The sequence below is a fragment of the Citrobacter sp. TBCS-15 genome, from assembly GCF_005280815.1.
Taxonomy (GTDB): domain Bacteria; phylum Pseudomonadota; class Gammaproteobacteria; order Enterobacterales; family Enterobacteriaceae; genus Citrobacter; species Citrobacter werkmanii.
In genome coordinates, this window is sequence record NZ_SZWK01000292.1 from 114,481 (window position 1) to 172,151 (window position 57,671).

The 57,671-nt window shown below is 51.8% G+C and carries 45 protein-coding genes and 1 pseudogene (1 of these 46 running past the window's edge); 18 read left to right on the top strand and 28 right to left on the bottom strand.

Features of this window, described 5'->3' with window-relative positions; all coding sequences use genetic code 11:
• The 12 genes from appB to puuD all read right to left on the bottom strand — a co-directional run.
• Nucleotides 1-1,099, bottom strand: the 5' portion of a protein-coding gene (gene appB / locus FDW96_RS18220) for a cytochrome d ubiquinol oxidase subunit II (protein ID WP_137366096.1). 50 nt of this gene lie to the left of the window's left edge; the window shows 1,099 of its 1,149 coding nt (coding positions 1-1,099); the start codon lies at nucleotides 1,097-1,099; its stop codon lies off the left edge, out of view.
• 11 nt (nucleotides 1,100-1,110) lie between these two features.
• The gene (gene appC, locus FDW96_RS18225; protein WP_061383035.1) at nucleotides 1,111-2,655 is read right to left on the bottom strand and encodes a cytochrome bd-II oxidase subunit 1; all 1,545 of its coding nucleotides are present in this window, start codon (nucleotides 2,653-2,655) and stop codon (nucleotides 1,111-1,113) included.
• Between the two features lie 89 nt (nucleotides 2,656-2,744).
• Nucleotides 2,745-3,602: a hydrogenase expression/formation protein gene (locus FDW96_RS18230; RefSeq protein WP_042310522.1), complete on the bottom strand. Its 858-nt coding sequence runs from the start codon at nucleotides 3,600-3,602 to the stop codon at nucleotides 2,745-2,747.
• On the bottom strand, nucleotides 3,602-4,003 hold the full coding sequence (gene hyaE / locus FDW96_RS18235) for a hydrogenase-1 operon protein HyaE (RefSeq protein WP_042310328.1): 402 nt from the start codon (nucleotides 4,001-4,003) through the stop codon (nucleotides 3,602-3,604). Before hyaE ends, FDW96_RS18230 begins: the two co-directional genes overlap by 1 nt.
• 5 nt (nucleotides 4,004-4,008) lie before the next feature.
• Nucleotides 4,009-4,590 (bottom strand): hydrogenase 1 maturation protease, encoded by a 582-nt coding sequence (gene hyaD, locus FDW96_RS18240; RefSeq protein ID WP_042310325.1) that lies wholly within the window; start codon nucleotides 4,588-4,590, stop codon nucleotides 4,009-4,011.
• Nucleotides 4,587-5,321, bottom strand: coding sequence for a Ni/Fe-hydrogenase b-type cytochrome subunit (hyaC, locus tag FDW96_RS18245; RefSeq protein WP_137366097.1), 735 nt, complete (start codon nucleotides 5,319-5,321; stop codon nucleotides 4,587-4,589). Before hyaC ends, hyaD begins: the two co-directional genes overlap by 4 nt.
• Nucleotides 5,322-5,340: 19 nt before the next feature.
• Complete coding sequence (gene hyaB, locus FDW96_RS18250) at nucleotides 5,341-7,134, bottom strand: Ni/Fe-hydrogenase large subunit (protein WP_137366098.1); 1,794 nt, start codon at nucleotides 7,132-7,134, stop codon at nucleotides 5,341-5,343.
• Nucleotides 7,131-8,258, bottom strand: a complete 1,128-nt coding sequence (gene hyaA, locus FDW96_RS18255; protein ID WP_137366099.1) for a hydrogenase 1 small subunit — start codon at nucleotides 8,256-8,258, stop codon at nucleotides 7,131-7,133. Before hyaA ends, hyaB begins: the two co-directional genes overlap by 4 nt.
• Nucleotides 8,259-8,466: 208 nt before the next feature.
• The gene (locus tag FDW96_RS18260; protein ID WP_079225333.1) at nucleotides 8,467-9,747 is read right to left on the bottom strand and encodes an FAD-binding oxidoreductase; all 1,281 of its coding nucleotides are present in this window, start codon (nucleotides 9,745-9,747) and stop codon (nucleotides 8,467-8,469) included.
• A gap of 2 nt (nucleotides 9,748-9,749) precedes the next feature.
• Nucleotides 9,750-11,237: an aldehyde dehydrogenase PuuC gene (gene puuC / locus FDW96_RS18265; RefSeq protein WP_137366100.1), complete on the bottom strand. Its 1,488-nt coding sequence runs from the start codon at nucleotides 11,235-11,237 to the stop codon at nucleotides 9,750-9,752.
• A gap of 138 nt (nucleotides 11,238-11,375) precedes the next feature.
• Nucleotides 11,376-11,933 carry an HTH-type transcriptional regulator PuuR gene (gene puuR / locus FDW96_RS18270; RefSeq protein WP_038637926.1) on the bottom strand — a complete coding sequence of 186 codons (558 nt, stop codon included), beginning with the start codon at nucleotides 11,931-11,933 and terminating at the stop codon, nucleotides 11,376-11,378.
• Nucleotides 11,934-11,958: 25 nt separating this feature from the next.
• Nucleotides 11,959-12,723, bottom strand: a complete 765-nt coding sequence (puuD, locus tag FDW96_RS18275) for a gamma-glutamyl-gamma-aminobutyrate hydrolase (protein WP_003838709.1) — start codon at nucleotides 12,721-12,723, stop codon at nucleotides 11,959-11,961.
• Between the two features lie 211 nt (nucleotides 12,724-12,934).
• Here puuD and FDW96_RS18280 point away from each other — a divergent pair, with 211 nt between their 5' ends.
• Together FDW96_RS18280 and FDW96_RS18285 are read left to right on the top strand one after the other, a co-directional pair.
• Entirely contained in the window at nucleotides 12,935-14,353 is a 1,419-nt protein-coding gene (locus FDW96_RS18280) for a glutamine synthetase family protein (protein ID WP_042310310.1), read from the top strand.
• 343 nt (nucleotides 14,354-14,696) lie between these two features.
• A complete protein-coding gene (locus tag FDW96_RS18285; RefSeq protein ID WP_042310309.1) occupies nucleotides 14,697-16,085 on the top strand; it encodes an APC family permease in 1,389 nt (462 codons plus the stop codon).
• A gap of 119 nt (nucleotides 16,086-16,204) precedes the next feature.
• Here the strand turns inward: FDW96_RS18285 and FDW96_RS18290 are convergent, their stop codons facing one another.
• The 4 genes from FDW96_RS18290 to FDW96_RS18310 are packed head-to-tail and all read right to left on the bottom strand — an operon-like array spanning nucleotide 16,205 to nucleotide 23,793.
• A complete protein-coding gene (locus tag FDW96_RS18290; RefSeq protein WP_042310307.1) occupies nucleotides 16,205-18,694 on the bottom strand; it encodes a CFI-box-CTERM domain-containing protein in 2,490 nt (829 codons plus the stop codon).
• Complete coding sequence (locus FDW96_RS18295; RefSeq protein ID WP_137366101.1) at nucleotides 18,687-19,904, bottom strand: dynamin family protein; 1,218 nt, start codon at nucleotides 19,902-19,904, stop codon at nucleotides 18,687-18,689. Before FDW96_RS18295 ends, FDW96_RS18290 begins: the two co-directional genes overlap by 8 nt.
• Nucleotide 19,905: 1 nt before the next feature.
• Nucleotides 19,906-22,080 carry a dynamin family protein gene (locus tag FDW96_RS18300; RefSeq protein WP_061383028.1) on the bottom strand — a complete coding sequence of 725 codons (2,175 nt, stop codon included), beginning with the start codon at nucleotides 22,078-22,080 and terminating at the stop codon, nucleotides 19,906-19,908.
• A gap of 21 nt (nucleotides 22,081-22,101) precedes the next feature.
• Nucleotides 22,102-23,793: a dynamin family protein gene (locus FDW96_RS18310; protein WP_252362878.1), complete on the bottom strand. Its 1,692-nt coding sequence runs from the start codon at nucleotides 23,791-23,793 to the stop codon at nucleotides 22,102-22,104.
• Between the two features lie 618 nt (nucleotides 23,794-24,411).
• On the opposite strand from FDW96_RS18310, the gene FDW96_RS18315 reads away from it, so the two are divergent.
• Nucleotides 24,412-24,987, top strand: coding sequence for a DJ-1/PfpI family protein (locus FDW96_RS18315; RefSeq protein ID WP_042310300.1), 576 nt, complete (start codon nucleotides 24,412-24,414; stop codon nucleotides 24,985-24,987).
• Between the two features lie 43 nt (nucleotides 24,988-25,030).
• Here the strand turns inward: FDW96_RS18315 and FDW96_RS18320 are convergent, their stop codons facing one another.
• Together FDW96_RS18320 and FDW96_RS18325 are read right to left on the bottom strand one after the other, a co-directional pair.
• Nucleotides 25,031-25,777 carry a cyclopropane-fatty-acyl-phospholipid synthase family protein gene (locus FDW96_RS18320; protein WP_042310298.1) on the bottom strand — a complete coding sequence of 249 codons (747 nt, stop codon included), beginning with the start codon at nucleotides 25,775-25,777 and terminating at the stop codon, nucleotides 25,031-25,033.
• Between the two features lie 10 nt (nucleotides 25,778-25,787).
• Complete coding sequence (locus FDW96_RS18325; RefSeq protein WP_042310296.1) at nucleotides 25,788-26,045, bottom strand: YjhX family toxin; 258 nt, start codon at nucleotides 26,043-26,045, stop codon at nucleotides 25,788-25,790.
• Nucleotides 26,046-27,312: 1,267 nt separating this feature from the next.
• Here FDW96_RS18325 and pepT point away from each other — a divergent pair.
• The 7 genes from pepT (at nucleotide 27,313) to foxA (ending at nucleotide 36,404) form a co-directional block, all read left to right on the top strand.
• Nucleotides 27,313-28,569, top strand: coding sequence for a peptidase T (gene pepT, locus FDW96_RS18330; RefSeq protein ID WP_042310294.1), 1,257 nt, complete (start codon nucleotides 27,313-27,315; stop codon nucleotides 28,567-28,569).
• On the top strand, nucleotides 28,566-29,927 hold the full coding sequence (gene dcuC, locus FDW96_RS18335; RefSeq protein ID WP_061383026.1) for a C4-dicarboxylate transporter DcuC: 1,362 nt from the start codon (nucleotides 28,566-28,568) through the stop codon (nucleotides 29,925-29,927). Before pepT ends, dcuC begins: the two co-directional genes overlap by 4 nt.
• 300 nt (nucleotides 29,928-30,227) lie before the next feature.
• Nucleotides 30,228-30,857: a DUF2913 family protein gene (locus FDW96_RS18340; protein WP_137349055.1), complete on the top strand. Its 630-nt coding sequence runs from the start codon at nucleotides 30,228-30,230 to the stop codon at nucleotides 30,855-30,857.
• A gap of 15 nt (nucleotides 30,858-30,872) precedes the next feature.
• Nucleotides 30,873-31,121, top strand: a complete 249-nt coding sequence (locus tag FDW96_RS18345) for a hypothetical protein (protein WP_061383023.1) — start codon at nucleotides 30,873-30,875, stop codon at nucleotides 31,119-31,121.
• A 316-nt stretch (nucleotides 31,122-31,437) separates the two neighbouring features.
• Nucleotides 31,438-33,021 carry a methyl-accepting chemotaxis protein gene (locus FDW96_RS18350; RefSeq protein ID WP_137349054.1) on the top strand — a complete coding sequence of 528 codons (1,584 nt, stop codon included), beginning with the start codon at nucleotides 31,438-31,440 and terminating at the stop codon, nucleotides 33,019-33,021.
• A gap of 172 nt (nucleotides 33,022-33,193) precedes the next feature.
• Nucleotides 33,194-34,174 (top strand): AraC family transcriptional regulator, encoded by a 981-nt coding sequence (locus tag FDW96_RS18355; RefSeq protein ID WP_042310285.1) that lies wholly within the window; start codon nucleotides 33,194-33,196, stop codon nucleotides 34,172-34,174.
• A 121-nt stretch (nucleotides 34,175-34,295) separates the two neighbouring features.
• Complete coding sequence (gene foxA, locus FDW96_RS18360) at nucleotides 34,296-36,404, top strand: ferrioxamine B receptor FoxA (protein WP_094301067.1); 2,109 nt, start codon at nucleotides 34,296-34,298, stop codon at nucleotides 36,402-36,404.
• Nucleotides 36,405-36,498: 94 nt separating this feature from the next.
• Here foxA and FDW96_RS18365 read toward each other — a convergent pair whose 3' ends face one another.
• The 4 genes from FDW96_RS18365 to FDW96_RS18380 all read right to left on the bottom strand — a co-directional run bounded on the left by FDW96_RS18365 (nucleotide 36,499) and on the right by FDW96_RS18380 (nucleotide 40,596).
• A complete protein-coding gene (locus FDW96_RS18365) occupies nucleotides 36,499-37,008 on the bottom strand; it encodes a hypothetical protein (RefSeq protein ID WP_061383018.1) in 510 nt (169 codons plus the stop codon).
• 171 nt (nucleotides 37,009-37,179) lie between these two features.
• Nucleotides 37,180-38,274, bottom strand: coding sequence for a 4Fe-4S binding protein (locus tag FDW96_RS18370; protein ID WP_079225319.1), 1,095 nt, complete (start codon nucleotides 38,272-38,274; stop codon nucleotides 37,180-37,182).
• Between the two features lie 220 nt (nucleotides 38,275-38,494).
• Complete coding sequence (locus FDW96_RS18375) at nucleotides 38,495-39,883, bottom strand: diguanylate cyclase (RefSeq protein ID WP_137366102.1); 1,389 nt, start codon at nucleotides 39,881-39,883, stop codon at nucleotides 38,495-38,497.
• A gap of 80 nt (nucleotides 39,884-39,963) precedes the next feature.
• Entirely contained in the window at nucleotides 39,964-40,596 is a 633-nt protein-coding gene (locus FDW96_RS18380) for a LysE family transporter (RefSeq protein WP_042310278.1), read from the bottom strand.
• A 338-nt stretch (nucleotides 40,597-40,934) separates the two neighbouring features.
• Between FDW96_RS18380 and yahO the strand changes: the two genes are divergently transcribed.
• On the top strand, nucleotides 40,935-41,210 hold the full coding sequence (gene yahO / locus FDW96_RS18385; protein ID WP_042310520.1) for a DUF1471 family periplasmic protein YahO: 276 nt from the start codon (nucleotides 40,935-40,937) through the stop codon (nucleotides 41,208-41,210).
• A 51-nt stretch (nucleotides 41,211-41,261) separates the two neighbouring features.
• On the opposite strand, the pseudogene prpR reads toward yahO, so the two are convergent.
• Nucleotides 41,262-42,833: pseudogene (prpR, locus tag FDW96_RS18390) on the bottom strand (propionate catabolism operon regulatory protein PrpR); the annotation flags it as partial.
• A 252-nt stretch (nucleotides 42,834-43,085) separates the two neighbouring features.
• On the opposite strand from prpR, the gene prpB reads away from it, so the two are divergent.
• The 4 genes from prpB (at nucleotide 43,086) to prpE (ending at nucleotide 48,678) form a co-directional block, all read left to right on the top strand.
• Nucleotides 43,086-43,967, top strand: a complete 882-nt coding sequence (gene prpB / locus FDW96_RS18395; protein ID WP_038637980.1) for a methylisocitrate lyase — start codon at nucleotides 43,086-43,088, stop codon at nucleotides 43,965-43,967.
• A 125-nt stretch (nucleotides 43,968-44,092) separates the two neighbouring features.
• The gene (gene prpC / locus FDW96_RS18400; RefSeq protein WP_042310274.1) at nucleotides 44,093-45,262 is read left to right on the top strand and encodes a 2-methylcitrate synthase; all 1,170 of its coding nucleotides are present in this window, start codon (nucleotides 44,093-44,095) and stop codon (nucleotides 45,260-45,262) included.
• A 37-nt stretch (nucleotides 45,263-45,299) separates the two neighbouring features.
• Nucleotides 45,300-46,751, top strand: coding sequence for a bifunctional 2-methylcitrate dehydratase/aconitate hydratase (locus tag FDW96_RS18405; protein WP_137366103.1), 1,452 nt, complete (start codon nucleotides 45,300-45,302; stop codon nucleotides 46,749-46,751).
• Nucleotides 46,752-46,791: 40 nt separating this feature from the next.
• Entirely contained in the window at nucleotides 46,792-48,678 is a 1,887-nt protein-coding gene (gene prpE / locus FDW96_RS18410) for a propionate--CoA ligase (protein ID WP_079225313.1), read from the top strand.
• A gap of 46 nt (nucleotides 48,679-48,724) precedes the next feature.
• Here prpE and FDW96_RS18415 read toward each other — a convergent pair whose 3' ends face one another.
• From FDW96_RS18415 to FDW96_RS18425, 3 genes are all read right to left on the bottom strand, one after another.
• Nucleotides 48,725-48,997, bottom strand: coding sequence for a YceK/YidQ family lipoprotein (locus FDW96_RS18415; protein WP_137366104.1), 273 nt, complete (start codon nucleotides 48,995-48,997; stop codon nucleotides 48,725-48,727).
• 229 nt (nucleotides 48,998-49,226) lie between these two features.
• Nucleotides 49,227-52,304 carry a beta-galactosidase gene (locus FDW96_RS18420; RefSeq protein WP_137366105.1) on the bottom strand — a complete coding sequence of 1,026 codons (3,078 nt, stop codon included), beginning with the start codon at nucleotides 52,302-52,304 and terminating at the stop codon, nucleotides 49,227-49,229.
• A 121-nt stretch (nucleotides 52,305-52,425) separates the two neighbouring features.
• Nucleotides 52,426-53,517 carry a LacI family DNA-binding transcriptional regulator gene (locus tag FDW96_RS18425; RefSeq protein WP_137366313.1) on the bottom strand — a complete coding sequence of 364 codons (1,092 nt, stop codon included), beginning with the start codon at nucleotides 53,515-53,517 and terminating at the stop codon, nucleotides 52,426-52,428.
• 152 nt (nucleotides 53,518-53,669) lie between these two features.
• On the opposite strand from FDW96_RS18425, the gene FDW96_RS18430 reads away from it, so the two are divergent.
• Nucleotides 53,670-54,278: a class I SAM-dependent methyltransferase gene (locus FDW96_RS18430; protein ID WP_072277024.1), complete on the top strand. Its 609-nt coding sequence runs from the start codon at nucleotides 53,670-53,672 to the stop codon at nucleotides 54,276-54,278.
• Here the strand turns inward: FDW96_RS18430 and FDW96_RS18435 are convergent.
• The gene (locus FDW96_RS18435; protein WP_137366106.1) at nucleotides 54,275-55,225 is read right to left on the bottom strand and encodes a GlxA family transcriptional regulator; all 951 of its coding nucleotides are present in this window, start codon (nucleotides 55,223-55,225) and stop codon (nucleotides 54,275-54,277) included. The two genes, FDW96_RS18430 and FDW96_RS18435, sit on opposite strands and share 4 nt — an antisense overlap.
• Before the next feature lie 18 nt (nucleotides 55,226-55,243).
• Complete coding sequence (locus FDW96_RS18440) at nucleotides 55,244-56,020, bottom strand: MBL fold metallo-hydrolase (protein WP_042310261.1); 777 nt, start codon at nucleotides 56,018-56,020, stop codon at nucleotides 55,244-55,246.
• Nucleotides 56,021-56,514: 494 nt separating this feature from the next.
• Here FDW96_RS18440 and FDW96_RS18445 point away from each other — a divergent pair, with 494 nt between their 5' ends.
• Together FDW96_RS18445 and FDW96_RS18450 are read left to right on the top strand one after the other, a co-directional pair.
• Nucleotides 56,515-56,760 carry a YmjA family protein gene (locus tag FDW96_RS18445; protein WP_042310259.1) on the top strand — a complete coding sequence of 82 codons (246 nt, stop codon included), beginning with the start codon at nucleotides 56,515-56,517 and terminating at the stop codon, nucleotides 56,758-56,760.
• An 86-nt stretch (nucleotides 56,761-56,846) separates the two neighbouring features.
• Nucleotides 56,847-57,323, top strand: coding sequence for a cold-shock protein (locus tag FDW96_RS18450; RefSeq protein WP_042310257.1), 477 nt, complete (start codon nucleotides 56,847-56,849; stop codon nucleotides 57,321-57,323).
• Nucleotides 57,324-57,671 lie beyond the last annotated feature (348 nt).

The window sequence follows — 57,671 nt, forward strand, 5'->3', positions numbered from 1 at the left end:
CCTTGATTCGCCCCAGCATCTTGTAATAACTCCAGGCGGTATAAAGCAGCACTATCGGTAGAAAAATCAGCACAATAACCAGCATGATACTGAGCGTCATCTGGCTGGAGGTACTGTCCCATACCGTCAGGCTGGAGAGGGGTTGCACGCTTGAAGGCATCACAAACGGAAACAGGGTGATTCCGGCGGTGAAGATCACGCAGGCCTGGGTCAGGGAAGCGCACAAAAATCCCCATACGGCCCGACGTTGCCCGCAGGCATAGATCGCGAGCATTGGGAAAATCATGCCAGCTAGCGGAATAATCAACAGCAGTGGTGACTGATAAAAGTGCGTCATCCACGCGCCTGGTGAGGTTGTTACCGCTTTTAATAGCGGGTTGGAAGGACCATTAGGATCCTGGTTAAGCAGCACAAAGCCATCAATTCCTGTCCACAACCAGTAACCGGCTAACAGGAAGCAGAGTACTACCAGCATTGCGCTGCGGCGGGTAGCGGACAGCGCGCGTTGGCGAACGATGCCCTCGGTTGTTAACTGGAGCCAAACGCTCCCCTGCAGAATAACCAGCATCAGGCTTAATGCGCCGCACAACAGGGCAAAGGGAGAGAGTAACTGCCAGAAGGTGCCCAGGTATTGCACGTGAAGCTGTGGTGTGAAGATAAAAGGCACACCCAAAAACAGGTTGCCGAACGCAATGCCGAAAATAACAGGCGGAACCAAACTGCCGATAACCAACCCGGTGTCCCATATTCTGCGCCAGTGCGCGTTGGCTATTTTACCGCGATAGTCAAAAGCTAACGGGCGAAAGAAAAGGGCGCATAGCACCAGAATCATCGCCACATAAAACCCCGAAAATGCGGTGGCATAGACCCGCGGCCAGGCGGCGAATAATGCGCCGCCCGCCAGAATGAGCCACACCTGATTACCTTCCCAGTGCGCCCCGACGCTATTGATTAACACCCGACGTTCATCATCGTTGCGCGCGATTAACGGCAACAGGCAGCCGACCCCCATATCAAATCCGTCAGTGACCATAAAGGCCACCAGAATGATGCCAATTAGCAGCCACCAAATGAGCCGCAGCGTTGCATAATCCAACATGATTATCTCCTTTATCCCTGTTGTTGTGCTGGGTGTTGACGTTGCATCGCATCGGGACCAAGACGCGCGTATTTTTGCATCAGGTAGACTTCGGCAATTAAAAACAGGGTGTAAAGCGTGAGGATTAGCCCCATTGAGAAGGCCAGTTGGCCCACGCTCAGCGCGGAGTGGGCGTACCATGTCGGCAAAATATCTTGAATCGCCCATGGCTGACGGCCAAACTCCGTCATAAACCAGCCCGCTTCGATGGCAATCCACGGTAGCGGCAGGCTCCACAGCGTCATACGCAATACCCAGCGATGCTGGTCGATACGCCAGCGTAAGGTCTGTATCAGCGCAATCGCCATCACCAGCAGCAGCAGAGAACCGCATGCAATCATGACGCGAAAACTCCAGAACACGGGGGCCACCTGCGGGATAGCGCCGCGTTGTGCGGCCTGATATTGCGCTGGCATAACGTGGTTCATATCAGGCGCGTAGTTTGCCAACAGGATGCCGTAACCCAGATCATTTTCTACGGCGTGGAAAGCCTTCAACACCTGAGGCGTGCGGTTACCGTTGGCGATTTCCTGCAACAATAACCACGCTTCCCGGCCTCGTTGCAGGCGGGGAAGTGCGTCCGCCATCAGATTTTTTAGTCCCGGAACCGGGGTATCCAACGAGTGGGTTGCCAGGATGCCCAGCAGGGCCGGTATCTTCACAGAAAAGGCGTTACGCTCTTGTTCCTGCTGCGGCCAGGCTATCACATGAAAGGGCGCAGGCGCCGGTTCGGTTTGCCATTCGCCCTCCATTGCCGCCAGTTTTACCGGCTGGAGCTGGGCGACCTCATAGGCTGAACTGTCACCCAGTTGCAGGGTGCCGAGGATAGCCAGCGTGCCGAAAACGGAACCCACCGCGAAGGAGCGCAGGGCAAACTCGCGATTGCGACCACGCAGCAGATACCAGGCGCTGATGGACATCACAAACATGGCGCCCGTGACATAACCGGACATCACGGTATGGACAAATTTCACCTGGCTGACAGGGTTAAAGACCAGTTCGCTAAAACTGCTCATCTCCATACGCAGGGTATCGATATTAAAGTGAGCACCGGTCGGGTATTGCATCCAGCCGTTAGCATTGAGGATCCACAGCGCCGAGATATTGGATCCAAACGCGACCAGCCAGGTCACCAGTAAGTGCTGGTACTTGTTTAAACGCTGCCAGCCGAAGAAGAACAGCCCGACGAAGGTGGATTCAAGAAAGAAAGCCATCAGGGCTTCCATCGCCAGCGGGGCGCCGAAAATATCGCCCACATAGTTGGAATAGAGCGACCAGTTAGTGCCGAACTGAAACTCCATGGTCAGGCCGGTAGCCACGCCGAGCGCAAAGTTAATACCGAATAATTTTCCCCAGAAACGCGTCATGTCGCGGTAGATGGTTTTGCCGGTCACCACGAACAGGGTTTCCATGATGGCCAGCAAAAATATCAGCCCCAGCGTCAGGGGAACAAACAGAAAATGGTACAGCGCGGTCAGCGCAAACTGCCAGCGCGATAAGTCAATGACGTCCCACATGCGAACTCCATCAGGCATTAGAGAGTGAATAGATAAAGAAGAAAACGTTAGACCCGCAGCAGAAAAGTACGCGGGTCTTAAAGAGGGAGTCAGGCAGGCGGGCCGGATGCCAGCCAGGCGCAGACTTCATCCAGGCGCTCGAGCGAGTCGAGCAGATCTTCCGGCGCAGCCAGTACCAGTTCCGGTAATGGGCAGATCTCATAACTCTCTAGCAAAAGCCCTTTCAGGGTATCCAGACAGCGCACATGCCAGACATGGCGCAGCGCCGTGGCGTCGATTTGGCTCTCGCCGTAGCCGATGGTGCGGATCTGAATGTGCCCTTCGCCACACAGATTGGCGAGGAATCGGCGATCCGCATCGCTAACAGGCAGTTGGGTGAGGTTAATGCTATGGGGAAGCGTGGCCGGATCGCGCACGTGCGCCAGCAGTTCCTGGGCCAGCGTCAGGCCATTCATCAACCCATTTATAGGCGGAGGCAGCAGGCTATCGTCCGGCAGCGTATTGATTGTTGCCGCCTGCCACAGCGCCCGTGGCGCGCTACCTGCTTCCAGATGTTCCTGCCATTGCCCCTTGTCATTCTGACAACGCACCCGCCAGATACCGCAGAAAATCGACTCCTGAATCTCGCTCGCCCTGCCGTCAGCATGCTGAATGCGCACGGAAACTTCGCCTTCGCCGAGTAGCGTATTTAAAAACGTGAGATCGTCTGCATTGAGCGTGGATAAATCCCATCCCAGCACATCCTGTTTGGCGGGAATTCTCTGGGTGAGCTGGTGGCGCACATCGGCTAACAATGCCATCACCGCCGGGCTGTGCGGACAGTTTTCCAGTGTTGCCATGCTGGGGTCGCTGTTGACCTGGCAGGTGAGGGGCAAGGGGTTCATGCTGAAGCTGTCATCACCCGGCTGCGTTCCTGGCCCCAGCAGATGAAAAAAGGAATCGCTCATCATGCAGACTCCGGCGGTATACGTTCTTCAACGAGGGGACGCATCAGGTTGAGCAAGTCGGCCCAGGGGTGGATGCCGCTGAGAATGCCGCGCAGCTCACCTTGGGTAAACACCAGGGTAGCCGGAAAACGGAACACGCCAAAGCGATCGCCGATCTCCTCGCTGTGTTCAAGATCCGCCATAGCGATGTGCCAGTCAAACTGGGGAAACTCGCGGAGCAACTCGGCAATCATGACCGGGTTATCGCTGACTTCAGGTGTACGGCGGGGATCGCTGCTGAGCAGGACCACGCCATCACGCACGCGGGTTACCCAGCCATCCAGTTCAGACGCGCTCAGCGGTTGCCAGCCACGCGCCAGCATACGTTGCCATAACGCAGAAAATGGGGTGTCATTTAACATATTGTTTATTCCTCCAGCGTTACGCGATACTGGCGAATACGCACGCCTTCATAGTTTTCCATCGACAGGCAGTCATAGTTCAGGCAACGCGTTTCATCGCTTATCTGTGGCGTAATGCCCCACGCGGCCAGTTGCGTAAGCGCGGCCTGTTCTGCCGCCGGGAGCTGAGCGCGCGCGATGTCGGTCAGGCTGCCGCCATAGTCGTCCAGCTGTACCGGCTGTAGTCCCACCAGAGCGATGTGCGCGGGGAGATGGCCGCGAATATCCGCCAGAGCCAGCACTTCAGAGAAGCTGTTCTGATGCAGACTCATTTTTTTGGCGCTGAGGTAACTCGGGACTTTGTCTCCGGCGTAAGTTTGCAGGGTGCCCGGCGCGAGTCCGTAGTCGATGGCGTCCAGCAGCAGCAAATGGCTGGCCTGTTCAACGTAGCCCAGCAGATTCAGCCCCTGGGTGCCGCCATCGACAATCTCTACCCATTCTGGCCAGTGATAGTGGGCGTACAGGCGCTCCGCGAGGCGAATGCCAAACCCTTCGTCTGCCCACAGCAGGTTGCCTAAGCCCATCACGATGACGTGAGGTTCGCTCATGACGCCTCCTTGTTGCGCTGACGTTTGGCAAATTTGTGGCTACGATAGCCGTTGACCATGGTCGAGATGACGGTATCGTCGGACATGATGTCCTCGCGGATAGCCATGTACACATGACCTATGATGAAGGCGGCGATGAACCACATTCCTAGCCGGTGCCAGCTGTGAATATCGAGAGAGTTGCCGCCGGTCCAGTAGAAAAACTCCGTCACATAGCGGAAGGGAGTGAAAATGGCGTACTGGCTATGCTCGCTGTATAAGGCAAAACCGGTCAGGATCATAAAAACGGAGAGCAGGAAATAGCCAAACATCGCTGCCTGCGCAACGGGGTTATGTCCGATATCCTCTCCTGGTTTCTTTTCCAGAAACAGATACCAGCGCACCACCGAAAACGCCCCCTGCCACCACCTGCGACGCCAGACCGGCACAATAAACAACTCGCGTGAATAACGGTTACCGACAAAGGCCCAGTAAATGCGCATCAGCAGGATCACCGTGAACACCATGGCGGCGGCGAAATGCGCCAGCCGGATGTCGCCCATATAGAACAGATAGGTGGCCTCGCCGCTGACCGATGGCAGCGGTCGGCCAATAAAGTATCCGGTCACCATCAAAACCAACATGCAGCCTACAGTCAGCCAGTGCCACAAGCGGACAGGCGCTTCAAACACATAGTGGCTGACGGTAGTATCACGCGCCTCCCCGACGCGTGGGGATATCTTTCCAGTCATCGTTCCTTTTCCTCAACGCTTAGCGAACCTGGACTGCGATCAGTTCGCTGCCGTCGTCGCCAAGCACGTGGGTTGAACAGGCCAGGCAGGGGTCGAAGCTGTGCAAGGTGCGCAGGATCTCCAGTGGTTGATCCGGTATCGCCATTTGGGTGCCCATCAGCGCCGCCTCGTAAGCGCCAATTTGTCCCTTTGGATCGCGCGGGCTGGCGTTCCAGGTGGTTGGCACCACGCACTGATACAGATCGATTTTCTGGTCGCGAATCGATGCCCAGTGGCCTAATGCTCCGCGCGGCGCCTCGGTAAAACCGATCCCGCGGCAGTGCTGCGGCCAGCTTGCTGGCTCCCATTTTTCGGTATTCGCCGTCGCCAGGTTGCCGTTTTTCAGGTTGGTCATCAGCTTGTCGAAGAAGTATTGCAGCTTGCTCACGGCCCACTGCGCTTCGTGCGCCCGGCACAGAATACGGCCCAGCGTCGACTGCATGCCCGACAGCGGCAGCTTGAGGGCCGACATCATGCGATCCACGGATTCAATCGTCGCGGCATCCCCTTTGTGATAGGCAATCAGCGTGCGCGCCAACGGCCCAACCTCCATGGCGTGTCCCCGCCAGCGCGGGGCTTTGATCCACGAGTAACGTTCCTGCTCGTTGAGCTGCTGGATATTAATATCGCTGCCTTTCACATCGCCGGGGTTATACCAGGGTTCGGTAATGCCTTCGAAGGGGTGGCGGCCCAACTGATCATCCGGGTAACGGTACCAGGCGTGATCGACAAACTCCTGAATTTGCTGCTGATCGGCGAGGTCCACAGGCAATACGTTGTTAAAATCACCGTTAATCACCGCGCCGCCTGGCATCAACAGGCTTTTGTCGCTGAAGTCATTGGCGATGTCCGGGAACGCGCCGTAGCTCAAAACGCATTTATCAGAAAGCCCGGTACCAATCTGGCTCCAGGGTTTATTGAACTGGCCGATAGCCAGCGCGTCAGGCACCATGACGTTGTTAATAAAGTCAGCGGTGCGGGTGATGATCGACTGCACCAGGTTCAGGCGTTCCATATCGACCGCGCCTACTGCGCCACTCTGATCGATATTGATAGCGCACGGCATACCCCCGACAATCCAGTTAGGATGGGGGTTTTTACCGCCAAACACCGTATGGATTTTGATAATCTCGCGTTGAAAGTCGAGCGCTTCCAAATAGTGGGCAAAGCCCATCAGATTAGCCTCTGGCGATAGCTTGTACTGCGGATGGCCCCAATAACCGTTGCGGAAAATCCCCAACTGACCGCCTTCGACAAATTTCTTCAGCCGATTTTGGACGTCAAAGAAGTAGCCTGGTGAGGACATCGGCCAGGCAGAAAGGCTCTGCGCCAGTTGCGATGTGGCGCGCGGATCTGCTTTCAGAGCATTCAACACGTCAATCCAGTCCATTCCGGCTAACTGATAAAAGTGCACCAGATGGTCGTGGCACCACAGCGTGGCCAGCATAATGTTGCGAATGATGTTGGCGTTGTCGGGCACCTTAATGCCAATGGCATCTTCAATGGCGTAGACAGAGGCAAGGGCATGTACGCCGGTGCACACCCCGCAAATTCGTTCGACAAATGCCCATGCGTCGCGCGGGTCGCGACCCTGAAGAATGATCTCCAGTCCGCGGAACATGGTGCCGCAAGAAACCGCGTTGGTGATGATGTTCTGCTCATCAATATTCACTTCGCAACGCATATGACCTTCAATGCGCGTGATGGGATCCACAACCAGACGGCGACCGGCATTGTTTAAGGTATATCCCTGGGTTTGATACGAATGGCTCATGCCTGTTTATCCTCATTGTCTGACGACTGCTGTCTGGTGTCGGCTAATTGCTGTTTGTGGCGGTTGTGTTGGTTGACGGCGCTGGCGACTGCGTGGACGCCGACGCCGGCAGCCACGACGCCAAGCGCGGTGAGGCCCACGGTATCGGCGGTGGAATGCGTTCCCATCTGTGGAATATCAACCACGCGGCTGTAGAACGAGCCGCGATCCCAGAAGCCGTTCTCTGAACATCCCAGACAACCGTGACCGGACTGGATGGGGAAGGACACGCCGCCATTCCAGCGGGTAGTGGAGCAGGCGTTATAGGTGGTTGGCCCTTTACAGCCCATTTTGTACAGGCAATAGCCTTTGCGGGCGGCGTCATCATCCCAGCTTTCGACGAACTCCCCGGCGTCAAAGTGGGCGCGGCGGTAGCATTTGTCGTGAATACGCTGGCCGTAGAACATCAGTGGACGCCCCAGACGGTCGAGTTCCGGCAGACGATCAAAGGTGACCATGTAGGTAATGATGGCGCTCATAACATCAGGAATCGGCGGGCAGCCGGGGACTTTCACGATCGGCTTATCGGTGATCACTTTATCGATCGGGGTTGCCTGGGTGGGGTTAGGCCGGGCAGCCTGCACGCAGCCCCAGGAGGCACAGGTGCCCCAGGCGATAATCGCGCTGGCTCCGGCGGCGGCGCGTTTGAGTTTTTCCACAAAGGGTCTTCCGCCGCTAATGCAGAACATCCCTTGTTCACCTAGCGGAGGATTACCTTCGACGGCCAGAATGTAGCGGCCGTGGTACTGGCGCAGAATGTCTTCAAATACCTCTTCGGCCTGCGTTCCGGCGGCGGCCATCAGCGTGTCGTCGTAATCGAGGGAAATCAGAGAGAGGATGACGTCTTTGGCAAGTGGGTGAGAGGAGCGGATAAATGATTCGGTGCAGCAGGTGCATTCCAGCCCGTGGATCCAGACTACCGGGATCCGGGGTTTGTTCTCCAGCGCCCAGGCAATTCTGGGCGTCATTCCGGCTCCCAACCCCAGCGATGTAGCCGCGAGGCTACAATATTTAAGAAAACTGCGTCGGCTCACTCCCTTCCGGCGCATCGCCTGATAAAAGGTCTCCTCATTATTCGTATTCATAACACGCGTTTCTTCCCCCGTTGAGTTCTGGCGCACGCCGCCAGCGATATCTAAAAAAGCGTATCCGATTAGAGGAGAGAAACAATGCGAAGAGTGTGGTTATGTCCTATAGCGATATATTCGTGACTGTTATCTGTTTTTCACCGACCGGGAATAAAAAAACGCACAGGGGAGACCGCCCTGTGCGTCGGGTTTATCGCGGAAGAACTTAAACCCCAAGGCGATCGCGTAAGCTGTAATAGGCCGCCCCCATGGCGGTAAACGGAATGCGCAGGCTGCGGCCTCCCGGGAACGGGTAGTGTGGCAGGTTGGCGAATGCGTCAAAGCGCTCGGCATCCCCGCGCAGCAGTTCGGAAATCAGGCGTCCAGCCAGATGGGTACAGGTCACGCCGTGACCGCTGTAGCCCTGCATATAGTAAATATTGGTATCAAGACGGCCGAACTGCGGCATGCGTGATAACGTCAACAGGAAATTACCGGTCCAGCGGTAATCAATTTTTACCCCCCGCAATTGCGGGAAGGTCTTCAGCAGATTCGGCATCACCAGGCGTTCAATATCGTTCGGATCGCGTGCGCCGTAGACCACGCCGCCGCCGTACAGCAGGCGGTTATCGCCGGTCAGACGGTAGTAATCCAGCAGGTAGTTACAATCTTCCACACAGTAGTTTTTTGGGATCAGCGAACGCGCCATTTCAGCTGACAATGGTTCGGTGGTTAACACCTGCGTGCCGCACGGCATGCTGCTTTTTGCCAGCGCCGGTTCCAGTTTGTCGCCGAGGTAGGCGTTGCCCGCCACGATCACAAAGCGGGCGGTAACCTGACCTTTTTCCGTGCTGACCACCGCCGGGCTGGTGTGCTGAATGCGGGTGACCGGCGACTGTTCAAAGACGCGTCCGCCGTTCAGACGAATAGCGTTAGCTTCGCCAATTGCCAGATTGAGCGGATGAATATGACCACCGCTATGGTCGAGCAGCGCGCCGACATAACGATCGCTACTGACTTCGCGGCGAATTTCGCTGCTGTCTAACAGTTCAAGCTGCGTGTTGCCGTAGCGTTCCCAGTTCGACTTCTGCTCCTCCAGCGTTTCCATCTGCTTATGGTTCAGCGCCACAAACAGCCCGCCGGGGCGATAGTCACAGTCAATCTGATAGCGTTTAATGCGTTCGCGAATGATATCGCCGCCTTCAAACATCATGCTGCCGAGCATTTTGGCGGCATCCGGGCCGTAACTGCGTTCGATAACATCAATATCGCGACTGTAAGAGTTAACCAACTGGCCGCCGTTGCGTCCGCTGGCCCCAAAACCAATACGCGCGGATTCCAATAGCACCACGTCATAACCCATTTCCGCTAAATGCAGGGCGGAGGAGAGTCCGGTATAGCCACCGCCCACGACACAGACATCACAGCTAACCGATTCGCTAAGGGTGGGAAACGGTTCGTACTGATTGGCGCTTGCGGCGTAATAACTGCTGGTATGTTCAGTCATGATTAAGGCTCCAGGGAGATCCAAATGGTTTTCAGTTCGCTAAATTTTTCCAGGGCATGCAGGGACTTATCGCGCCCGTTGCCGCTTTGCTTATAACCGCCGAACGGCACGGTCATATCACCGTCGTTGTAGTTATTCACGAAGACCGAACCGGCCTTCAGGCGACGACTCATGCGATGGGCGCGCGACAAATCGCGGGTCCAGACCGCGGCACCCAGGCCGTAGTCGCTGTCGTTGGCCAGCGCCAGGGCTTCGGCTTCGCTGCTAAAACGGGTGATGACCAGTACCGGGCCGAAGATCTCATCGCGGCTGACGTGGGCTTGCGGCGCGGTATCGACAAAAATCGTCGGGCCGATAGCCGCCGGATGGACATGGCTGCGGCCATCCAGCGCCAGCGTGCCTTGCGTTTCACCGTCGCGAATAAAGGTGTCCACGGTGTCGGCATGCGCATTGTCGATAAGCGTGCCCATCGTGGTGTCAGGATCCAGCGGGTTGCCCGGCTGCCAGTTTTTCGCCTGCTCTTTCAACAGCGAGATAAATTCGTCGGCAATACTCTCTTCCAGCAGCAGACGCGTACCGGCGATACAGACCTGACCCTGGTTGTAGAAAATGCCTGCCGCGGCAGTGGCGGCGGCTTTCGCTAGATCCGGGCAGTCGGCAAACACGATGTTGGCGCTTTTACCGCCAGCTTCCAGCCAGACGCGTTTCATGTTGCTGTCGCCAGCATCTTTTAGCAGTTGCTTGCCGGTGCGGGTTGAGCCGGTAAAGGTGATCACATCGACATCCGGATGCTGCGACAACGCCTGGCCCGCTTCGTGACCATATCCGCTAACAACGCTGAGAACGCCATCGGGCAAACCCGCTTTTTTAGCCAGCGCCGCAAGGCGAATGGCGGTCAGCGGGGATTTCTCCGAGGGTTTGAGGATCACGCTGTTACCGGCGGCCAGCGCGGGGCCAAGTTTCCAACAGGCCAGTAGCAGGGGAAAGTTCCACGGAACGATAGCCGCGATCACGCCCACTGGTTCGCGCACAATCAGCGCCAGATCGTTTACCGAGGTGGTGGCAACTTCGCCATAGACTTTATCAATAGCTTCGGCGTACCACCGGATGGCGCGCGCCGCACCTGGAATATCATCACGCAGGCTATGGCGAATCGGTTTACCGGTGTCGAGCGTTTCCAGTAGCGCCAGCTCCTCGTGATGCTGCTCCATTAAATCTGCAAGCTTGTGCAGAACCGCCTTGCGCTCAGCGGGTGACGCCTGCGACCAGTCACCGCGTTCAAAGACGGCGCGGGCGGCGGTGACCGCACGATCCACATCCGCTTTTTTGCCGCGGGCGACTTTGGCGAGTGGGCGCTGTCCGGCCGGATCCTGAGTAATAAAGGTTTCGTTATCGGCGGCGGCGCAATATTCGCCGTTAATAAATAGACGGGTTTCCGGCGAATAATGACTGGCTTTCTCACGCCAATATTTAAGGTTCTGAAAGTTCATAGCTACTCCTTTTATATCAATAAGATAAAGTTCGCTGCTGATCTTTTTCAGGCAAAATCAGGCTGCACGATGCCCCAGGGATTTACCCTGTTAATGCGCGTTATTTAAGAAGGCCTGAGAAACTCAGGCCGCTACTTATTAGAATGTGGTGGGAGTGTGGGCACTGATAATGCGGCAGATCCCTGCCGAAGTGTTGCTGAAGCTGTGTGGAATGCCGGTGTTAATGGCATAACTCTGCCCTGCAACAAGATGATACGTTTGACCGTTGATGGTCAAAACCACTTCACCTTCCAGTATTGTGCCAATCTCTTCACCCTGGTGTTTAATTCTCTCCCCGGTTGTCGTGCCTGGCTGATAGGTTTCAAACATCATTGCCAGCGTACGATTCGGATTTCCGTTGTGAACTAACTTCATGGATACTCCCTGACTCCCGATCTCAATCAAATCATCCTGATTGATAACCACCTGCGGTTCGTCAGGCTTTTCCGGTTCCGCGAAGAACTCGGAGAGCGACAGCCCATATACTTTCAATAGCTTTTGCAGCGTACTGATGGCAGGACTGACTTTATCCTGCTCTATGGTGCTGATGGCGCTATGCGTCAACCCAGACAGTTCGGCGGCACGACGCTGCGAAAGACCCAATTGCTGGCGGATCTCTGACAAACGTTTACCCGGCGCCAGGCCGTCATCGCTCATAATTGCATTTCCTTAACAGTAGTGGTCAGAGTCGCTGTTTTTCAGCGAGGTGGTTCTGACAAGCGGTGATAAAACCTTCAAGTAACAAACGCGACAGGGCGTATTCGCTACTGTTCCATTCCGGGTGCCACTGCACGCCGAGCGCGAAAGGATGGTCGTGAACGCTGGCAGCTTCCACTAATCCATCCTGCGATCGTGCTTCCACACGCAGCTGCGGGCCGAGCGTTTTTGCGCCCTGACCATGTAAGGAGTTAACCCAAAACGTGCTGCAACCTGGTATTAATTGCGACAGCAATCCTCCCTGTTGAACCTGGACTTCATGAGATGGGGCGTACTGCTGCTCCACCGGGAGTTCCGCATCTTCACGATGCTCCAGGAACTGCGAGTGATCGCACAGGCGACGATACAGAGTCCCGCCAGTGGCGACAACTAATTCCTGTAAGCCCCGGCAGATGGCGAAAATGGGAATGCGCCTTTCGAGCCCGGCGGTAATTAGCGCCATGCTCAGAAGATCACGCCCCGGATCGGCGTCAGACTCATCGCCATTTTCACCATAGAGGTGCGGCTGCACATTGCTTGGGCTTCCAGGCAGGAAGATACCATCCAGTTTTGGTAACAGCGCGTTCAGTAATTCTGGCTCCGCGAGCGCATGAGGTAACGCTATCGGTAATCCACCGGCATTCAAAACCGCATTCAGGTACTTTTCTTGCAGAGTCTGGGTCTCGTGACCCTTAAGCCTGTTCCTACACATCACTACACCAATAACTGGCTTGTCAAATATATTGCCCATGATCGACCTCACGTTTTGGAATAAATTATTGCCAAACGGTTCCTTGTTGTGCCATTCCGTTCATTATTTTCTCAATCTAGCAGCGTAATAACCTTCTAGCAAACTTAATTTAACATTTGACAAACAAATTGTTTGCATCCAGAGTCGAAGGGTGGACATTATATTTAACAGTCAAATCACAGAAAGCTTACCAGGCCAACGGCGGTGAATCATGGAAACCAATATCGTAGAAGTTGAGAATTTTGTGCAGCATTCTGAAGAGAGGCGAAGTAGCGCGTTTGCGCGCGAAGTGAAGCAATATCTGGAACGCTATCCCAACACGCAGTTTGTCGATGTGCTGTTAACCGACCTGAACGGCTGTTTTCGCGGTAAACGCATTCCCGTGTCGGGATTGTCTAAGTTAGAGAAGGGCTGTTATTTTCCGGCATCGGTGTTCGCGATGGACATTCTGGGCAATGTGGTGGAAGAGGCGGGGTTAGGACAAGAACTTGGCGAGCCTGACAGGACCTGTGTGCCGGTGCTCGGAACGTTAACCCCTTCGGCCGCCGATCCGGAATTTATTGGGCAGATGATGCTGACAATGCTGGATGAAGATGGCGCTCCCTTTGACGTTGAGCCGCGGAACGTTCTCAACCGACTCTGGCAGAAACTTCGCCAGCGCGGTTTGTTCCCCGTCGTAGCGGTAGAGCTGGAGTTCTATTTACTCGATCGCAAGCGCGATCCGGAAGGTTATCTGCAGCCGCCATGCGCGCCGGGAACGGACGATCGTAATACCCAAAGTCAGGTTTACTCTGTTGATAATCTGAACCATTTTGCTGATGTGCTGAACGATATCGACGAACTGGCCCGTCTGCAGTTGATCCCGGCCGACGGTGCGGTGGCCGAAGCATCGCCTGGTCAGTTTGAAATCAATCTTATCCATACCGATAACGTACTCGACGCCTGTGACGATGCGCTGGCGCTGAAGCGGCTGGTGCGGTTGGTGGCGGAAAAACATAAGATGCACGCCACGTTTATGGCAAAGCCTTATGAGGAGCATGCCGGTAGCGGGATGCATATCCACATCAGCATTATGAATAACAAAGGCGAGAACGTGCTGGCCGATGTGAATGGCGATGACTCCGCGTTGCTTAAGCGGGCGCTTGCCGGGATGATTGATCTGATGCCCGCGTCGATGGCGCTGCTGGCGCCAAATGTGAACTCTTATCGTCGCTTCCAACCTGGGATGTACGTCCCGACTCAGGCTTCCTGGGGGCATAACAACCGTACGGTGGCACTGCGCATTCCCTGCGGCGATCGTGATAATCATCGGGTTGAATATCGTGTGGCGGGGGCTGATGCCAACCCTTATCTGGTGATGTCGACCATTCTGGCCGGGATCCTCCATGGTCTGGATAACGAGCTGCCGTTACAGGAAGAGGTGGAAGGCAACGGACTGGAGCAGGAGGGTTTGCCGTTCCCGATCCGTCAGAGCGATGCGCTGTGGGAGTTTATGCAAAACGACAGTCTGCGTGAATTATTGGGTGAGCGTTTTAGCCACGTGTATCACGCCTGTAAAAACGATGAATTAATCCAGTTTGAACGTCTTATCACCGACACCGAAATTGAGTGGATGTTGAAAAACGCCTGACCGTCGTACAGGCCATTGAAAAAGAAGTCGCATCATGCGGGCTGAGCGGAGCCAGCCCGTAAAAATTGCAGGAATACCTGCCATTTCCCGGATGTCGCGTAATGGAGCGCGGGCGACAACGGGTCTTCAGATAACCGACAGAGTTTGTGACGAGGAAATGTGATGATGCCAGTGTTTAAAAACCAGCCCCGCGTGAGCATCCATGGCTCCCGCAGTAAGTACGGACCACACCTTTGCCGTACGACATTGACCCCTTACTTTTGGAGATCCACCCCGACACGACTCAGGTTTGCGCTACCGACATTTCGAACGCAGACCTGGACTCGATGCGGGGAGGATCGCTATGTCGACTAATTCTCCTGTGGACGTTGCAGCCCAGCCGGGCAAAACACAGCTGCGAAAATCCCTGAAGCTGTGGCAGGTGGTGGTGATGGGGTTGGCCTATCTCACGCCGATGACGGTGTTTGACACCTTTGGGATTGTTTCGGGCGTCAGCAATGGCCATGTTCCGGCCTCCTATCTGCTGGCCCTGGCGGGCGTGCTGTTCACCGCCATCAGTTACGGTAAGCTGGTACGCCAGTTTCCGCAGGCCGGTTCGGCCTACACCTACGCGCAAAAAGCCATCAATCCGCATGTGGGGTTTATGGTTGGCTGGTCGTCGCTGCTTGACTACCTTTTCCTGCCGATGATTAACGTCCTGCTGGCGAAAATTTACCTCTCCGCGCTGTTCCCGGAGGTTGCGCCATGGATTTGGGTGGTGATGTTCGTGGCGATCCTCACCGCGGCCAATTTGAAAAGCGTTAATCTGGTGGCGAACTTCAATGCGCTGTTTGTGCTGGTGCAGGTGGCGATAATCGCCGTGTTTATCTTCCTCGTGGTACAAGGGCTGCATAAAGGCGAGGGGGTCGGCACCGTCTGGTCGCTGCAACCATTTATTAGCCAGAATGCGCATTTGATCCCGATTATCACCGGGGCGACCATCGTCTGCTTCTCGTTCCTCGGCTTTGATGCGGTGACGACGCTCTCTGAAGAAACGCCGGATGCGGCGCGTACCATCCCGAAAGCTATTTTCCTCACCGCCCTGTACGGTGGGTTGATCTTCATTGCCGCTTCGTTCTTTATGCAGCTGTTTTTCCCAGATATTAGCCGCTTTAAAGACCCGGATGCGGCGCTGCCGGAGATTGCGCTGTATGTCGGCGGCAAACTGTTCCAGTCCATTTTCCTGTGTACGACTTTTGTGAATACGCTGGCGTCAGGCCTGGCGTCACATGCCAGTGTATCCCGTTTGCTGTACGTGATGGGTCGCGATAACGTCTTCCCGGAGAAGTACTTCGGTTATGTCCATCCGAAATGGCGCACCCCTGCGCTAAACGTCATTATGGTCGGCATTGTGGCGCTGTCGGCCCTGTTTTTTGACCTGGTGACCGCCACGGCGTTGATTAACTTTGGTGCGCTGGTGGCCTTTACGTTCGTCAATTTGTCTGTGTTTAACCACTTCTGGCGTCGTGAAGGGCGTAAACATACCTGGCAGGAGAAATTACACTTTCTGGTATTGCCAATGGTTGGCGCCGCCACGGTTGCCGTACTGTGGGTCAATCTGGAGGTGACATCGCTGACGCTGGGACTGGTATGGGCCGGGTTAGGGTTGGTGTATCTCGCCTGGCTGACCGGACGTTTTCGTAAGCCGCCGCCGCAGTTTGATGCGGCGAAAACCGAACGGGCCTGGGAGTAATGGTCATGTCGTTTTAAGTAGTACCAACGGGGGCGCATCATCAGAATGCGCCCCCGTTCTGAACGTTGACAGCTGTTAACGAGGCTCTAAACACAGGGTTTACATAGTCTTAACCTTAACTAAAGGTAGGTTTTCATTAATGTTGTAACGAGTTTTATATAAAGTTCTTTTGCTTCCTGGTGACGCCCAGCCTGCAAGAGGTCATAGCCCGGTTTGATATAGTCATCCCACATTGATTGGTAGATCGCTTGAGGATTTGCTCTTGCGTCAATTTTTTCAAGGAGCCTGGGGGCAATTTGATAATACTCACCAACCAATTTTTCGCCCTCAGACTGCGTAAGCAGTACGTGGTCACGAAAATGGCGGAAGGATTGCAAAACTTCGCAATCGTCCTCATAACCCATTACGCGACAGGTTGCGGTGGTAAGAAAACAGCTGCTGTCACTGGAGGAGCTGGAATAAGAAGTATGTTCCGTACGCTGGTAAGTCGTGTTGTAGGTATTTTCTCTGCGGGCTTTCGCTTTTGCGGTCTCTTCCAGGCGCATTAGCATTTTTGTTGCACTTTTATCACCAGCACTGACGCTTTTTTGATAATAGGCTCTCGCCAAATCGAGATTTACCGGCTTACCGTCGCCATAGTGGTTCATCCTGCCTAATAAAGTCCAGGCTCTGGCCTGATGGCATTTTTCAAGGATCGCATATGCTTCGGTAAATGATTTTTGTAAGTGCAGCAAACTGCCGTAAATATAGCGATCATCGTCATCCAGAAATACCTCATTATTATCTTGAGTCCCGCGTGTAGTGTGCCAGAGATAATGATAAATACTGAGCGCATTTTTTCTCGCAGGGGTCATTTCCTGTGACGGCGCATATTTGTTGTACTCCATCCTGGCGATCATTTTAAGCGCATCCAGATGCCCTAAGGCTGCAGCAATACGTAAATGAAGATGAGCGTTATCATGGCGATTATCTTTTATAAATTGGCATCCGAAGCGATAATTAGCGCCGGGATGTAGGGCATTAGCCAGATAACGCAGGGTAGTTTCAGCTTCGGCGGAGGATTTTTTATCTATGCAGCGTAATAAAAGGTCGCCGGCAAGGGGCTCGCCCAGCATATAAGCGCGACGAAGGTTTTTTTCGCCTTCGCTGGCGCGGGTTGTGAGTTTCCAGCAGCCAAGCGTATAAAATTCTTCACCTGTCCGGCATGTAATATTTGCGGCATAGCGCTGACCTGCTTCAGCATCGCTTACCTTCAGCGCGGAGCGAAAATGCAGACAGGCACGATAAATAAATTCGTTTTTGCAGCCACTCAGCACACTCAGCTCTGCCAGATGTGCGCTATTCAATGGCATATTGTTGAGTTCATTAATAAAGAGCTCAAGGATGTTCACATAAGGATAACCAGCGAGACGCATATCGCTGGCAAGACGCGTGGCCTTGCTTATTTGCTTCGCGTAACACAAAGAAATAAAACGCTGCTGTGCATATTTCCACTTTCGATCTCGCAGAGTGGAATGAGCATCTTTTCCGGGCAGGGCTGGGGCTTGTTGTTGTTCTACAAGCGTTTCAACTTCTCTGCACTGGCTTAACAGTTGATCCAGACTCTGGCGATAGCGTTGAGCAGCTTCTTCAAGCGCATCACATTGTGTTTTCATTTGTAGCATCATCGTTTCGATAACATCACTGACCTGCGGGTCGGTGTCGTTTTGCACCAGATCAGCATTCGCGTTAACGATAATTTGTTTACTGCGTTTTATCTCGCCTTCGAGCCAAAGCAGTGGTTCGTCGAAAATAGCTTCAAGCTCGCGATAAATGCCGCTGTTAACCGTAGGACGTAGAGAGGTTCGTTCAGGCGGTAGCGTTTCCTGAATGGCTAATTTTGGAAACATGCTTTTTAGTTCAGCGGATTGCCCATCACCAATCGATACCAGATGAATTTGCGCCGTACTTCCGGTTTGTTCAAGTATATTCAGCGTACGTTTTATCAGATATTGCGATCTGGCCGGTAAGACAATAGTGTCAGCAACGTCCAAAAATCCATTGAAATAGAGCGAGTCCGGCGAAGCCCGGTACGGAATGTCGACCAGCGTAACTGCGGGTCCTGCGCCGGGTACTGCGAGTGCAAATGCGGAAATAAAATGATGTAATTCCCCTTTATGCTGTCGTGTTTTTTCGAAGGCATCAAGGATGGCTGATTCGTTCATTGGGCAACGCTTTTGATAAAGCGTGATACCGCCGTGACAGGCATGCGCGTATGTGCGGCTCATCAATGTCGGAATTGTATCATTCGCCCGGTGGAAACGTCGGGATTGAGTAAAAGCAGGCAGCAATGTGTCGCGTTCATGTCCTCTGAAGCCGATGTAACAGATTACATGATGATTAATTAGCTGGGGAAAGCGCAGCAAGACCTGGAGACGATCAAGGGCTTGTTGTTGCGCTAACTGAAGTGCGGCTTTTTCCGGGTAGTTACTGGGTAATAAATGCTGTTCGATAAGTGTATCGCAGGCGGTTTTTAACAGCTTCCATGGGGTGGACCAGGTATCATGTTGCGGATCATCCTGTAGCAAGCTGACCAGCTCATCAAGAAAATGTGGCATCGCTTTATTCATATTTTAATAATTTTTCAATCTGAAGGTTAAAGGCTTTATTCTGACGAGTGAGATCGGCGATCTGCGAGTGGTTCAGGCTGTAGGCTTCGACCAACGATCGGATATATTGTGGCGATTCACTTTTCACAATACCGCGCTTGATTGGTGCGTTGATCTGGTTTAGTGCATCGCGTTTATGTCGATTCATCCGCTGCCATTCGGCCTGCAGACTCAGTAATTCTTGCCTCATATCCTGACGTGCCTGTTGGTCATTACTGGCTTGGATAATAAAATCATGCAGCAGGGTTGCGCCTAAATACTCAGTGTTAAGCGTTGATGAAAAGGCCGTCACGCCGCAATACGCAATTCCGGCATTATCCAGTTGGTCTTTAAATGTATTGATGATGCAGTGTAGATCGTCTGTGGTTTTCCCATCTGCTTTGTTTAATACTACCAGGCAAGGATGGCTTAAATGCAGGGAATGAAGAAAAGTAATGTCACTCTGACCTAATGAGCCATTATCGGCTGTCGCCAGCCAAATAACATAGTCACAATTGCTCAGGTGCTCCCTGGCAATTTTTTCATCAAACAACCGATCTCCCCGGTTTTCTTCATCGTCATTGTTATATCCTGGAGTATCAAGCAGCGCGATATTCGGCCACGGGAAATCTGGCTGCCCAATGACTATTTTTTTGAGAATATCGGAGAAACCCAGCCCGTAGCTATCAAAAAAAACATGGGCAATGCTTTCCAACTCTTCCGCTTCGAGGGGAACTCGCGTTTCATTCGCTGTATAAGCCGTGATGGATGGGCATTCCTGACTAACCAAATAGGTTGCTACCGCCGTCGTTGGGCGCTGGCCTGTTGGAAGGTGGCGTCGACCGGTCAGCGTGTTGATAAATTGCGATTTTCCTGCGCTAAAACGTCCTCCCACGCCGACCAGACACTTGTTTTTAAGCTGCGGAAGTTGCGCTTGTTCGACGAATTTCACGCTTAAGGTACGAAATGCATTGACCAGGTTACGTTCACGTTCATCAGTCAGCGCATCTCGGCTGATAATTTCTGGCAGATACTCTTGTAGGCTGCGTCGTAAATGCGCGAAATGCTTCTGATTTTGCGTGTTGTTAGCATACAGGCGTAGTAGTAGCGCCAATGCGCTATCTTTCTCCAGTATGCTATCGCCTGCAATGTCTGGAGGTATTTCATCTGTGAATAAATCATCAAAATCCACCTCACACCTCCAGATGTGATAATTCGGCACGTAATTCTCGTAGTCGTGTTATCGTTTCGTCATAGTGAGCAATATTACTTTGCTTATCATTGTATTGGGCTGAGAGCTTATCGAGATTACTTTGGATAGACTTGCTGATATCGCCAACAAACATGTCATTTTGCTGATGAAGAGTTCTGATAAAACTAGCCTGTTGTTCATCAAGCGTATGTCTGATTTTCTTGCTTATGCTGTCTAATGCCTTTTCCAGGGCCACTTTTAGCTCGGCAATATCTTCATTCTTAACGCTGGCACCGAATTTATTCACAATACTGTCGATCTCGGCTTGTGGCTCGTAATGGGGAGGAGTGATACGCAGCTTATCAAGGCTTATTTGTAATGGCCCAAGAATAGTTTCTTTACTGAAGGTGACATCTGCCTCGTGGAAGGCTTCAAGTACATGTTTTTTCAACTGTGCCTTTAAGGTATCCAGCGGCGTAAAATGTTCATAGGCGGTAATGATTTCCGCTCCGACGTTGTTAGTATATCGCCGTAACGTATTGATAATATCTGAAATTTCTGCCTGATACTCAGTTACAGACACAATTCGGGTATGGGTTTTCTTCCAGAAGAACATACCGCTGGTTGTGGAGCGATCTTCATCATGGCTCCTACTACTGACATTCAGTTCACGATAATTATCAATAAGTCCAATAATACGTAATTTAAGACGTTCAAACTCCCGGTGCATCTGCAACTCGGCTGTACTGAAATGGACATGAATATCAGCGTCAATTTTCTTAACACTCTGATTTAGCGCATTCATCCCTGACTGTAGGGTTTCCAGATCAACTGACGAAAGCGTCTCTTTATCGCTCAGGGCAGAGGTTTCGAGATTTTTAAGACAGTTGCGAAGTTCGCTTTTTTTACCACGGATCAAATCAATCTGATGTGAGTATTTGATCTGATCTTTTTTCTCCCGACACTGCTCCAGTTCCTGGCGAACTCTTTTTAATCCCGCGACGGAGCGAAAATCCTTCGCTTCATGTGGGGCGTTAGTAAAGCTTGCCAGGTTATCTCGGGTGAGTTGCTCTTCCTCGCTTAAAGGTAACTGTTGTTCCATTTTCCATGCGATACCTTCCAGCAAAGCCGAAACCAGGACCGGTTCCTGAGAGTCAAACCGACCTTTCATGGTGCTGACGACGTTTTGTCGTGTCGCCATAAAGGCATCCTTAAAAAAGGTTTTCTGGCCGCGATGATCCTGAATCGCCAAATCCATTTTACTGGCGATAATGGTGTGATGAAGAATGCCATCATTGACTAATTTATGTTTAATAAGGTCCATATCCTGCTTGGATAGAAATTCTCCCGCATAAGAGAGAATCATGACGCAATCACATTGGCAGAGGAAATTAATCGTTTCCCGACTACGGGATACCACAGGATCGTTCAAGCCTGGCGTATCGATAATTTCGATATCGCGGAGTACGTCATGATTAAGGTTTAACTCAACATGGCGAACGAGTGGGGTTAAACGCCCATGAGATCCGATGTATTCACTGAGTTTTGCCTGGATTTCGCTCAGGTTGTCAAAAGGGATAATCTGCTCTCCCTTTTCCAGTTCGCTGTAAACATCCAGCCCTTCTTTTTCAGCGGTTTTTTTGAGTTCGCGACAAGCGGCTAATTCGGGGGGAAGCTCGTGGATAATACTTTTGCGAACTCTTTCTTCGTTGAAGTGAATGGAGCTGTTTCGCAGATTATTGGCGTGATGAGCACGCGCTTCTGCCAACTTTTTGGCAATCATACTCTCAGCAGTTTCGGCGTCGCTTTCAATATCTTGCCAGTCCTCTGGGGAGTAGAAAACCAGCTTTGCGCATTGTTCCTGGGCATAGCGTAGACGGGTAAGTGAAGCCGTCATCGGTGTCGCTGCTTTCGGTAAAATATTCTGTCCATTGAACAGAAGAGCATTAAGAAATGTAGATTTCCCTGCTTTTACCGAACCCACAATACCGATGCGCAATAGTTTACTGGCTTCGTCTTCAGCAGCGAGGCTGCGGCGCATGTTCGCGAGTATTTGGTTTAGCTGAAAAAGCCCCTCTTCACGCAGAAAGCCTTTGTGAAGTGACAACTGGGTGTAGACGTTTTCCAGCGTTTGCATAAACGCGTGAATATTTTCGCGTGGGGTGAGTTGGTTCATGATTCATCTTCCCTGAAGATATTATGAATGTACAGTTGGTGAGTTTTGCAGTTGTTCTATTTCCCGCATGATATTTCGTACGCCATCAATTTGTGCGGACCAGCTATCTTGCCGGGCAAGCCACTCAGCTTCGTGCTGGCGCTTTTCTTCACGGCAACACTCAAGCGCCCTGCGGCTCTCTTCTATCCGGGTACGCCACTCTTCCTCAAGACTGGCGATCAGTTCCAGCTCAATTTCTGGCAATATATCGGCGAGCGCTTCACGTGCCCGGTGCCGGATTTCAGGGAAGACTTTCTCCAATAAGTTTTGCTTAACAAGTTCTCGCTTACGTTCTTCCGGATCGGAAAAAAACTTAATAATATCCGGTAAGAAAATGATCAATAACTCGACAATAGGGTTGATAACGGAAGTGGTTACTGCAAGGGCTGTGGAGATAAGTTTATACCAGCGACTTCCCTTACTGACGGTTGCCAGGGTTTCCAGAACCAGTACTGCCGTCTGCGAACCATTTTGCAGAATACTGCCAATATCAATGTTGTCACCACCGGTCTCATTTTGCATATTCATGATGATGTCTGAGAGATTGACTTGCAGAGCTTGGTTCAGGGAAGTGCGATAGACATCGCTTATAATCGCTGCCGTACGGGTCTGGAAAATATCCTCTCCCTGGGCAAGGCAGTCATATAATACGTCAAGATTTCTCACCAATGCGTTATGTACATCTCCGCTGACTTTATCCATCGTTTCCTGACGAAGAGTCCCGGAAAGACGGCGTTTCTGGCGAGCCAGAGAGTCGTTCAACTCCTGATAAGCTCGCTCGTACTGATAAATTTGTGCGTCCAGGGCGCTGGGATCCAGCGTGCTGCTTTTGCGCAGCATAACGATATGATCTTTTAGACGAGATGCTGACGACAGAATCTGTCCAGCGAAATGGGTTATTTTAAGATCCTGAACATTTAACTGGAGTAAAGCGTTCTGCAGACGTTCGGCTGTATCTTGATCGTTACGACTTGCTCGCATGACGATCTGCGGCGGACATCCCATGTCGCTAAGTCTGCCTGCTATTTCTTCTTCTACGTTTTCCAACGATTCTGGCGTTGACTTATCGCACTTGGTCAAGACAAGGATTACAGGAACAGGCTGGAGAGCAATTTCATGGAGAACAGCCGCAAGGCTGGCGTGCAGCGTTCCGCTTTCTGCAGAAACGACCACAACGAATGCGGCGCCACGCTCTGCATAGCGATAAAAGGCATCAACGTGACGTTTTATTCCGGAATCGACTCCCGGCATATCTACCGGAATAAGCCCTTGCAAATCACGAAGACGAGAGGAAGGAAAGGTTAAGCAGGCAAACTGATCCTCCTGAGTTGCGTCATTATTTACCTCCTGCGCATTTTGCGGTGCATAGTGTACTTCTCTGACAGTGCCATCAGCCAAAGTAATAATCAAAGACTGCTGTTCGCCATACCGCAGTTCAGTTGCTAATGCTGTGGTCGGTGCCTGGTCAACGGGTAATATATTCTGCCCCAGCCAGAGATTGAGGAGAGATGATTTTCCCGCGCTAAAGATTCCAATTAGCGGCACATAGGCGGAAAAATTCTTGAGTTGATGTAATTGTGAGCATAAATCATTGGGAATTTGAGGTGCGGTAGATTCAAATTCTTTACTTATGCCGATAAGGCGCGTTAACGGTCCTGTCAATGCATCAGACATGTTCAACCTTTCCATTTATCAATAAGCTATAAGCATATTAAAACGAGAATCACCCACTGTCTTCTAATTATAATTATTTCTTTATAATGTCTGTGGCGGCGGGATACTGCAGAAAAATGGATACGAAATTTATAGAAAATTCTGCTACCCAGGTAGCAAAAATATATTTTATCTGGAAAATTTTATGTGTTGCCTTGAAAGTCAGAAATTATCAGTGTAAACGCGGACTGGTGGTATGGATGATATTTTAATGATTGATACTGTTTTACAGACAGGGAAGGCGACTGGCGTACGTCTTTGCCGCCCCCTATGAAGCCTGACGAACGTACATTTTTTCATCACAGAAATAGCTTTCGCATACTTTACCTGACATAAGCGAAATAACATAATAAATAACCCACTTAATATTATTGAGGTTAATGTTAAAATTACTTTGCTATATATTTACTAGCTGAATTATGTCATGCCATTTATGCTAAGGTCGTCATCTGACGGACTTGCAGTAGATTGTGATCTGACCGAATGTTCTGCTGTATTTATTAATGTCGGGATACGCGTGGGCTATAGTAAAGATGGCCGCTATTTCTCATCATTAATCACTGTGAGTGGGGGACGTGAATGAAGAAGATACTGATGTTGGTTGGCGATTATGTCGAAGATTATGAAACGATGGTTCCTTTCCAGGCGTTGCAAATGCTGGGCCATCGTGTTGATGCAGTCTGTCCGGATAAGAGCCAGGGTGACTACGTTCAAACCGCGATTCATGATTTTGATGGGGCGCAAACCTATAGCGAAAAACCGGGACACCGTTTTACGTTGAATGCGAATTTTGCCGAAGCGCGGGCCGTCGATTATGACGCGTTGGTGATCCCCGGCGGGCGTGCTCCGGAATATCTCCGGCTGAACCCGGATGTCATTCAACTGGTACAGGATTTTAACTCGGCGGGTAAACCTATCGCCGCCGTCTGTCATGGTCCTCAATTATTGGCGGCAGCAGGAATATTAGAAAATCGTACCTGTAGCGCCTATCCGGCCTGCGCGCCTGAAGTGCGTTTGAGCGGCGGACATTATGCGGATATCGGCATTGATCAAGCCCACGTCGACGGTAATCTGGTGACTGCGCCAGCCTGGCCCGCGCATCCGCAGTGGCTGGCTAAATTTGTTGAAGTATTAATGCAGTCAGCGGCAAAGTGATGAGAAAGTCGGTATAGCCTCCCGGTTATACCGACCGCACAGCTTACCTCTTCATGAGTGCGAACACGCCCCAACCAATGTATTCTCGGGTGAAGGTGACGTGGCGTCCGGGTGAACTTCTCAGTTGCTCCCTGACTTCCGGTGCAAACTCATCGTTTTGATTAGCTTCCAGCCAGCGGCGCATCGTCAACCATTTTGCCGCCTCGTACCTGTCCCAACCTTCCTGGTCAGCCAGAACCATTTCAACCACGTCATAGCCGAGCGGGTCAAAAGAAGAAATGAGTTCCGCCAGGGAAAGAAAATCGGCGACAGCGGTCGCGCCGCAGGACTGGGCGATTTCCTCCGTTGCGGGCATCTGACGCCAGTACGGTTCACCGATGAGTATGATTCCACCAGGCTTAAGACTCTGCTCCAGTTGTCTGACCGTTCCGGTGACGCCGCCTGCAATCCAGGTTGCGCCCACGCAGGCGGCAATATCGCATTTTTCTTCAGCGACATAGCCCGTTGCATCGGCGTGGACAAAACTCACCTGCTGACTGACGCCCAGTTCTGCTGCACGCAGCGTTGCTTGTTCGCTAAACAGCTGGCTCATATCGATACCGATGCCGAAAATGCCATGATCGCGCGCCCAGGTGCACAACATCTCTCCTGAGCCGCTACCGAGATCCAGAATGCGGGTACCCGGTTCCATGCGCAGCACCTGGCCTAACGTGGCGTATTTCTGCGCGGTGAACGGGTTATGGATGCGATGAGCGCTTTCGCTGATAGTAAAAATTTTGGGGATATCCATCTCTCTCTCCTTAGCGATTATCCAGTTGGGCGCGAACGTTGTTCAGCCCGGTAGTATTGATGCGATAGGGCTGACCATTGACAGATTTGATCAGCTTTTTGGTTCTGAGTTTTTTGAACACGGCGAGGGTGCAGTCGCAGAGCAGTAGTCCTTCGCGGCTGTAGCATTCGACGGAGGTGACGCGGCCTGAGGCGTCGCGGACGTGAACGATACGGCCACCTTTGGCGAGAACGTGTAAGGTACGTTGTTCCTGACGGGATAAATTCATACTGGAAAACCTGTTTAATCATCATGTGCAAAACGTGCAAACACACTGCGGTGTCCGCATTCGATTTCGGCGCATTGATAACCAGTCCGGCCTGAAAAGGTCGGTAAGCTGATTATCTGATGATTACATTCTCCAGCATCAAAGCCTCGGGTTGAGTTGAAAGGTATTTACCTGATGAATCATACCAGCCAGAATCTCCAGAGAAAACTCCTTGTACATAAAATGTGATCTATAACGAGTTATTGCGTTTAGTGACTTTATTAACTGCAAATTTTCGTTATGTGAGACATTTATTAAAGTATTAAATTAATTTGATATTCTGTCTGTGCATAGCGTGATATCTATGGTAACTCAGCATATTGAGCGCATTCAGTACCATGTAATTGATTAGTATGGGTTAATATTCGCGAGATTTTATTTGCCTTTTTGATAAGGTATTTTTTATTATTTTAATAATTTTCTACCGAGTTTGCGATTAATCAATTTTAAGAATTTTCTTAATGTTGCGAGTTGTGTATACTCGGTTCCGCAAGAAGCTCTTCCGTTATCACTAAAACTATAAATCTGTCCTTAACACCCGTATTACCTCTGCCCTGAATCTCTTCTCAGGGCAGAGGTTTTTTTTGCCGGTGCAGGATTTTATTAATCACCAATATATACAAATATTATGGTGGGTAATGTTTAAAATTAATGGTTAGGGAAGTATTATCCATCGATAATAAGGTAATGTCGAATAGTATCATAATGAATCTATTTACCAAGGGACTATATAGTATTTCTTATAATTCACGGTTTTTCAGTATGATAGAAATTTTTGCTATTGATATAATTGTGAGTTTGCTCACGGATTTTAGTGCGCTAAGTGGCTATTTCTAGAGAAGTGCAAACGGTTGCATGTTGCAGTTACAGTATTCGTTCATTAAAAAAATATAGCGATGGTATATCTTAGGCCGGTATGGATGAGTGGAGTCTAAATGATTTCTATTATCTCTTAGGCTTACGAGTACCGTTTATGATTTCTGTTAGCTAAACACCATGGGAAATAGCAGTAAACACGGACAGGGAGTATGATTTTACCCATCAGTAAGGCGTTTTATCACAGGCATAATTTATATTCATTTATATAAATCAACGTCGTAATGTTCATAAAACCAGCGTTCCGGGATGAACGCTGGTTTTATCCAGTTCCCTGTTTTATATCACTCGCGCTGTACGCGAGCCTCCTCTCACAGTATTTCGTCAATAAAATATTAAAGGACCTCCTGGAATGGATATTGTTGAACGTTTTATCAACTACACCAAAATTAATACCACGACTTCAAGAGAAAACGGCGCCAATGGGATAATGCCTTCTTCTGCTGGTCAAATGGTACTGGCAAAACTGCTTGCAGCAGAACTTGAAGCATTAGGAATGGAAAACATTGAGGTCAGGGATACCGCTATCGTAACGGCAACACTTCCCGGGAATACTGATGACACGGTTCCTGTCGTTTCATTCTTTGGACATCTGGATACCAGCGCGGAACAGACTGCGGACACAAATGCACAACGTCTTCACTATAGCGGTGGGGATTTGTGTCTGAACAAAGAGCTGAATATTTTTCTGCGCGAAAGCGAATTCCCGGAACTGAAAAATTATATCGGTGATGATCTGCTCGTCACTGACGGAACCAGTCTGTTAGGGGCTGATGATAAAGCAGCCATCGCCGCAATTATGAACGCATTACAGTATCTGGTGGCACATCCGGAAATCAAACATGGGCCGGTGAAGGTGGGTTTTGTGCCTGATGAAGAGCAAGGATTACGTGGCGCAAAAGCGTTTGATGTTGCGAGCTTCGGCGCTGATTTTGGTTACACCCTGGATTGTTGCGGTATCGGGGAGTTTGTTTATGAGAACTGGAATGCGGGCGATGCGGAAATCATCTTTACCGGCCAGTCTGCGCACCCCATGTCAGCCAAAGGTAAGCTGAAGAACTCGCTGCTGATGGCGCATAAGTTTATTGCGATGCTGCCTGGCGGAGAAGCGCCTGAATATACGGAAGGGCGCGAAGGTTATTACTGGGTTAAGCAGTTGCAGGGTAACAGCGCCCGCACGGTGCTTAAGCTGGATATCCGCGACTTTAGCGAAGAAGGCTATAAGGCGCGTATGGCATTTATCCGTCAGCTTGCCGTCAGTACCTGCGCTCTATGGGGCGAAAATAGCGTGGTCTGTCATTTAGCCGATCGCTATGCGAACGTGTTCAATAGTTTGCAGGGTGATGCTCACTATCCGATTGATATTGCATTACGCGCCTATCAGAAATGTGGGATTACCCCGGCTCCTGTCGCCATGCGCGGCGGATATGATGGTGCGGTTTTATCGCAGAAAGGATTGCCGTGCCCGAATATTTTTACCGGTGCTCATAATTTTCACTCAATCTATGAATATCTGCCGGTGCGTTCACTGCGGGCCGCCAGCGATGTCGTGGTTGCGGTCATTGAGGAAACCTTTGCTGAGTTCACGCAGCGGAGAGCTCAGTCATGATTCAGGTGTTAATTGCCCTGCTGGTTATCGTGGTAGTCGCACGTCTGATCCTGAAAGGTTATCGTGCCGAACCCGTGCTATTTATTGCGGGTTTGGTGCTGATGATTTGCACCGCACTCACCGGGTGGGGTTCCGTACTACCGAAAGGCGTTGCTGGCACGGGGATTTCCTTTCTCGATCCGTTCGAGGTTATGCGCGATCTTTTCAGCACGCGAGCTGCCGATCTTGGCCTGATGATCATGGCGCTGATGGGATTTGCGCACTACATGGATCATATCGGTGCAAATGAGGCGGTGGTGCGTGTCGTCACAAAACCCCTGCGTGCGCTGCGTTCGCCCTATATTCTGCTTTTTTTCTCGTACCTGCTCGCCAGTCTCCTGCAGTTAGCTATTCCTTCCGCCACTGGACTCGCCGTACTGCTGATGGGAACAATGTTCCCCATTATGCTGGGATTAGGGCTTTCCGCTGCCTCTGCTGCCGGGGTAATTGCCACCTCGCTTGGTGTGGCGTACACCCCAACGGCAATCGATGCTATCAGGGGGTCGAAAGCGGTCAATATGGATGTGGTGGAATACGTTGTCTACCACCAGGGACCGGCAGCTCTGGCTACCGTTTTGGTCGTGGGAGTCTGCCATTTTTTCTGGCAGCGCTATTGCGACCGTAAAGCGGGGACCTTACCACGGGAAATCGGTAGCACTGAAGTGACTGACTCAGGGAAAGCGCCTGCTTTTTATGCGCTGCTTCCCATGCTTCCGATACTGATGGCAGTGGGATCCTCCGAAATGTTCGTCAGTGGTATTAACCTGAATATCATTACCATTGTGCTTATTTCAATGGCTATTTGTATGTTGATTGAATGGCTACGGGTGCGAGATTTAAAGGCGGTGTGCGAAGGGTTTAGCCATTTTCTGAAAGGAATGGGTACTGCCTTTACCGGTGTAGTAGGACTGCTGGTAGCGGCGGGTGTTTTTGCTCATGGTATTAAAGTCATTGGTGCGATTGATCAATTAATCCTGATGGCCGAACATGTGGGATTACCGCCATTCGCCATGGCGGTGGTGTTTGCGCTGGTGACGCTTGCGGCGGCTATCATTATGGGATCGGGTAACGCGCCATTTCTGGCATTCGTTGAGCTTATCCCGCAAATCGCTGCCAGTATGGGGGCGAACGCTGTTGCCATGATTCTGCCGATGCAGCAGGCATCGCATATGGGACGGGCCATTTCACCGGTATCTGGCGTGGTGATCGCCGTTTCCAGCGGGGCAAAAATAACCCCATTCGATGTGGTTAAACGCACCGCCGTACCGTTGATTGTCGGCTTTGTTACCCATACGCTAATCATCGGTATTTTCTACTGACAATTGCAGGCACAGACAAACCTCTGGTTCATTGAATCTGGAGGTTTTCTGGTTTGATACGTTGGTGTATTGATTACGGGGGATAATTATTAGTTTTCATCTTTATCGAGCTATTCTTATTATTTGTGGTCAATCTTGTTAACTATAAATGGTTAATAAAAATAATGTGTTCCATGGCTCTTTTTTTACATTGAGATAAATTAATCTGGATCATATTATGCTGATTTTAGTTGTAGTAGGTTTTTAAATTGAGCAGTAACAAATTAAATACAATAATGATTTTTTCTGGGTGGGTTTTAAGTGGTAAAAAATTTAGGAAAAGTGAGTAAATCGAGGCATCATTATCAGGATGAGCTGGAAGCGTTTACCTGGAGCGCATTAGTGGCAATTGGTATCGCAATACAGGATCACAAGATCCACTCTAAAATGTCAGAGCATATTTTTATTATGCATTGGTTGGCTATCGCAAAAAAAAGAAAACTCTTCTCACGAAGTGTTGCCAATGAGCTTCAATGGTTAATTGATGAAGGCAAGAAAAAAAACATTAATGCACAACTAAAATTTAAAATTGAATACTTGTACGCCACCTCAAGTGGTGATGTGACAATGCAAAATGATTATTTTAAATTCACCCACACGATTGAAATATTGAGAAATAATGGATGGCAGAACTTTCTACTCACACCAGAGAAGTGGCGTAACCTGCATGATAAGATTAAAGTGAGAAAGGGTAACTTTATTTTTATGGATGATACCCGACTCCAGGAGTGCTTTGGTGCTCAGGGCGAGATAGTCAAGCCTTTCTGTATCCGGGTGTATGGTGATGTTGAGTTCGCAAAATTAACCTTCATCAAACACCACCTGCCGGTAGAGTTTGTGAAGGATATTTCAAATGAATTTCATCACTTCCAGTTTCTTACTGATAAGTAATGATTAGCACAAGTTATGAACAGAGAATTGTTAAAGCAAAAGTTAGAGATCGCGACCGAATGGATTAGGTTGTCTGATGCCGCTGACAATTTATCTATAACTTTTCGGGGCATTCTCGAGATTGGCGAAAGTTCTTCTGCGCCAGATGACAGCACGCCGCTACTTCGGTTAGAAAATGAAATGGCGACAATTGCTGTTGATTCAATGTCATGGGTAAGGGTGCCGGCAGATCTTCAGGAAAAAGTTACCGTCTATATTCTCTGACGTTTGGCTGCTGCTTTGTTCGTTTTATGCCGGTCAGATACGGCTATCGTGCCCATTCTCAGTGGCGCATGATGTTTAATATAACTGTTTTTTTTCATCCATAAATAATATTAATGTTGGTTTTTTTATAGTGTGATTGTTCCCGGTAATAAAACGGCGATTTGCCGCCATGTATACGACGGTGTACGTAATTTATTATGCTATGTTGAGCCGGGAAACTTTCTCATAATTAACCATTTTTAGGTTAAGGTATTACGTGGCGTGTCGATAACAATTTAGTCAGAGATGATTGTCTAATTGTTATGGAGATGTTCAAATGTTAAAGAATATGAAGGTTAAAACCAGTCTGTTATTATTGCTTTTGGTATTTACCTTTATGCAGTTCCTTTCTAATGGGTTTGAGTTAGTCGATCTCAAAGGAAATCAAAAAAGTACCCTTCTACTGCATAATATAGTAAAGGAACAGGATTCGCTGCATAACGTCGTTGGGGCTGTTTATAAAGTAAGAAGCGTTCTTGATAATATTCAACTGCAAGATATGGCTGCTACCCAACAAACATTGCGACAGGTGCAGGATGAGATCGCTTATGCCAGAAAGCAGTTCGCTATTTTTTGGGATATACCTGGACTGACAGCGGATGATCCCCAGATTGGTAAAATCGTCAGAACTGCTTTTGAGCAACAAATGAATGCTGAACAAAAGTATGTTGATAAATTAAATGAGGCTATTTCTAACGGTAGTCTTGTCGGTACACAAGCAAATGCCAACACTGAGTTGCTGGCTTTGCGAAAAAAGTTTGATAAGGAGATTGAGAACTACTACAAATCAACCATGTTGGTCGGTAAAAATATCGTAGAGCAGACACACGTTCAGTTTAATGCCTCAATACTTAAAATATCCTTACTGCTGGCCGTTACAGTTCTTATCTTTATTCTCTGTAATATCTGGATAAACCGAACAATCATTCGGCCATTAAATATCGTGTCTGAGCATTTTTCACGGATTGGTAAAGGCGATCTGAGTCATCCCGTTAAGGTGCCGGGTAACAATGAAATTGGCTTACTGTGTTTAAATTTACAACACATGCAAAACGGCCTGCGGGAGACTGTCAGTACAATTCGCGATGGCGTTGAGTCTATTAATATCGGAATGCAGGAAATTGCTTCGGGTAATTCAGACTTATCAACCCGAACGGAGCAACAGGCTGCGGCAGTGGTTGAAACGGCGGCCAGTATGGAACAGATTTCCGTAACAACCAAAAATAACACCGATAAATCACATCAGGCTTCTGCCATGACGAGTGAAAGCACGGAAATGGCATTGCGTGGCGAGCGCTTAATGAGCGACATGGTTGAGAAAATTCACCTGATCAGCCGCAACGCGCAAAGCGTGAATGAAATCTCTCATGTGATTGATAGTATTGCTTTCCAGACCAACATTCTTGCTTTAAACGCCGCGGTAGAAGCGGCGCGCGCTGGCGAATCCGGGCGTGGATTTGCCGTTGTAGCGAGTGAAGTCAGAACCCTTGCCCAACGTAGCGCCTCCTCAGCGAAAGAAATTAGCGAACTGGTTGCCAAAGCGGCAATCAGCGTCAAGGAAGGGGTGGAGATAGCTGAAAGCAGTGGGGCTATGATGGCGGACATTGCTAAGGCAATACGCAATATCAATATACTCATGGAAGATATATCCGGCGCATCGGGGGAACAGAGTAGCGGCATCGAGCAGATCCGCGTTGCTGTCACGCAAATGGAGCAAGTCACTCAACAAAACGCGTCTCTGGTTGAGGAAATCGCCGCCACGACAGGCAGTGTGGAAGAGCAGTCGGCAATGCTTTCCCAGGCCGTGGCTGTGTTTCAGGTTGATGAAAAGCCGCAGGAGGGTACGCAGGACAAGCAGTAGAACATGCCATCTCATCAGCTGTAAATTCAGTCTGATGAGATGGCTGGCTGTCAGGAAAAGCGCCTTAATCATATTGATAATAATTCTCATTATTATTGTTGTGTTGCGCAGGGAATGGTAATGTTGCTCCTGGCCATAAACTGTTAATCCCATTTTCTGTGCAGAAGACAGCATGAACAACACCACTCTGAATGCGTCCAGACGCGTAGCCCGTACTTTTTCCGTCAGCGAGTTTATGGATTTTGGTGAACGTTACGGGATCGACTATCGCTTTCCCCAACTGGCACAAAAGCCGGACTTGCCGTCTGCTAGCCCTGTGCTGCAAGGTGAAATTGAGGAGATGACGCTCCCCTGCGGGATGTGCGTGACGCACTCTGATGTACAGGTATTGCAACCCTACGAAACCACCTCCCGCCACAGCAGTCCCCTGTATATGTTGGTGGTACTGGAAGGCTGCGTGGTCCTCTCGCTTAACGGTCAGGAACACGTGGTGCGTTCCGGAATGGCGTTTAGCTCACGCCTGAGCGAGCACCAGACGATGCGCGCCCGCCATCATGCCGACTGCAAACTGCGAACCTTATCTCTCGGTCTGTATCCCGACGGCGCGTGGCGCACGGGGCTGCTCGAATCGTTGATGCGTGAGTGGGAAAGATGCCAGACGCCGACGCTTATCTGGCAGGTGCCGGGATTTTTACTCAGTGGCCTGGAGTATGCGCAGCAGATCACGCTCAGCAATGTATCTCGCCAGTTGATGCTGGAAGGGCTGATATTGCAACTGTTCGGCCATGGCCTCAGCGTGTGCCAGGTCGAGAGCGGCAAACGCCTCGCCGCCAGCGGTGAACAGCAGCGGCTGGAAGTCGTTCGTCGCCTGTTGGAACAGAATCCTGAGAATGACCACACGCTCAATGAACTGGCGCAACGCGCGGCAATGAGTCCCAGTAGTCTGCGTAGCAAGTTTCGCGCAGCCTATGGCTGTTCGGTCTTTGATTACTTGCGCGATTGCCGCCTGGAACGCGCTCGCGGTTATTTACTGGAAGGATACAGCGTACAGCAGGCAGCCTGGATGTCGGGATACCAGCACGCCACCAACTTCTCTACCGCCTTTCGTCGTCGTTACGGTTTTTCGCCAGGCGATATGCTCAAGCTTTGCTAATCCATTTTTGCGTTTTGCGCACGTTGCTGGCAGACAATTTGGCACTGCGCATAGGTAATCTGGCATCCGGCATAGCTATCTCCGTCAGCAAAAAGGTAATAATTCTCACTTACAATTAGAAATGCCTTTGGAGATACTCATGTTCGCGAAGACTCGGTTAGCGCTGCTGGTAGGATGGGTGACCGGCAGCGTGGCTTTTCCTCTGCTGGCGCAGGAAACAACAAAAAACGATACGGTCGTTGTCACCTCGCAAATGCAGAGCGGGGCTACTAAGCTTGCCACGCCGGATATTGAAACCCCGCAATCGGTATCCATCATTACCCGCGAACAGTTTGAAGAGCAGGGTGCAACCAGCGTGCGTCAGGCCGTTAGCTATACGCCGGGGGTATACAGCAACCAGATTGGCGCCTCCAACCGCTTTGACTACATTGTGCTGCGCGGCTTCTCCGATGGCAGCCTGGACAACGTCTATCTCGATGGTCTGAAGATGATGGGCGACACCAACTCACATAGCTCGCTGGTGGTCGATCCGTGGTTCCTTGAAGATATCGAAGTGGTGCGCGGCCCGGCTTCCGTGCTGTACGGGCGTTCTTCTCCGGGGGGGATCGTCGCGTTGACGTCGCGCAAGCCGTCATTTGACGCGGGTGGAGAAGTGAAGCTGTTTGCCGGCAACAATAACCAGCGCGGGGCGGCGTTTGACGTCACCGGGGCACTGGATGATAACGATCGTGTGGCGGCGCGTCTGAGCGGGATGACGCGTTACGCGGACTCACAGTTTGGCCCATTGAAAGAAGAGCGTTACGCGCTGATGCCCAGTCTGACCTGGCGGATCACCGACCAGACGCGTCTGGATCTGATGGCCTATCTGCATCGCGACCCGGAAGGCGGTAGCCACTCCGGTCTGCCTTATGACGGCACCGTGGTTCCGCATTACGGGCAAAAGATCTCCAACACCTTTTACGAAGGTGAGGATGATTACGACAAATACGATCGCCGTGAAAACATGGTGGGCTACAATATTGAGCACATGTTTGATAGCGGCTGGTCGGTGCGGCAAAAGCTGCGCTATCTGCATACCGACGTTGAACTGAACCAGGTGTATGCGGCGGGCTGGTTGAACGAAACCGAGCTTAATCGCGGCTATTCCGGCTCTGATGAAAAAATGTCGGCGATTACGCTGGATAACCAGCTCGACGGCAGCTTTGATACCTGGCAGGTCAACCATCGTCTGCTGGTGGGCATTGATTATCAGGATCGCAGCAACAATACCACCGGCTACTACGGCGCATTCCCGCCAATCGACGCTTTTAACCCGGTGTATGGCGCGAAGCCGGATTATATCGACATGTATGCGCGTGAGAAGCACAAGCTGCGCCAGACGGGCTACTATTTGCAGGATCAGATGTCATGGGATCGTTGGCGTATTACGCTCGGCGGTCGCTACGATCAAGTCAGCGTGTCTAATATTGATAAGATCAACGATATCCGCAGCGATCTGGATAAAAACAACTTTAGTACTCGCGCCGCATTGCTCTACTTGTTCGATAATGGCTTTGCGCCGTACGTGAGTTATTCCACCGCCTTTACGCCAACCAGCTTTGCCGATGAGAACGGCAATCTGCTGGATCCGATGAAAGGCAAGCAGTGGGAAGCGGGGCTGAAATATGAGCCGGAAGGACTTAACAGTCAGTTCAGCGCGTCGGTGTTCCGCATTAATCAAACCAATATCGCCACCAAAGAAGAGCCGACCGATCCGTACCGCTCGATTGGGGAAATTGAATCTGAAGGGGTGGAGCTGGAGGCGATTAGTCAACTTACGGACAGCTTTCGTCTGCAGGCGGCATATACCTACACCGACATCCGCTACAAGAAAAGCAGTCCGGAGGAGCAGGGCAAGCGTGCCGTGTATGCACCACGGAATCAGGCCAGCACCTGGCTGAGCTACGATGTGAAAAGCGGCCTGCTGGATGGTCTGACGCTCGGCTCGGGCGTGCGATATGTCAATGGGATCACCAGCGATCGTCTGAATACGCATACCCTGCCATCCTATACGTTGGTGGATATGGCAATTGGCTACGATTTAACGAATATCGGTATTAAAGGACTGAGTGCCCAGTTGAACGTCAACAACCTGACCGATAAACGCTACGTTGCGGCCTGTAATTCGCTCTCATACTGCTACTTCGGCGCTGAGCGCAGCATTGTCGGCAGCGTATCCTGGAAATTCTGATGCTTTAGCCGGATGCGGCCTTGACGCCTTATCCGGCCTACAACAGAGTGCAAATTGTATGCCTGATAAGCGCATCAGGCATAGTGGATTGCGGCTATTGCGTAAAACCGTTTTGCATACAAATCTGCGCGCTGGTTCTCAGAGTGAAGGCGACTTTGTCTGGGTACTGGCTGTAATAGTTATGCTCTTCTTCCAGCCCTTTCGCCTGCGCCAGACGTACCGTTTCCAGCGAGCAGGTACGGTAGATCAGATCTTTATTCATATTGATCTGCTTCTCGCGCTGTTTGTCCGCAGACAGCGCCAGCCATTTCTCTGACAGCGAGTAATCGTAGACCACCCGATTTCCTTTCGCCTGCACGTTCTCAATGGTAATGAATTCGTCGATTTTCAGTCTCGGTTGCCCACGCATTTTTTTCTTATCTTCTGCGGCGGCATATTGGGCCAGGGTATTAATATCCATGCTGGCTATCTTCTGTTTATAAGTCTCGACATAGGCGGCGGGTTGCTGATAATGCTGAGCGTAAGCGTTTCTTAATTCCCCGTCGCTCATCGTACAACCCGCCAGAAACAGAGGTAATAGCAGTGCCAGTTTTATTTTAGTCATAATGCTGTCCCGTTTATTATTGGATGCAGTCGCCCATAACATAATAAAAAATGAATGATCACAGGTGATAGTTAAGGTTGTATAAACCGGGGCGCGAAGGCACAAGTTCAATAGTCTTAAAATGGCGGAACAGGCGGGAAACCCTGCCAGAATTGGCAGGGTTATTAAAAATTAATGGCCGATCATTTTAGCCTTCGGAATCAGCTGGAAATACATGTGATCGGGCACCGGCGTATCCCAGACATTGGCATAAACCGCATAGCCAATGGTGGCAAAAAGGATACCCAGCACCAGGATAGTCATGACAACGCCTGACAATGCCGTTTGCCGCCATAACGATTTGCCGTTTCCTTGTTCCCCCGCAGGGGTGTGCAGTGAAAAGCTCAGCGTAGAGGCCACCGGGCAGGATTCAACGCAGGTCATACAGCCAGTACATTCCACGGTACGCACCTGAATCAGTCGATCAACCGGGATAGTAGACGGGCAGTTTTTCGCACATTTCCCGCAGTCAATGCAACTGTCCGGATTACGCCGGATTTTAAACGGCGAGAGCAGTGAAAACAGGCCAAGCAGTGCGCCATAAGGGCACAGATAACGGCACCAGGCATTGCGAATAAACAGGCTCAGAACGCTGATAACTACCACGAAAATAAGCGTGGCGGAGCCGATATGACGAAAAAAATCGAGCATCTTCACGTCAATGATCATGCCGTAGGCCGACATCAGAAAGTACTGGATTCCCTGGGCGGGCATCGACAGAGCGATATACAGGAAGAAACCCAACAGCAGATACTTCAGACTGAGCAGTGGGATGTCCAGCCAGCGCGGCAGCGTGAAATTGCGACCCAATACTTTTTTTCCCAGAGTACCAAGCAGTTCGGAAAGCGTGCCAACCGGGCATAGCCACGAACAGAAGGCTTTTTTTAACAACAAGCTAATCAGGATAAACGCAACTAACAGCAGCATGGAGGCGGCATGGATGGGCGGGAGAAAACCGGTCTCCAGCGTGTAGCGGATATTCATCAAACCCGCGATCGGCAGCCACCCCTCAATACCGCCGGGTCTTGGAATATAAACGCTGGTACCGGCAGTTTCAAAATAGCGGACCCAATAATAAAACGTCACGCCAATATAGATATTGCTGGCCAGCAGGAGAAACTGGGTGGCTTTTCGCCAGGTGCTGGCGTTACGCCAGTCATTCCACGGTAGTTTGCCTCCGGTCGTGCCTGGGCGGCGCTGCCAGCGTGTTCTCTTTTTCCCGTTCATGGTTTTACACTATCCCTCATATTTCCCCTCCTGCATTCAGAAGGCGTCATCACCGGGATATGCTAGCGCTATTCAGATTTGGTGTATTTGATTTGCATCTTATTAAGCGGCTGTTATTTTTATGGCACGTATATGCCTGAATAAAAATAACAGCCCGATACTTATCGCAGGTCAGATAAATACCCTTAACGGGGTATTTATTTCTCCGTGGGAAAAAAGGTTATTCCTGAAATATTTCTACGCGGTCACGGCCATTACTTTTCGCCAGGTACAGTGCCCGATCGGCTTTATCAACCAACTGCTTGTAGTCAGGATGGTAGTCATATTCGGCGATGCCAATACTGACGGTGACAGAAAACACTTCTGTTGCTGAGGCCGCCATACGCATCTCGGCAATTTTCATGCGTAGCGTTTCGAGGATAATACTGGCCTGAGACTGATCTGACTCGACAAGCAGAATCATAAATTCTTCACCGCCGTAGCGGAAAACGTAATCGCTGCTGCGAATATGATCATAAATAACCGCCGCGACGTTTTTGAGCGTCATATCACCGGTGTTATGCCCATAGTTGTCGTTAATTTGCTTAAAGTAGTCGATATCCAGCATCGCCAGGGTAAAGGGCTTCCGGGTATGTAACGCCAGCGAGATCTCACGGCGCATAATGGTCGGGATAAAGCGTCGGTTAAGCAATTGAGTCAATGAGTCTTTACCATTTTCCTGCTTCACCAGCGCGTCGAACATTGAGGCGAGCAGGAAATGGATTTTTGCCGAGAGCTGGCGTATATCCTGCAACAAGCTCATCCGTTCAGGTTCTGTCGCCTGATGCTGATGCGACAGCGTGGTTGTCAGGCGGTTGTCGATTTCCGCAATCAGCGACTCCATTTCTTTCAGCAGATTGCTGTTGCCCAGAATGTATTTTCCCTTGTGTGCGAACCACATACCAAAATCAGAATTCGCCAAAAGGACCAGCTCACCGAAAGGCATTCCGGTGGCGATGTTATAGATAAACTGATTTTCCCAGTCGGTAAATGAGCGTATTTGCCGCTCGCGTTCGACGTTAACGTCATCGTAAATGGTCTGCAGGCGATACTGTTCCTGGGTATGCAGTGAGTTTTGATAGCTGGGGGAATAGGAGACGGTCATGGCCTCCAGGGCGGTATCCATTGCCAGACTGCTGAAACAGATGGCATCGCTCAGCAGGGCGGGCGAGTATTCCGCTTTCTTTTTCAGGACCCGATACAATTCATCTTTCAGCTTGCGTGCGCCGCGATTAACCAGATCGATAGGCAGCCCGATGCGGGCATGCACCACGCCAATTTTGCGCTGTTTTGCCAGCAGTTGTGAGAGATCTTCGTTCGCGCTACCAAGTACGCTGCGTAGCCAGTCAAACATACTGCCGCTGAGGCGGGTGCTGACCTGTTCTGTATTGAGGAACAATGCGCTCTCCGCATGGGAGAGCATATAGTCATAAAAAACGCTCACTAAATGGCGGATCTCTTCGTCGCTTAATGATGTCAGGATCGTATGAACTTCAGGGGATGTTTGACGTAACAACGCCTGCCATTCTGTAAGGAGTAATGTGTCGTTTACCGGAGCAACCTGTTCCATCTCACTGCCACTCAAAATGCGATTTAAAAATTCAGGCGGTATTACGGACAATTACGTCACAATGGTCAAGTTAAACTCGCTTAACGATGGCTGACACCTTCATAAATCAGCCTGAGCGCGAAGACGCCGATAATGGCGCCTATCACCCGGCTGGCAACCCTCTGGATTCGACCATACGCACGGCGCACAGCGGGCAAAGAAAACGCCTGACTGAGAAAAATCCGCCAGATAACGGAAGACAAGACAATACCTGCCCAGGCCATTAGCCTCGCCCATGTAGGCGTTTCTGCGCTGAGGGTGACGGAGAAGATACTAATAAAAAACAGAACGGTTTGCGGATTAGACAAATCTGTTAATAACCCGCGGCGGAAAAATACATACCAGGGGGCGGAAATCGGCTGCTGTAACGTTGGCATTTGCGGTGTAGCCTGATGGCGAACACTGTTCCAGGCAAACCACAGCAAATAGGCGCCGCCGACAATTTTAATCAGTGAAAATATCTCTTCACATTGGGTAATGAGCGTCGCCATGCCAAAGAGCCCGAGGCCGGAGTAGAACGCATCGCCTAAGGCCACACCCAGACCGGTCATCACCCCTGCGCGTCGTCCTGACGCCAGACTGGTTTGCACCACCACGAACAGGTTCGCGCCAGGATTAAAAAAGGTTAAAACAAACAGGCTGATGGTGAGTACGACGGCGTGTAAAGGTTCCATAGACAACGATTCCATTAGTGAGAGCGGGCCAGGGGCATGCTTAGACTGCTAACACTATAATTTTAGCGCGCTCGTCATTCTGCGTATTTACTCACACTGTATTGTGAAATGAGCTCAAATTTGCAAATAGCTTCTACGCCTGGTTTCTGCAACCCAGCTGCGCCGGATAATGCTGCGGCGTGGGATCTTCTGTTATACACGATGCGCAAAATATCTTTATATTTCCGCCTGCTCTGGATCTTTTTAGCGGCCTGAACTACTTATTAATCATCCTTGACTCGCATGGCGAATGTTCAGGGGGCGATGATGGCATATATAACAAAACCTGGAGCTTTTATATGAAAACTGGAATTAAAGTACTTATTGGTGCGTTAGCTTTTGTTGTGTCCAACGCGTATGCCGCGGAATTTATGACAAAACTTGAGTTTGAAAAGGTTGAGTCGCAGTACACAAAAATCGGTGATATTTCAACGAGTAACGAAGTTTCTGTTGCAGACGCTAAAGAAGAACTGCTGAAGAAAGCCGAAGAGAAAGGTGCCGATGTGGTGGTATTAACCTCCGGCCAAACGGACAATAAAATCCACGGTACAGCCAATATTTACAAGAAAAAATAATGCGCAGTACTGAAAGATAACATACCCGCCAGTCATTGCACTGGCGGGNAATGTAGTTCTGCTGATACCGAGATATTGCGCCGCCGCGGTTTTATCGCCATTGAATTGCGCCAGCACCTGCTGCGGCGTCAGTGATGAAGTGACCTGCGGCGGGGCAGCAACCGCGGCCAGTTCAGGTAACAGCTGCTGTAGAAATTGTTCGTTCAGCTCCGGCTGTGGTTCGACGCTTAAAAACAGCGCCAGACGCTCCATCATATTGCGCAACTCGCGGATATTTCCCGGCCAGCCATAGTTCAGCAACGTATGCTGGCTCAGGGCTAATCCCTTACGCACCGCGTCAGAAAACGGCGCGTCCAGTTCCGCCAGCGACTGTTTTAAAAAGCCTTCCGCCAGCGGCAGAATATCGGGCAACCGCTCGCGTAGCGGCGGCAGTTTGAGGCGCAGAATGCTCAGGCGGTAAAACAGATCGGTACGAAATTCTCCCTGTTTCATCTCTTGTTCCAGGTTGCAGTGCGTGGCGCTAATCACCCGTACATCGACAGGAATCGGCTGATGTCCCCCGACCCGGGTGACCTCTTTTTCTTCCAGCACGCGCAATAACCGGGTTTGTAACGGTAGCGGCATTTCGCCTATCTCATCAAGAAACAGCGTCCCGCCGTGGGCAATTTCGAACAGGCCCGCGCGTCCTCCCCGGCGGGAGCCGGTAAACGCGCCATCTTCATAGCCGAACAGCTCCGCTTCCAGCAATGATTCGGTGATGGCTCCGCAGTTGACGGCAACAAACGGTGGCGAAGGTTTTCCGCGCCGATTCTCCTGACGCGTAAAATACTCACGATGAATAGCCTGCGCCGCCAGCTCTTTACCTGTGCCGGTTTCCCCTTGAATCAGCACCGGCGCACGCGAACGGGCGTAGAGCATAATGGTGTGCCGCACCTGCTCCATTTGCGCAGAATGACCGCGTATATCCCCCAGCGCATAGCGGGTGCGCAGCGTGTCGCCGGAGGCGTATTGCCCGTTTCTGCGCAGCGTCAGACGGGTCATATCCAGTGCGTCGACAAACGCCTGGCGCACGGTGGCCGCCGAATAGATAAAAATGCCGGTCATACCCGCTTCTTCCGCCAGGTCGGTAATCAACCCCGCGCCGACCACCGCCTGGGTACCGTTGGCCTTCAGCTCGTTGATTTGTCCACGGGCATCTTCTTCGGTGATATAGCTGCGCTGTTCAAGCTGCAAATTGAAGGTCTTTTGAAAGGCGATTAGCGCGGGGATGGTTTCCTGATAGGTAATGACGCCAATCGATGATGTCAGTTTTCCCGCTTTCGCCAGCGCCTGTAGTACGTCAAACCCGCTGGGTTTAATCAGGATCACTGGGATCGATAAACGGCTTTTCAGATACGCGCCGTTGGAGCCTGCCGCAATGATGGCATCGCAACGCTCAGTGGCCAGCTTCTTACGGATATAAGCCACCGCTTTTTCGAAACCCAGCTGAATAGGGGTGATGGTCGCCAGGTGGTCGAACTCCAGACTGATGTCGCGAAACAGTTCGAACAGGCGCGTGACCGAAACCGTCCAGATAACTGGTTTGTCGTCGTTCACCCGCGGCGGAAGATGCGTATCAGCCATAAGTAACCCAAAAAGTAAGGAACCGAGTATAAGGGTTTAGTTGTGTTTCATAAATGTTGCAATGAAACGTTCAAGTCGGTTTCATGAAACGATAGCTGACACGCTTTTGTGCAATAAAAATACAGGTTCTAAATATAATCATCTGTTTTAAAAAGTAAAAATGGAATTTGAATAAAAGTTTTGGTCTTTGGCATACCCCTTGCTTTAGGTAAATCAACGAATGATAACAAGTTGATAACAAGAGGACGGGATATGTCTCTACACTCTCCAGGGCTGGCGTTTCGCGCCGCGCTCAGCAAAGAAAACCCATTACAAATCGTCGGCACCATCAACGCCAATCACGCTCTGCTGGCTCAGCGTGCCGGGTATCAGGCGATTTATCTCTCTGGCGGCGGCGTTGCGGCGGGGTCGTTGGGTCTGCCGGATCTCGGTATTTCTACCCTTGATGATGTACTGACCGATATTCGTCGTATCACTGATGTTTGCCCGCTGCCATTGCTGGTGGATGCGGATATTGGTTTTGGATCGTCGGCGTTCAACGTGGCGCGTACCGTGAAGTCGATGATTAAAGCCGGTGCCGCCGCGCTGCATATTGAAGATCAGATCGGCGCCAAGCGTTGCGGGCATCGTCCGAACAAGGCGATCGTCTCAAAAGAAGAGATGGTCGACAGGATCCGCGCCGCCGTGGATGCGCGTACCGATCCCAACTTTGTGATTATGGCGCGCACCGATGCGTTGGCGGTGGAGGGGTTAGAAGCGGCCATCGATCGTGCCCAGGCATACGTTGAAGCGGGGGCCGACATGCTGTTCCCGGAAGCCATTACCGAGCTGGCGATGTACCGCCAGTTTGCCGATGCGGTGCAGGTACCGATCCTCGCTAACATTACCGAATTTGGCGCCACGCCGCTGTTTACTACCGATGAACTGCGTAGCGCGAACGTCGCCATGGCCCTGTATCCGCTGTCTGCCTTCCGCGCCATGAACCGTGCGGCTGAACGGGTCTACAACGTGCTGCGCCAGGAAGGTACGCAAAAGAGCGTGATCGACATTATGCAGACGCGCAACGAACTGTACGAAAGCATCAATTACTACCAGTTCGAAGAGAAACTCGACGCGCTGTACACAAAAAAGTAACCGTCGTAGGCCGGATAAGGCGAAGCCGCCATCCGGCAATGCCGGATGGCACTGCGTTTATCCGGCCTGCGTAGCTACTCGCACACCCTCAGCACCCTACATATTATAAAAATGACGAGGACAACATGAGCGACACAACAATCCTGCAAAACAACACGCATGTCATTAAACCTAAAAAATCGGTTGCGCTGTCAGGCATCGCCGCCGGAAATACCGCGTTATGCACCGTGGGTAAAAGCGGTAACGACCTGCATTATCGCGGCTACGATATTCTCGACCTGGCGCAACAGTGCGAATTTGAAGAAGTTGCGCACCTGCTGATCCACGGGAAATTACCTACCCGCGACGAACTCACCGCCTATAAAAGCAAACTCAAAGCGCTGCGCGGCTTACCCGCAAACGTGCGTACCGTGCTGGAAGCGCTGCCTGCCGCATCCCACCCGATGGATGTGATGCGCACCGGCGTCTCCGCGCTGGGGTGTACATTGCCGGAAAAAGAGGGGCATACCGTTTCCGGCGCGCGCGATATTGCAGACAAGCTGCTGGCGTCGCTCAGCTCTATTCTTCTGTACTGGTATCACTACAGCCATAACGGCGAGCGCATTCAGCCGGAAACGGACGATGATTCCATTGGCGGTCACTTCCTGCATCTGCTGCATGGCGAAAAACCGTCGCAAAGCTGGGAAAAGGCGATGCATATTTCGCTGGTGCTGTATGCCGAGCACGAATTTAACGCATCCACTTTCACCAGTCGTGTGATTGCTGGAACCGGCTCCGATATGTATTCCGCGATTATCGGCGCGATTGGCGCGCTGCGTGGGCCGAAACATGGCGGGGCGAATGAAGTGTCGCTGGAGATCCAGCAGCGTTATGAAACGCCGGATGAAGCCGAAGCGGATATCCGCAAACGCGTGGAAAACAAAGAAGTGGTGATTGGCTTTGGTCACCCGGTTTACACCATTGCCGACCCGCGTCATCAGGTGATTAAACGCGTGGCGAAGCAGCTTTCTCAGGAAGGCGGTTCGCTGAAAATGTACAACATCGCCGACCGTCTGGAAGAGGTGATGTGGGAAACGAAAAAGATGTTCCCCAACCTCGACTGGTTCTCGGCGGTCTCCTACAACATGATGGGCGTCCCGACCGAAATGTTCACTCCGCTGTTTGTTATCGCCCGCGTTACCGGCTGGGCGGCGCACATCATCGAACAGCGCCAGGACAACAAAATTATCCGTCCTTCCGCCAACTACACCGGCCCGGAAGATCGCGTATTTGTGCCGATCGAAAAGCGTTGCTAATTAAAACCTCTAAATATAAAAACAGGAGTTGTACCCTATGTCCGCACATATTTCGAACGTTCGCCCAGACTTTGACCGTGAAATCGTTGATATCGTTGATTACGTTATGAATTACGAGATCACCTCAAAGGTGGCGTACGACACCGCGCATTATTGCCTGCTCGACACCCTTGGCTGTGGCCTGGAAGCGCTGGAATATCCGGCCTGTAAAAAACTGTTAGGGCCGGTGGTGCCGGGGACCGTGGTGCCGAACGGCGTTCGCGTACCGGGCACCCAGTTCCAGCTTGACCCGGTGCAGGCGGCGTTTAACATCGGCGCGATGATCCGCTGGCTGGACTTCAACGACACCTGGCTGGCCGCGGAATGGGGCCATCCTTCCGATAACCTCGGCGGTATTCTGGCCACGGCTGACTGGTTGTCACGCAACGCGGTAGCGGCGGGGAAAGCGCCGTTGACCATGAAAAAAGTGCTGACCGGGATGATCAAAGCCCATGAAATTCAGGGCTGTATCGCGCTGGAAAACTCCTTTAACCGCGTTGGTTTGGATCACGTTCTGTTGGTAAAAGTCGCCTCCACGGCGGTGGTCGCGGAGATGCTTGGGCTGAGCCGGGATGAAATCCTCAACGCCGTTTCGCTGGCGTGGGTCGACGGCCAGTCGCTGCGTACCTATCGTCATGCGCCAAATACCGGCACGCGTAAATCCTGGGCGGCAGGCGATGCGACCTCCCGCGCGGTACGTCTGGCGTTGATGGCAAAAACGGGCGAGATGGGATATCCGTCTGCGCTGACGGCGAAAACCTGGGGCTTTTATGACGTCTCCTTCAAAGGGGAATCGTTCCGCTTCCAGCGTCCGTACGGCTCTTACGTGATGGAAAACGTGCTGTTTAAAATCTCCTTCCCGGCCGAGTTCCACTCGCAGACCGCGGTAGAAGCGGCAATGACGCTGTATGAACAACTGCAGGCCGCGGGTAAAACGGCGGCTGATATCGAAAAAGTGACCATTCGCACCCACGAAGCCTGTATCCGCATCATCGATAAAAAAGGCCCGTTGGATAACCCGGCGGATCGCGATCACTGCATCCAGTATATGGTCGCCATTCAGCTGCTGTTTGGGCGTTTAACCGCGGCAGATTACGAAGACGGCGTGGCGCAGGACAAACGTATTGATGCCCTGCGCGAGAAGATCACCTGCTTCGAAGATCCGGCCTTTACTGCCGATTATCACGACCCGGAAAAACGTGCCATTGCTAACGCCATCACTCTCGAGTTCACCGATGGTTCACGTTTTGAAGAAGTGGTGGTGGAGTACCCAATCGGTCATGCGCGCCGTCGTCACGACGGTATGCCGAAGCTGGTCGAGAAGTTCAAAATCAACCTGGCGCGTCAGTTCCCGACCCGTCAGCAGCAGCGCATTCTGGATGTCTCCCTGGACAGAGCCCGCCTGGAGCAGATGCCGGTCAATGAGTATATGGACCTTTATGTAATCTAAACCTGCGTGCGGCAAGGCGTAAGTTCAACAGGAGAGCATTATGTCTTATAGCGAGTTTTATCAACGTTCGATTACGCAACCGGAGTCATTCTGGGCCGAGCAGGCCCAGCGTATTGACTGGCAGCAGCCGTATACGCAGGTGCTGGATCACAGCAACCCGCCGTTTGCCCGCTGGTTTTGCGGCGGCAAGACCAATTTGTGTCATAACGCCATCGACCGCTGGGTGGAGAAACAGCCTGAGGCGCTGGCGCTGATTGCGGTGTCATCGGAAACCGAAGAAGAGCGTACCTTTACCTTTCGTCAGCTGTACGACGAAGTGAATGTGGCGGCGGCAATGTTGCTGTCTCTGGGCGTACAGCGCGGCGACAGGGTATTGGTTTATATGCCGATGATCGCCGAGGCGCACATTACGCTGCTGGCCTGCGCGCGCATTGGGGCGATCCATTCGGTGGTGTTCGGTGGCTTTGCCTCGCACAGCGTGGCGGCACGCATCGACGACGCCCAACCGGTGATTATCGTTTCGGCGGATGCCGGCGCGCGCGGGGGCAAGATCCTGCCGTATAAAAAGCTGCTCGATGATGCAATCAGTCAGGCGCAGCACCAGCCGCGTCATGTGGTATTGGTCGATCGTGGTTTGGCGAAAATGGCGCGGGTAGAGGGGCGCGACCTCGACTTTGCCGCGCTGCGCCAACAGCATCTTGGCGCGCGGGTGCCGGTGACGTGGCTGGAATCGAATGAAACCTCCTGCATTCTCTATACCTCCGGGACAACCGGTAAACCGAAGGGCGTCCAGCGCGACGTTGGCGGCTATGCGGTCGCGCTGGCAACCACGATGGACACCATTTTCGGCGGTAAAGCGGGCGGCGTGTTCTTCTGCGCGTCGGACATCGGCTGGGTGGTTGGGCATTCGTATATCGTGTATGCCCCATTGCTGGCGGGGATGGCGACGGTGGTGTACGAAGGGCTGCCAACGTACCCGGACTGCGGCGTGTGGTGGAAGATTGTTGAGAAGTATCAGGTTAGCCGGATGTTCTCCGCGCCAACGGCGATACGCGTACTGAAGAAATTCCCGACCGCGCAGATCCGCAATCACGATCTCTCCTCGCTGGAGGTGCTGTATCTGGCCGGGGAACCGCTGGACGAACCGACCGCCAGTTGGGTAACGGAAACGCTGGGCGTCCCGGTTATCGACAACTACTGGCAGACCGAATCCGGCTGGCCAATTATGGCGATCGCGCGTGGGCTGGACGACAGGCCTTCGCGGTTGGGCAGCCCTGGCGTGCCGATGTACGGCTATAACGTGCAGTTGCTCAATGAGGTGACCGGTGAACCCTGTGCAGCGAATGAGAAGGGGATGCTGGTCATTGAAGGGCCGCTGCCGCCAGGGTGTATTCAGACCATCTGGGGCGATGACGCGCGGTTCGTAAATACCTACTGGTCGCTGTTTTCTCGTCAGGTATACGCCACTTTTGACTGGGGCATTCGCGATGCCGACGGCTACTACTTCATCCTCGGCCGTACGGATGACGTTATTAACGTTGCCGGACACCGACTGGGTACGCGTGAGATAGAGGAGAGTATTTCCAGCTATCCAAACGTCGCAGAAGTGGCGGTGGTCGGCGTGAAAGATGCTTTGAAAGGGCAGGTGGCGGTTGCATTTGTTATTCCGAAACAGAGCGACAGCCTTGAAGATCGCGACATCGCGCATTCGGAAGAGAAGGCGATTATGGCGCTGGTGGACAGTCAGATTGGTAACTTTGGCCGTCCGGCACACGTCTGGTTTGTGTCACAGTTGCCGAAAACGCGCTCCGGTAAAATGCTCAGGCGGACGATTCAGGCAATCTGTGAAGGCCGCGATCCCGGCGATCTGACGACCATTGACGATCCGGCGTCGCTGCAGCAAATTCGCCAGGCGATCGAGGAGTAGCCGTTATTAATTGGCCCGGTGGCGCGATGCTTACCGGGCCTGGTTTCTAATCGACTTTCTTATACGGTCCGTGATAGTAATCAAACGGCGCATAGACCGTATCCGCCACAAAAGACAGCGGCACATCGATAAATAACAGCGCTAAATCGAAATAGTTATAATCGTAAGCGCCTGGATTTTTTAGTTTATCAATGTCGTGGTGCGTACCCACATAATAGGTATTCGAATCCTCGCCTTCCGTGCGTGCATTAATGCTGCCACATCCTGAAAGTAATGCGCTGACCAACAACGTCATTACCGCAACCGTCTTTCTGCTCATTCCTGTGACCTGGGTTTTACCGTCTCGTTTACCATAGCAGGTTAAAAGCGGCTTTTTGTCCGCAGAACTTAAACCCCCAGGTCAGGACTCATAGAGTGAGGATTGCACGTTATAGGCCGGATAAACCACGTGAGTGGTGCATCCGGCAAAGAGGCTTTTACAGCGCGACGCTTTCGCGACGACGCAGCAGGAAAAATAAGGGCAGGTCATAACCTGCCCATTATTATGTTTAACCCCAGATAACCTGGTAGTGATAACGTCCGGCACTCAACAAAAACTCCGGAGACACGGAAGGACTCCATGAATCATCGCCGCCGACACCCATATGGAAGCCATCAATATTGAGCCAGGTACCCGCCTCCGGTTGCAGCAGGTGACGGTGGCTGGTTTCCATCAGTTGCTGTTGGCTAAAGCGGTTGATGCTGAACAGGAAGTCGCCACGCCATTGATGTGTGCCGTAGTGCAGTTCGCGCGTGCCGCAGCGCAGACCGTTTTCGCTCGGGAAAACATACGGGGTGTACATCTCATCGAGTGACAGATCCCAACGGTCAAAACAGGCGGCGCTCAGGCGATCCGGGTAGTTCTCATGTGGACCGAGACCTAACCAATTCACTCGCTCGGCGACCTGCGACAGCTGGCAGCTCAGGCCAATACGCGCCGGATGCGGCGTGCCGCTGGCGACGTCGACATCCACCGTTATCTGCATCTCGCCATGACCGTTGATACGATACGATTTACGGCTGATAAACAGTGTTTCATCCTGATACTGCCAGGCATGCGCGGTGGTGATCAGCACACTGTTTGCCAGCGTTTCGGCTTCGCATAACAACAGCAGCGGCTCTACGCGGTAATGGCCTGCGGCCTTCCAACGTTCAACCCAGGCATTAGGATCGATGCGGGATGACTCGCTGACGCCGATATCGTTGTCCAGCGGCGCGCGGGTGAACTGGTCGGTCAGTGGGGATAACAACTGGGCGATATCATCAAGCCAGTATTGTGTCAGCAGGCCAGACCGACGGTCGAATTGCCAACGCTTGTTGTCGTTCTCAGCAGTAAAGCTGTTTTCGCTAACGTTGAGCTGTGGTGCGTTGCGGACAGTTGGCTGCCGCACCATGCTGAGTTTCTCTTCCAGCTTCCACTGCTGCCAGGCGCTGATATGTCCGGCGTCTGACCAGGCGGTGGCGCGAGGCTGTTCCACGCGCACCGTCAGCCACAGTTGGCCTGCGGTTTCCGGCATCGGGCAATTTGGCAGGGTAATCACCTGGCGGCCCTGCGGGGCAATATCCAGAACGATTTGTCCGGCGGCCAGCAGGTTGCCGTCCTGGGCAATCGACCAGTGCAGAACTTCGTTATCGCTGCGGCGGAACAGATATTCGCTGGTCACTTCAATCTGGCGTTCAGCGCCCGGCAGTAACGTAAACTGGAAAAACTGCTGTTCATGTTTGGCCTCGTATAACGCCGGATGCGGGGTGCGATCGGCGAACACCAGTCCGTTCATGCAGAACTGACGATCGTTAGGCGTGTCGCCAAAGTCGCCACCGTAGGCTGACCATGCCTTACCGTTCTCATCATATTTAATCAGCGACTGATCCACCCAGTCCCAGACAAACCCGCCCTGCAGGCGCGGATACTGACGAAATGCCTGCCAGTATTTGGCGAAGCCGCCGAAACTATTGCCCATCGCATGGGCATATTCACAGAGAATGAGTGGACGCTGCTCACCGGGCATCGACAGCCACTTTTTAATCGACCATTTAGGTACCGCCGGGAAGGGCTGATCCTGATCGACGCGGGCGTACATCGGGCAAATAATGTCGGTCGCCGCGGTATTCGCGCCGCCGCCTTCGTACTGTACCGGGCGTGACGGGTCTTCTGATTTTATCCAGCGATACAGCGCGTCGTGATTGACGCCATGACCGGATTCATTGCCCAGCGACCAGATGATAATGCTCGGATGGTTGCGATCGCGCAGCACCATGCGCGTCACGCGCTGGCTCATGGCAGGCAACCATGTGGGATCGTCGCTCAGGCGATTCATTGGCACCATGCCGTGGGTTTCGATATTGGCTTCGTCGACCACGTACAGGCCGTAGCGATCGCACAAGGTGTACCACAACGGATGGTTCGGGTAATGGGAGCAACGCACGGCGTTAAAGTTGTTCTGCTTCATCAGCAGAATATCCTGCACCATCGTCGCCTCATCCATCACCTGACCGTTGACCGGATGGTGCTCATGACGGTTGGTGCCGCGAATCAACAGCGGTTTACCGTTTAACAGTAGCAGGCCGTTTTTGATATCAATCTGACGAAAGCCGACGTCACAGGCTTCTGCTTCAATCAGCACTCCATTCGCGGTATGTAACTGCACAACGGCACGGTACAGATTGGGCGTTTCGGCACTCCATAGCGCTGGCTTTTCGACGTTCAGCCGCAGGGTAACCCGGTCATGATAAGCGCCGCGCTCATCAATAATCTCGCTGCCGAGTGGGGAGGTCGTTTCGTCAGTGAGCGTTTCACCTCCCCACAATTGCAGGGAAACGCGTAAATCTTCGCTCGCGTTGCCTGCCACTTTGACTTCCGCTTCCAGCACGGCACGGTTGAAGTCATCGTTAAAACGGGTATTAATGCGCAGGTCGCTGATTTGCGTGGTGGGCTTATGCAGCAAAGATATGTCGCGAAAGATACCGCTCATGCGCCACATATCCTGGTCTTCCAGATAGCTGCCGTCGCTCCATCGTAGCACCATCACGGCCAGGCGGTTTTCGCCGCGCAGCAGATAATCGCTCAGATCGAATTCAGAGGGCAGACGGCTGTCCTGACCGTAGCCGACCCAGCGACCGTTGCACCACAGATGAAAGGCGGAATTGACGCCGTCAAAAATAATGCGCGTCTGACCTTCATCTAACCACGCGTCTTCGATATTAAATGTGAGCGAGTAACATCCCGTTGGATTCTGTGCCGGAACGTACGGCGGATTAACCGGAATCGGGTAGGTGACGTTGGTATAAATTGGCGCGTCGTAACCGTCCATCTGCCAGTTAGAGGGGACGTTGATAGTGTCAGCCTGTGGCAGATCGCTTGTCAGCCAGCTTTCCGGCACAGCCTCCGGCGCGGGAAACCACGCGAATTGCCACTGGCCATTCAGCGAACGTAACTGGGCTGAGCGCTGATTAGTTCGCGCATCATCTGCTGAGCGCCAGCTACAGAAAGGTGGGTGCGCCTCCAGGCGGTTGAGCTGCGTGACACCGGGATTTTCCCAGTCGCGGCGGGCCAGAACAGCGGAGAGTGAATCTGGGTTCAGGTTCATAACGGTATCCTGTTTGAATTTGTTATTCGCTCACAATTTCAATCAAAATACGGATAAGCGTTCCCAACTGTAAAGGATGGGGCGTGTAATGAGTGAACTGACTCACACAATTGTTATGCGTTCACATTTTAGGTGTGAGCTGAGAGACTTGCCTCGCCAACTGGATGAGTGAATCCGCCAGCGCCTGGGGAGAGGTGGTTTGCGTATCGGGAGGCAGAACCGTTTTGCGCTTAACCAGAGTTACGGGCAGCAGTTGGTTGCCCACAGTTGATTCGCCATGGGGAAGTTGCAGCAGCCTGTCGACGCTGGTTTCGCCTAATAACGGAAAATCCTGCCTGATGGTAGTCAGCGGTGGAATGTAGCAGGCGCTGTCTTCGGTGTCATCGTAGCCGATCACCGAGATATCCATCGCCACCCGCAGGCCGAACTCGCTGATTGCCCGCATCGCGCCCAGCGCCATTTGATCGTTAGCAACCAGCATAGCGGTGGGGAGATTACCGCTATTGAGCATATGCAGTGTTTGTTGAAAACCGGACATGGCGCTCCAGTCGCCTTCCAGCTCCGCGACGGGTTGCAACTGGTAGTACGCCAGATATTTATGCCATCCCGCATGGCGAAGCCTTGCCGAAACCGAAGTGCGCGGCCCGCTCAGCAGGGCGATACGCTGATGTCTGTGCTGTACCAGATGTTCAACGCCAAGGCGTGCGCCGTCATCATGGGAGAAAATCACGCTGTTAATTGGCGTCTGGTCAGAGACATCGAGAAACAGCACCGGCACTGTAGCGCAGGCGGCAGCTACGGCAATGGCGTCTTCTTCATCCAACGGATAGTTAATGATCAGCCCGGTTACGCGTTGGGAAAGCAGGTTGTGGACCGCGGCTTTGCATGCTTCAACGCCGCTGCGCTCGACCATGGCGATCACCACGCTGGCACCGGACTGATCGGCGCGGGATTTTATGGCGGCAACGATTTGTGAAGGGGCGTGCAGGGCAAGGTTCGCCGTCACGACGCCAATCAGCGACGTCTGTTTACCTGCCAGCTGCTGTGCGACGCGGTTAGGGATGTAGTTGAGTTCCGCCATCGCGGCCTCAACTTTCTGTCGGGTTTTTGCAGAAACGTGGCTGGCCTGATTTACGACGCGCGAGACGGTCTGGTAAGAGACTCCTGCATGGTCTGCCACATCGTATAGCGTTACCGGTTTCACGTTTATCACCCCTGTCATGATGTTTTCTACGCGCTATGATGCCACAGCGGGACGGTTTTGGGGGATTTGCGCATTGGTTCTGCGAGGCGCATTCCAGGGTTGCGTCTCTGGCGCCGGAGGATTTATCGTCGTGATTATTAACAGAATAAAAAAGTGAGGAGATGGTGAGCGACGTTGCGGCAAATAACATTCTGTCCATCTACAGGCGTCATGCGGATGCCTTTGCCAGCCAGCGCTCTCGTGCACTGTTTGAAAAAAGCTGGCTGGACAAATTCATCTCGGTTATGGGCGGGCAGGGCAGCATTGTGGATATTGGCTGCGGGAACGGTCAGCCGATTGCCGGGTATTTTATCCAGCAAGGTTTTCAGCTCACAGGGATCGATGGTTCCGCAGCGATGTTGGCGCGGGCCCGGCAATCCTTTCCCGCGCAGCGCTGGCTGGAGCAGGATATGCGTGAACTGGCACTCGACGAAACCTTTGCCGGCCTGATTGCGTGGGACAGTTTTTTCCATTTAACCCAGCAAGACCAACGAAAGATGTTCCCAATTTTTGACCGGCTTAGCCATCCCGGCAGCGCGCTGATGTTTACCAGCGGTACCGGGAATGGCATTGCTATGGGGCAATTTGAAGGCGAGCCGCTATTTCACGCCAGCCTTGCACCTGATGAATATCGCGCATTGCTCTCAGCGCACGGCTTTACGGTGATTGAAATGGTGATGGAAGATCCGGAATGCGCAGGGCACACGGTGTGGCTGGCGAAAAAAAGCTAAACGCCGCGAAAGGTTTTGCGCCATTCGGCGGGGCTGACGCCGAAATGAGATTTAAAATGCTGACGCCAGGTGACAGGCGACTGAAAACCGACCTGTTCGGCGATGCGTTCAACGGGCAACTGACTGGACTCCAGTAGCGCCTGGCTGCGGCGAAGACGCTCGACAATCAACCACTCTGCCACGCTCGACCCGGTGGCTTTCATAAAGTGACGGGTTAACGTGCGACGGCTCATCATCACCCGCTGCGCCAGCGCATCGAGACTATGCTGTTCGTGGATATGCAGGCGTAAATAATCAAGCAGCGCATTGATGCGCTGATCCTGGGTGTTTTTCGCCACTGGCTGTTCGATAAATTGGGCCTGACCACCTTCGCGATGCGGCGGCACAATCATCCGCCGCGCAATCTGATTCGCTACCGTGCTGCCAAAACGTTGGCGGATCACGTACAAACAGCAATCCAGCGCGGCGGCAGTGCCTGCGGAGGTAATAATACCGTCGTCATCCACATACAGAGCGTTGATATCCAGACGCGCCGCCGGGAAGCGGGCCTGGAAATCCTGCTCGAACTCCCAGTGCGTGGCCGCCCGTTTGCCATCCAGCAGACCGGCATAGCCGAGGACAAATGCGCCCAGACACAGCCCGACCATTTGCGCGCCGTTTTGCCGCGCACGGTTGAGCGCATCAAGCAACCCCTGCGGCGGGCGATGTGAGGTCGTGCCCCAGTAAGGGATCACCACGATGTCGGCTGCCTCCACCGCTTCATAGCCATAAGCTGCGTTAATCGAGAAACCGTCCTTCGAGGAAACAATACCGGGCTGTTCGGCGCACAATTGCACGTCGAAGCGCTTTTTCGCCGCCACTTTGTCACTGAAAATGATGCACGGCACCGAGAAGTGAAACGGGCTGAAATCTTCCACGGCGACAATAGCGACGGTAAGTGGCTGCATACGATTCCTCTGCGGATATTAAAACGTCAGGGTTTCACCATCTTCCGGCACGTTGACGCATTGCGCAATCTGGTTGTCGCTGGCGTATGCTTTCAGCGCGGCGCGGGTCAACAAACAGTGGTTTATCGCCTCCATATGCGTGGCCACAATTTGTGCATTGGGAAGCGTGAAGTGGGTTTTTAGTACATCTTCTGCGCCCATAATAATTGGGCCAAAACCGATGACGTGGGCAAAACCTGCGTTCAAAATCACCACATCCGGCTGGAAAGTCAGCATGTTGGCTTCCACTTCGTCACGCCAGATAGTGTCCCCAACCAGATACAGCGTTTTTTCCGCCGGATGCTGAAAGATAACCCCGCAGGCATCGCCTAAACGTTCCGCCATTTGCGGGATGGCGTAAGCGCGATCTGAGCCATGCTGGCCGCCTGTTTTACGCAGGGTGATGTCGCCCAGCGTGGTATTGTGTGTCAGTACATTAAGTTGGGTGAAACCCTGATCTCGCAGCACCTGCGCATCCTGCTCATTTTGCACGTAAATCGGTTTGTCTTTCGGCACGACGCGTGCGGCAACCTCATCCCAGTGATCTTCATGCAGATGCGTCACGATCAGGGCATCGACGTTAAGCAGATTATCAATATTAACAGGCAGATCGACGGTCGGATTGCGGATCTCCGCACGTGCCGTTCCGGCAAAGCCCGGATAAGCACCTTTTGCCGCCAGCATTGGATCGATTAGAAAGGTTTTGCCACCAAAGGTGATGCACTGCGTGGCGTTGCGGATTTGCGTGATGTTCATGGTGATTGCTCCACGTGTTGGGTCAGTGGTGTCATCGTAGAGTGTTGTGCATAAGTTGAATGTGGGCAAATGGGCGAGTAGCGATGGGATCGGGCCAATTACAGAGGCCGATAATGTAATTAGATTTAAGGTAATTGAATATTTACTTTATAGCTCTCGGGTTAATTCGTTGCTATTGTACCGACCTGAATAAAATACAAATATATACCCGTCATACTTCAAGTTGCATGCTCGTTGGCTTTCCTCGCTCACCCAGTCACTTACTTGAGTAAGCTCCTGGGGATTCTCTGCGTCGCCGCCTTCCTGCAACTCGAATTATTTAGGGTATATAAATAAAGATTAATTAAATGCGAAGCGGCTTCAAAAAGTATATTGGTTAAATGCAATATATTGCAGCCAATAAAACAGATCGCGAACTATGAAATAAGAATGCTATCATTCACATCAGACGCGGCAGACAACTGCTGGCACAGGCATTCACCCCGGAGCACCTCATGAACAACGACATTCCGCTAAAATATTATGATATCGCCGACGAGTACGCGACCGAAGCCGCAAAGCCGGTAAGCGATGCCGAACGCGACGCGCTGGCGCACTACTTTCAGCAACTGATCACCCGTTTAATGAACAATGAAGAAATTAGCGAAGAAGCGCAGCAGGAGATGGCAACCGTGGCCGGTGTCGACGCGCAGCGTATCGACGATATCGCAGAGTTCCTCAATCGCTGGGGTAACGAGTAGCCAAAGACGTGGTCTGTGTTTTACACTGCGCGCAAATTCAGTAGATATACTCTGCGAGTATTAGATTTAATCAGGTGGAAACAGCAATGAACGGAACAATCACAACGTGGTTTAAAGATAAAGGCTTTGGATTTATCAAAGATGAAAATGGCGAAAACCGCTATTTTCATGTGATTAAGGTTGCTAATCCTGAGCTGATCAAGAAAGACGCGGCGGTAACCTTTGAACCGACCACCAACAACAAAGGTCTGTCTGCCTATGCGGTGAAGGTCATACCAGACAGTAAATACATCTATATCGCTGGCGAACGTCTGAAGCTCACGGCGATCAAGTCGTACCTGGTATACAGCGAAGAAGTCCCTGTCGAGACCCGTATTGATAAAGAAAATGCGGTGCTGTCTGTCGGCGTGCTGATGAACAGTATCCGGCCGAAATCAGAGGTGAAGCCAGGTGAAATGCGTAAACTGAAAAAACTGGCTATCACCACTTTCCAGGGCACGACGCTGATTTTCTCCGAAGATGAAATCGACATCGAGGCGACAGTGAAACTGCTTAAGGTCTGAAGCTCTTCAGACTGATAAGTGCCGCAACTCTGCTATCCATTGCCCCATGCGGATGTTGTTGCTCTGAGCGCTGAGGATGTTAGAAACCGCTCGCTCAGAGCAGAAAACGTTATTCAATAGCTGAAGCCGTTGCTGGCTCCGCGTCCTTATTATTGCTGAGGTCCAATTAGTTAGGATAAAAACAAAAGAAGCAGGACGGAGTCTGGTAATAATCTATTCATAATGTTAATTATTGATTAAATAAAAGTAGCATCTCATGAAGTTGGGGTATTTTTATTTCTCATAGACGAGAATTTACACATCATGATATAATATGGTGGAGAAAACTCGCGGTTTATTAATCTGCGC

What these genes read in the sequence shown, in the direction of transcription:
- FDW96_RS18345 (WP_061383023.1), top strand. Translation starts at nt 30,873, where the DNA reads ATGAACAGAGAATTGTTAAAGCAAAAGTTAGAGATCGCGACCGAATGG.
- FDW96_RS18415 (WP_137366104.1), bottom strand. Translation starts at nt 48,997, where the DNA reads ATGAGCAGAAAGACGGTTGCGGTAATGACGTTGTTGGTCAGCGCATTA.
- puuR (WP_038637926.1), bottom strand. Translation starts at nt 11,933, where the DNA reads ATGAGCGATGACGGCCTGGCGCCGGGTAAACGTTTGTCAGAGATCCGC.
- appC (WP_061383035.1), bottom strand. Translation starts at nt 2,655, where the DNA reads ATGTGGGACGTCATTGACTTATCGCGCTGGCAGTTTGCGCTGACCGCG.
- FDW96_RS18355 (WP_042310285.1), top strand. Translation starts at nt 33,194, where the DNA reads ATGAACAACACCACTCTGAATGCGTCCAGACGCGTAGCCCGTACTTTT.
- hyaC (WP_137366097.1), bottom strand. Translation starts at nt 5,321, where the DNA reads ATGACTGGAAAGATATCCCCACGCGTCGGGGAGGCGCGTGATACTACC.
- FDW96_RS18230 (WP_042310522.1), bottom strand. Translation starts at nt 3,602, where the DNA reads ATGAGCGATTCCTTTTTTCATCTGCTGGGGCCAGGAACGCAGCCGGGT.
- foxA (WP_094301067.1), top strand. Translation starts at nt 34,296, where the DNA reads ATGCCTTTGGAGATACTCATGTTCGCGAAGACTCGGTTAGCGCTGCTG.
- FDW96_RS18405 (WP_137366103.1), top strand. Translation starts at nt 45,300, where the DNA reads ATGTCCGCACATATTTCGAACGTTCGCCCAGACTTTGACCGTGAAATC.
- FDW96_RS18350 (WP_137349054.1), top strand. Translation starts at nt 31,438, where the DNA reads ATGTTAAAGAATATGAAGGTTAAAACCAGTCTGTTATTATTGCTTTTG.
- FDW96_RS18445 (WP_042310259.1), top strand. Translation starts at nt 56,515, where the DNA reads ATGAACAACGACATTCCGCTAAAATATTATGATATCGCCGACGAGTAC.
- FDW96_RS18380 (WP_042310278.1), bottom strand. Translation starts at nt 40,596, where the DNA reads ATGGAACCTTTACACGCCGTCGTACTCACCATCAGCCTGTTTGTTTTA.
- hyaA (WP_137366099.1), bottom strand. Translation starts at nt 8,258, where the DNA reads ATGAATACGAATAATGAGGAGACCTTTTATCAGGCGATGCGCCGGAAG.
- FDW96_RS18315 (WP_042310300.1), top strand. Translation starts at nt 24,412, where the DNA reads ATGAAGAAGATACTGATGTTGGTTGGCGATTATGTCGAAGATTATGAA.
- pepT (WP_042310294.1), top strand. Translation starts at nt 27,313, where the DNA reads ATGGATATTGTTGAACGTTTTATCAACTACACCAAAATTAATACCACG.
- FDW96_RS18290 (WP_042310307.1), bottom strand. Translation starts at nt 18,694, where the DNA reads ATGAATAAAGCGATGCCACATTTTCTTGATGAGCTGGTCAGCTTGCTA.
- prpE (WP_079225313.1), top strand. Translation starts at nt 46,792, where the DNA reads ATGTCTTATAGCGAGTTTTATCAACGTTCGATTACGCAACCGGAGTCA.
- FDW96_RS18375 (WP_137366102.1), bottom strand. Translation starts at nt 39,883, where the DNA reads ATGGAACAGGTTGCTCCGGTAAACGACACATTACTCCTTACAGAATGG.
- FDW96_RS18435 (WP_137366106.1), bottom strand. Translation starts at nt 55,225, where the DNA reads ATGCAGCCACTTACCGTCGCTATTGTCGCCGTGGAAGATTTCAGCCCG.
- hyaE (WP_042310328.1), bottom strand. Translation starts at nt 4,003, where the DNA reads ATGTTAAATGACACCCCATTTTCTGCGTTATGGCAACGTATGCTGGCG.
- puuC (WP_137366100.1), bottom strand. Translation starts at nt 11,237, where the DNA reads ATGAACTTTCAGAACCTTAAATATTGGCGTGAGAAAGCCAGTCATTAT.
- FDW96_RS18280 (WP_042310310.1), top strand. Translation starts at nt 12,935, where the DNA reads ATGGAAACCAATATCGTAGAAGTTGAGAATTTTGTGCAGCATTCTGAA.
- dcuC (WP_061383026.1), top strand. Translation starts at nt 28,566, where the DNA reads ATGATTCAGGTGTTAATTGCCCTGCTGGTTATCGTGGTAGTCGCACGT.
- FDW96_RS18260 (WP_079225333.1), bottom strand. Translation starts at nt 9,747, where the DNA reads ATGACTGAACATACCAGCAGTTATTACGCCGCAAGCGCCAATCAGTAC.
- FDW96_RS18300 (WP_061383028.1), bottom strand. Translation starts at nt 22,080, where the DNA reads ATGAACCAACTCACCCCACGCGAAAATATTCACGCGTTTATGCAAACG.
- FDW96_RS18450 (WP_042310257.1), top strand. Translation starts at nt 56,847, where the DNA reads ATGAACGGAACAATCACAACGTGGTTTAAAGATAAAGGCTTTGGATTT.
- FDW96_RS18285 (WP_042310309.1), top strand. Translation starts at nt 14,697, where the DNA reads ATGTCGACTAATTCTCCTGTGGACGTTGCAGCCCAGCCGGGCAAAACA.
- FDW96_RS18320 (WP_042310298.1), bottom strand. Translation starts at nt 25,777, where the DNA reads ATGGATATCCCCAAAATTTTTACTATCAGCGAAAGCGCTCATCGCATC.
- FDW96_RS18325 (WP_042310296.1), bottom strand. Translation starts at nt 26,045, where the DNA reads ATGAATTTATCCCGTCAGGAACAACGTACCTTACACGTTCTCGCCAAA.
- FDW96_RS18370 (WP_079225319.1), bottom strand. Translation starts at nt 38,274, where the DNA reads ATGAACGGGAAAAAGAGAACACGCTGGCAGCGCCGCCCAGGCACGACC.
- FDW96_RS18310 (WP_252362878.1), bottom strand. Translation starts at nt 23,793, where the DNA reads ATGTCTGATGCATTGACAGGACCGTTAACGCGCCTTATCGGCATAAGT.
- puuD (WP_003838709.1), bottom strand. Translation starts at nt 12,723, where the DNA reads ATGGGCAATATATTTGACAAGCCAGTTATTGGTGTAGTGATGTGTAGG.
- prpB (WP_038637980.1), top strand. Translation starts at nt 43,086, where the DNA reads ATGTCTCTACACTCTCCAGGGCTGGCGTTTCGCGCCGCGCTCAGCAAA.
- yahO (WP_042310520.1), top strand. Translation starts at nt 40,935, where the DNA reads ATGAAAACTGGAATTAAAGTACTTATTGGTGCGTTAGCTTTTGTTGTG.
- hyaB (WP_137366098.1), bottom strand. Translation starts at nt 7,134, where the DNA reads ATGAGCCATTCGTATCAAACCCAGGGATATACCTTAAACAATGCCGGT.
- FDW96_RS18440 (WP_042310261.1), bottom strand. Translation starts at nt 56,020, where the DNA reads ATGAACATCACGCAAATCCGCAACGCCACGCAGTGCATCACCTTTGGT.
- FDW96_RS18430 (WP_072277024.1), top strand. Translation starts at nt 53,670, where the DNA reads ATGGTGAGCGACGTTGCGGCAAATAACATTCTGTCCATCTACAGGCGT.
- prpC (WP_042310274.1), top strand. Translation starts at nt 44,093, where the DNA reads ATGAGCGACACAACAATCCTGCAAAACAACACGCATGTCATTAAACCT.
- FDW96_RS18365 (WP_061383018.1), bottom strand. Translation starts at nt 37,008, where the DNA reads ATGACTAAAATAAAACTGGCACTGCTATTACCTCTGTTTCTGGCGGGT.
- FDW96_RS18420 (WP_137366105.1), bottom strand. Translation starts at nt 52,304, where the DNA reads ATGAACCTGAACCCAGATTCACTCTCCGCTGTTCTGGCCCGCCGCGAC.
- hyaD (WP_042310325.1), bottom strand. Translation starts at nt 4,590, where the DNA reads ATGAGCGAACCTCACGTCATCGTGATGGGCTTAGGCAACCTGCTGTGG.